The 41,471-nt window shown below is 42.2% G+C and carries 43 protein-coding genes, 3 pseudogenes and 1 riboswitch (2 of these 47 only partly in view); of the genes and pseudogenes, 36 read left to right on the top strand and 10 right to left on the bottom strand.

Annotated elements, in window-relative coordinates; genetic code table 11:
• On the top strand, window positions 1-245 hold the 3' portion of the coding sequence (locus tag ACYQ3Q_RS04845) for an ATP-binding protein (protein ID WP_459927519.1). Its footprint begins 103 nt before the window's first position; the window shows 245 of its 348 coding nt (coding positions 104-348); the start codon falls outside the window, past its left edge; the stop codon is at window positions 243-245.
• A 24-nt stretch (window positions 246-269) separates the two neighbouring features.
• On the opposite strand, the gene bshB2 is transcribed toward ACYQ3Q_RS04845, so the two are convergent.
• From bshB2 to ACYQ3Q_RS04830, 3 genes are all read right to left on the bottom strand, one after another.
• Window positions 270-953, bottom strand: coding sequence for a bacillithiol biosynthesis deacetylase BshB2 (gene bshB2, locus ACYQ3Q_RS04840; protein WP_459927518.1), 684 nt, complete (start codon window positions 951-953; stop codon window positions 270-272).
• A gap of 167 nt (window positions 954-1,120) precedes the next feature.
• Window positions 1,121-1,597, bottom strand: a complete 477-nt coding sequence (gene tnpA, locus ACYQ3Q_RS04835; RefSeq protein ID WP_459927517.1) for an IS200/IS605 family transposase — start codon at window positions 1,595-1,597, stop codon at window positions 1,121-1,123.
• Window positions 1,598-1,768: 171 nt separating this feature from the next.
• A complete protein-coding gene (locus ACYQ3Q_RS04830) occupies window positions 1,769-2,119 on the bottom strand; it encodes a YojF family protein (protein WP_459927516.1) in 351 nt (116 codons plus the stop codon).
• Between the two features lie 698 nt (window positions 2,120-2,817).
• On the opposite strand from ACYQ3Q_RS04830, the gene ACYQ3Q_RS04825 reads away from it, so the two are divergent.
• From ACYQ3Q_RS04825 to ACYQ3Q_RS04790, 8 genes and pseudogenes are all read left to right on the top strand, one after another.
• On the top strand, window positions 2,818-3,918 hold the full coding sequence (locus ACYQ3Q_RS04825) for a TRAP transporter substrate-binding protein (RefSeq protein WP_459927515.1): 1,101 nt from the start codon (window positions 2,818-2,820) through the stop codon (window positions 3,916-3,918).
• 21 nt (window positions 3,919-3,939) lie between these two features.
• A complete protein-coding gene (locus ACYQ3Q_RS04820; RefSeq protein ID WP_459927514.1) occupies window positions 3,940-4,452 on the top strand; it encodes a TRAP transporter small permease in 513 nt (170 codons plus the stop codon).
• Window positions 4,449-5,762, top strand: a complete 1,314-nt coding sequence (locus ACYQ3Q_RS04815) for a TRAP transporter large permease (RefSeq protein WP_459927513.1) — start codon at window positions 4,449-4,451, stop codon at window positions 5,760-5,762. Before ACYQ3Q_RS04820 ends, ACYQ3Q_RS04815 begins: the two co-directional genes overlap by 4 nt.
• A 382-nt stretch (window positions 5,763-6,144) precedes the next feature.
• Complete coding sequence (gene fni, locus ACYQ3Q_RS04810; RefSeq protein ID WP_459927512.1) at window positions 6,145-7,209, top strand: type 2 isopentenyl-diphosphate Delta-isomerase; 1,065 nt, start codon at window positions 6,145-6,147, stop codon at window positions 7,207-7,209.
• Complete coding sequence (locus ACYQ3Q_RS04805; protein WP_459927511.1) at window positions 7,206-7,715, top strand: pyridoxamine 5'-phosphate oxidase family protein; 510 nt, start codon at window positions 7,206-7,208, stop codon at window positions 7,713-7,715. Before fni ends, ACYQ3Q_RS04805 begins: the two co-directional genes overlap by 4 nt.
• Before the next feature lie 28 nt (window positions 7,716-7,743).
• Window positions 7,744-7,869: a hypothetical protein gene (locus tag ACYQ3Q_RS04800; protein WP_459927510.1), complete on the top strand. Its 126-nt coding sequence runs from the start codon at window positions 7,744-7,746 to the stop codon at window positions 7,867-7,869.
• A 15-nt stretch (window positions 7,870-7,884) separates the two neighbouring features.
• Window positions 7,885-8,516: pseudogene (locus ACYQ3Q_RS04795) on the top strand (fumarylacetoacetate hydrolase family protein).
• 408 nt (window positions 8,517-8,924) lie between these two features.
• Window positions 8,925-9,290 carry a hypothetical protein gene (locus ACYQ3Q_RS04790; RefSeq protein WP_459927509.1) on the top strand — a complete coding sequence of 122 codons (366 nt, stop codon included), beginning with the start codon at window positions 8,925-8,927 and terminating at the stop codon, window positions 9,288-9,290.
• A 50-nt stretch (window positions 9,291-9,340) separates the two neighbouring features.
• Here ACYQ3Q_RS04790 and ACYQ3Q_RS04785 read toward each other — a convergent pair whose 3' ends face one another.
• The 3 genes from ACYQ3Q_RS04785 to ACYQ3Q_RS04775 all read right to left on the bottom strand — a co-directional run bounded on the left by ACYQ3Q_RS04785 (window position 9,341) and on the right by ACYQ3Q_RS04775 (window position 13,191).
• Window positions 9,341-10,744, bottom strand: a complete 1,404-nt coding sequence (locus ACYQ3Q_RS04785) for a C40 family peptidase (protein ID WP_459927508.1) — start codon at window positions 10,742-10,744, stop codon at window positions 9,341-9,343.
• A 2-nt stretch (window positions 10,745-10,746) separates the two neighbouring features.
• A riboswitch (cyclic di-AMP (ydaO/yuaA leader) is annotated at window positions 10,747-10,883 on the bottom strand.
• A 156-nt stretch (window positions 10,884-11,039) separates the two neighbouring features.
• A complete protein-coding gene (locus ACYQ3Q_RS04780; protein WP_459927582.1) occupies window positions 11,040-11,876 on the bottom strand; it encodes a prohibitin family protein in 837 nt (278 codons plus the stop codon).
• Window positions 11,877-12,156: 280 nt separating this feature from the next.
• On the bottom strand, window positions 12,157-13,191 hold the full coding sequence (locus ACYQ3Q_RS04775) for an XdhC family protein (RefSeq protein ID WP_459927507.1): 1,035 nt from the start codon (window positions 13,189-13,191) through the stop codon (window positions 12,157-12,159).
• A gap of 167 nt (window positions 13,192-13,358) precedes the next feature.
• On the opposite strand from ACYQ3Q_RS04775, the gene ACYQ3Q_RS04770 reads away from it, so the two are divergent.
• The 17 genes from ACYQ3Q_RS04770 (at window position 13,359) to ACYQ3Q_RS04690 (ending at window position 29,171) form a co-directional block, all read left to right on the top strand.
• Window positions 13,359-13,976, top strand: a complete 618-nt coding sequence (locus ACYQ3Q_RS04770) for a class I SAM-dependent methyltransferase (protein WP_459927506.1) — start codon at window positions 13,359-13,361, stop codon at window positions 13,974-13,976.
• 185 nt (window positions 13,977-14,161) lie between these two features.
• Window positions 14,162-15,226: a M42 family metallopeptidase gene (locus tag ACYQ3Q_RS04765; RefSeq protein WP_459927505.1), complete on the top strand. Its 1,065-nt coding sequence runs from the start codon at window positions 14,162-14,164 to the stop codon at window positions 15,224-15,226.
• The gene (locus ACYQ3Q_RS04760) at window positions 15,217-16,263 is read left to right on the top strand and encodes a M42 family metallopeptidase (RefSeq protein WP_459927504.1); all 1,047 of its coding nucleotides are present in this window, start codon (window positions 15,217-15,219) and stop codon (window positions 16,261-16,263) included. The genes ACYQ3Q_RS04765 and ACYQ3Q_RS04760 overlap by 10 nt, the downstream gene beginning before the upstream one ends.
• Entirely contained in the window at window positions 16,263-17,258 is a 996-nt protein-coding gene (locus ACYQ3Q_RS04755; RefSeq protein WP_459927503.1) for a M42 family metallopeptidase, read from the top strand. Before ACYQ3Q_RS04760 ends, ACYQ3Q_RS04755 begins: the two co-directional genes overlap by 1 nt.
• 397 nt (window positions 17,259-17,655) lie before the next feature.
• Complete coding sequence (locus ACYQ3Q_RS04750) at window positions 17,656-18,723, top strand: LacI family DNA-binding transcriptional regulator (protein WP_459927502.1); 1,068 nt, start codon at window positions 17,656-17,658, stop codon at window positions 18,721-18,723.
• A 192-nt stretch (window positions 18,724-18,915) separates the two neighbouring features.
• Complete coding sequence (locus tag ACYQ3Q_RS04745; RefSeq protein WP_459927501.1) at window positions 18,916-19,686, top strand: SDR family NAD(P)-dependent oxidoreductase; 771 nt, start codon at window positions 18,916-18,918, stop codon at window positions 19,684-19,686.
• A gap of 25 nt (window positions 19,687-19,711) precedes the next feature.
• A complete protein-coding gene (locus ACYQ3Q_RS04740) occupies window positions 19,712-20,734 on the top strand; it encodes a zinc-dependent alcohol dehydrogenase (protein ID WP_459927500.1) in 1,023 nt (340 codons plus the stop codon).
• A gap of 29 nt (window positions 20,735-20,763) precedes the next feature.
• Window positions 20,764-21,810 (top strand): TRAP transporter substrate-binding protein, encoded by a 1,047-nt coding sequence (locus ACYQ3Q_RS04735; RefSeq protein WP_459927499.1) that lies wholly within the window; start codon window positions 20,764-20,766, stop codon window positions 21,808-21,810.
• Window positions 21,811-21,916: 106 nt separating this feature from the next.
• Window positions 21,917-22,378, top strand: a complete 462-nt coding sequence (locus ACYQ3Q_RS04730; RefSeq protein ID WP_459927498.1) for a TRAP transporter small permease — start codon at window positions 21,917-21,919, stop codon at window positions 22,376-22,378.
• A 23-nt stretch (window positions 22,379-22,401) separates the two neighbouring features.
• On the top strand, window positions 22,402-23,694 hold the full coding sequence (locus ACYQ3Q_RS04725; protein WP_459927497.1) for a TRAP transporter large permease: 1,293 nt from the start codon (window positions 22,402-22,404) through the stop codon (window positions 23,692-23,694).
• Window positions 23,695-23,735: 41 nt separating this feature from the next.
• Window positions 23,736-24,380 carry a bifunctional 4-hydroxy-2-oxoglutarate aldolase/2-dehydro-3-deoxy-phosphogluconate aldolase gene (locus ACYQ3Q_RS04720; protein ID WP_459927496.1) on the top strand — a complete coding sequence of 215 codons (645 nt, stop codon included), beginning with the start codon at window positions 23,736-23,738 and terminating at the stop codon, window positions 24,378-24,380.
• Window positions 24,377-25,141, top strand: a complete 765-nt coding sequence (locus ACYQ3Q_RS04715) for a fumarylacetoacetate hydrolase family protein (protein WP_459927495.1) — start codon at window positions 24,377-24,379, stop codon at window positions 25,139-25,141. The genes ACYQ3Q_RS04720 and ACYQ3Q_RS04715 overlap by 4 nt, the downstream gene beginning before the upstream one ends.
• A gap of 1 nt (window position 25,142) precedes the next feature.
• Entirely contained in the window at window positions 25,143-26,093 is a 951-nt protein-coding gene (locus ACYQ3Q_RS04710) for a sugar kinase (protein ID WP_459927494.1), read from the top strand.
• 5 nt (window positions 26,094-26,098) lie between these two features.
• On the top strand, window positions 26,099-26,734 hold the full coding sequence (locus tag ACYQ3Q_RS04705) for a bifunctional 4-hydroxy-2-oxoglutarate aldolase/2-dehydro-3-deoxy-phosphogluconate aldolase (RefSeq protein ID WP_459927493.1): 636 nt from the start codon (window positions 26,099-26,101) through the stop codon (window positions 26,732-26,734).
• A 25-nt stretch (window positions 26,735-26,759) separates the two neighbouring features.
• Entirely contained in the window at window positions 26,760-27,755 is a 996-nt protein-coding gene (locus ACYQ3Q_RS04700; protein WP_459927492.1) for a C-terminal binding protein, read from the top strand.
• 31 nt (window positions 27,756-27,786) lie between these two features.
• Complete coding sequence (gene mgsA / locus ACYQ3Q_RS04695) at window positions 27,787-28,182, top strand: methylglyoxal synthase (RefSeq protein ID WP_459927491.1); 396 nt, start codon at window positions 27,787-27,789, stop codon at window positions 28,180-28,182.
• A 797-nt stretch (window positions 28,183-28,979) separates the two neighbouring features.
• Complete coding sequence (locus tag ACYQ3Q_RS04690) at window positions 28,980-29,171, top strand: hypothetical protein (protein WP_459927490.1); 192 nt, start codon at window positions 28,980-28,982, stop codon at window positions 29,169-29,171.
• Window positions 29,172-29,427: 256 nt separating this feature from the next.
• Here the strand turns inward: ACYQ3Q_RS04690 and ACYQ3Q_RS04685 are convergent, their stop codons facing one another.
• Window positions 29,428-29,664, bottom strand: a complete 237-nt coding sequence (locus tag ACYQ3Q_RS04685) for a DUF2442 domain-containing protein (protein ID WP_459927489.1) — start codon at window positions 29,662-29,664, stop codon at window positions 29,428-29,430.
• A gap of 6 nt (window positions 29,665-29,670) precedes the next feature.
• A complete protein-coding gene (locus ACYQ3Q_RS04680; RefSeq protein WP_459927488.1) occupies window positions 29,671-29,937 on the bottom strand; it encodes a DUF4160 domain-containing protein in 267 nt (88 codons plus the stop codon).
• 70 nt (window positions 29,938-30,007) lie between these two features.
• Here ACYQ3Q_RS04680 and ACYQ3Q_RS04675 point away from each other — a divergent pair, with 70 nt between their 5' ends.
• Window positions 30,008-30,142: a hypothetical protein gene (locus ACYQ3Q_RS04675; RefSeq protein WP_459927487.1), complete on the top strand. Its 135-nt coding sequence runs from the start codon at window positions 30,008-30,010 to the stop codon at window positions 30,140-30,142.
• A 66-nt stretch (window positions 30,143-30,208) separates the two neighbouring features.
• Here ACYQ3Q_RS04675 and ACYQ3Q_RS04670 read toward each other — a convergent pair.
• A pseudogene (locus ACYQ3Q_RS04670) lies at window positions 30,209-30,432 on the bottom strand (IS4 family transposase); the annotation flags it as partial.
• A 197-nt stretch (window positions 30,433-30,629) separates the two neighbouring features.
• On the opposite strand from ACYQ3Q_RS04670, the pseudogene ACYQ3Q_RS04665 reads away from it, so the two are divergent.
• The 3 genes and pseudogenes from ACYQ3Q_RS04665 to ACYQ3Q_RS04655 all read left to right on the top strand — a co-directional run.
• Window positions 30,630-31,364, top strand: a pseudogene (locus tag ACYQ3Q_RS04665) (threonine aldolase family protein); the annotation flags it as partial.
• 1,510 nt (window positions 31,365-32,874) lie between these two features.
• Window positions 32,875-33,924: a threonine aldolase family protein gene (locus ACYQ3Q_RS04660; protein ID WP_459927486.1), complete on the top strand. Its 1,050-nt coding sequence runs from the start codon at window positions 32,875-32,877 to the stop codon at window positions 33,922-33,924.
• Between the two features lie 247 nt (window positions 33,925-34,171).
• Entirely contained in the window at window positions 34,172-34,414 is a 243-nt protein-coding gene (locus ACYQ3Q_RS04655; protein WP_459927485.1) for a Na+/H+ antiporter NhaC family protein, read from the top strand.
• A gap of 11 nt (window positions 34,415-34,425) precedes the next feature.
• Here ACYQ3Q_RS04655 and ACYQ3Q_RS04650 read toward each other — a convergent pair whose 3' ends face one another.
• Window positions 34,426-34,611, bottom strand: a complete 186-nt coding sequence (locus tag ACYQ3Q_RS04650; RefSeq protein WP_459927484.1) for a ferredoxin — start codon at window positions 34,609-34,611, stop codon at window positions 34,426-34,428.
• 194 nt (window positions 34,612-34,805) lie between these two features.
• Here ACYQ3Q_RS04650 and ACYQ3Q_RS04645 point away from each other — a divergent pair, with 194 nt between their 5' ends.
• From ACYQ3Q_RS04645 to ACYQ3Q_RS04620, 6 genes are all read left to right on the top strand, one after another.
• Window positions 34,806-34,961, top strand: a complete 156-nt coding sequence (locus ACYQ3Q_RS04645; protein WP_459927483.1) for a hypothetical protein — start codon at window positions 34,806-34,808, stop codon at window positions 34,959-34,961.
• 29 nt (window positions 34,962-34,990) lie between these two features.
• Entirely contained in the window at window positions 34,991-35,239 is a 249-nt protein-coding gene (locus tag ACYQ3Q_RS04640; RefSeq protein ID WP_459927482.1) for an ATP-binding cassette domain-containing protein, read from the top strand.
• Window positions 35,212-35,670, top strand: coding sequence for an ATP-binding cassette domain-containing protein (locus ACYQ3Q_RS04635; protein ID WP_459927481.1), 459 nt, complete (start codon window positions 35,212-35,214; stop codon window positions 35,668-35,670). Before ACYQ3Q_RS04640 ends, ACYQ3Q_RS04635 begins: the two co-directional genes overlap by 28 nt.
• A 320-nt stretch (window positions 35,671-35,990) precedes the next feature.
• On the top strand, window positions 35,991-37,880 hold the full coding sequence (gene glgB, locus ACYQ3Q_RS04630; RefSeq protein WP_459927480.1) for a 1,4-alpha-glucan branching protein GlgB: 1,890 nt from the start codon (window positions 35,991-35,993) through the stop codon (window positions 37,878-37,880).
• A gap of 15 nt (window positions 37,881-37,895) precedes the next feature.
• Entirely contained in the window at window positions 37,896-40,319 is a 2,424-nt protein-coding gene (locus ACYQ3Q_RS04625) for a glycogen/starch/alpha-glucan phosphorylase (protein WP_459927479.1), read from the top strand.
• Window positions 40,320-40,387: 68 nt separating this feature from the next.
• Window positions 40,388-41,471 carry the 5' portion of a glucose-1-phosphate adenylyltransferase gene (locus ACYQ3Q_RS04620; RefSeq protein WP_459927478.1) on the top strand. It continues 107 nt past the right edge of the window, so the window shows 1,084 of its 1,191 coding nt (coding positions 1-1,084); the start codon lies at window positions 40,388-40,390; its stop codon lies beyond the right edge, outside the window.

The raw sequence follows: 41,471 nt of genomic DNA, 5'->3' as shown, positions 1-41,471 counted from the left end.
GACAGTTAAGCATAAGAACGTTTTCTACTAACATTGAAGTAGTCTTAGTCGTATCAGATGAAGGTAATGGAATTGAACAGGGTATAATTGAAAAGTTAGGTACACCATTCTTTTCAACAAAAGAACAAGGTACTGGTTTAGGATTAGCCGTGTGTTACGGTATAGTTGCACGCCACAATGGAAGGATAAGTATTGAAACTAGTCCTTTAGGTTCTTCATTTTCTATACACTTTATAATTCAGTAATAAAAAGCGGTTGGTCACAATCGCTTATCGGCACTCATCCGAAAAACGGTAGGTCCAGAAAGTCTCTTTGAGGAGCATGTGACTAAACTGATTTTTGGAGGACTTTCCCTTTTTTTGTCCACTTGCAATACGAGACAGAAACATTTGGGATTGTGATTTATGGGCCCTGACCGCAGCCAGCTTCACTTCGGACACATCTGAAATATCATTGACGATATCCGGCGGGCCAAGCACATCTTGAGATTCGTGAGAAAAAGCATGGGCGTACACGACAGGGCGGTCCTGAACAGAAAGACGAGAAATGGCTCGGATCGTCACATCCCCGAGAGCGTTGTGATCTGGATGCACTGCATATCCTGGATAGTGGGTAAGGACCAAGGAAGGTTGAATCTCGCGGAGGATCCGCTCAATTCTATCGATTAGAATTTCTGGGTCTTCAAACTCTATCGTTTTATCTCGCAACCCGAGTTTAATGACATTTTTGATGCCAATAGCTTGGCAAGCCTCAGCCAACTCTGCTTCCCGAATATGCGCTAGCGATTCTCGGGTGGCAAAGAACGGTTTTCCCATGTTGCGTCCCATTTGGCCCATAGTAGCACAGATATAAGTAACTGGAACGCCCGACTTCGCGAATTGTGCAATGGTTCCGCCGCAGCCAAACGTTTCGTCGTCTGGATGGGGGAAAACTACGAGAACATGTTTTTCCAATGACTGATGCCTCCCACTTTAATCCAAAGTCCATTAATCACAACCACCCGCTCAGCGGGTGGTTTGCTCTAGCCCTATAAGGGCTGGGTACAGGCTGAGCCTAAAGGCTCGCTGAAAGTTTCGCCAACCGCACCCTGTCCCGAACTACCCCTAAAGGGGTTGCGGGGCTATTTTTTCTTGTTCTTTTCTACTGGCTCACCCGTAAACGGGTCAACAAACTCTTTGATAGTTAGCTGATCTGCCGCGATATCCTCTTGTAATTGTTTACGGATATATTGTTCTATTGCCTTTTTGTTCCTCCCTACTGTATCTACATAATAGCCTCTGCACCAGAAATGCCTATTCCCATACTTGTACTTTAAGTTCGCATGCCTATCGAAGATCATCAACGAACTTTTTCCTTTGAGGTATCCCATAAAACTTGATACACTTAGTTTCGGAGGAATAGACACTAACATATGAATGTGGTCTGGACATGCGTTTGCTTCTATGATTTCTACTTTCTTGTAATCACACAATGTCCTTATTATCTTTCCTATATCCCCTTTGATTTTTCCATAGATTATTTGCCTACGATATTTTGGGGCAAACACTATGTGATATTTACAGTTCCACTGCGTATGTGCTAAACTTTCTGTATCCATTGGGATCTACCTCCTTTGTCTTAGTGCGGCTGACGAAACCGGCACTATTTTAACAAAGGTAGGTAGTTTTTTCTACTCATAGCTAAAGCTTTTTGGAACCACCTGCATAGCAGGTGGTTTTCGTTTAGACAACAACGCATAACACCTGTATACAGGTGTTATGCGACGAATCTATAGTTCGAATGGAGATAAACTAAGTTCGAGAGCCACAGCCAGTCGTCCCTCTTGATCATGACCGGCGAGCAATAGCCGACCCTCTTGGTCTATCTCAAAATCGGTTAGTCCCTCGGCGTATACCCAACCGAGTTCCATTTTGAGACCAACTCGGTACGGACCGTCGCCAGTGATAATCCCTCGTCCAAAGCGGATACGACCATTGCGAATATATGCACCGACAGTCATATTGCTCTCTTGCCTATGGGCTGCATAGGCTCCATTGGTCGTCTCTAGGTGGAGGTAGACTTCGCGGTTGAGAAAGCTATCCAGCGCGAGTTGTACAATGGACTTATCAGTTGGTTTCATGAACTATCTCACCTCAAACCTAATGGTTTTTCCCTTATTATATACTATTTTGATGCTAATTACATCGGCGAGGCTACGTGTGAAGAGGTGTCTTATTTTGGTATTCTTCTATCGCTTTATACTCTGCGTTGATATCCGCTTTTAATTGTTCGCAAAGATTTGTCCCGTAATATATTTTTTTACTTGTATATTTGGCTAGAGGTAATTTAATGAGTAATAATTGCTATCGCAAATACTAGCCAGAAATTCTCTAGGCAAACAAGGGGGAATGCAGGTCAGTTACTGGAATGATCTGCATTTGACTTCAAGATGAGATTATTTTTTGCATCTTGGAAGGAAATAAAGGCTATACTAACTAGATTTTTTATAGTAAAGTATGGTAATTTTATAGTGGAACACATATACTATTCTTGTAAGTGTTTATAGAGTTGATTGATATCGTTCATGTAGATGTAGATGTAGATGTAGATGTAGGTTAGTAGTCTAACGGTAGTTGTAGGATGGTAGAGTAATGGTAGGTAATAGTTAGGTAATGGTTGTTTTAAATAATGTAGGTCAGTTGTAGGATGGTAGAAATAAGGATGGGTCTATTCTCTGTATCCGTGTCTTTTGTTACGGATGTGGGGTCTTACTCTGTTTTTCTAACTCCTATTAGGGGTTTTTTTATTTTCCAAAATTATAAAAGAGGAGAGATATTTGTGAAAAAAGGGTTAAGTAAATCAATTAACTTGAAGTCGTTAGGGAGAGGGATTTTATTTGTGGTGCTGGCATTGAACTTGGTTTTTGTTTCAGGATGCGGACAGACAGCCTCTGTTCCAACTGCTCAGAATGAAACGAAACCTCAAACAGTCGAGTTAAAATTAGCTCATTTCTTTCCAGCTACACACCCTGCTGAAAAAGAGCTTGTTCAACCTTGGGCAAAGGCGATTGAGACTGCAACTGAGGGCCGAGTGAAGATTACCAGCTACCCGGGACAGACGTTACTACAGGCTGACGCGGTTTATGATGGAGTTATCAATGGAATTGCAGATCTAGGACTTTCTTGTTTTTCTTATACACGGGGTAATTTTCCTGTGTTAGAGGTTTTTGAACTGCCAGGTATTAAGTACGCCAATTCCAAGGCTGCCAGTAAAGTTGCGTGGGAAGGGATCAAACAGTTAAATCCCAAAGAGGTCCAGGATACAAAATTGATGATGGTGTTTACAACAGGCCCTGGAGATTTATATACCAAACAACCTGTACGTGCTCTTAAGGATTTAAAAGGGTTAGAAATTAGAGCTACGGGTCTTAGCGCTAAAAGTCTTACAGCTCTGGGTGCCATGCCAGTTGCGATGGCCCAATCTGAAGCCTACGAAGCATTATCGAAGGGCGTCGCAAAGGGAAATTTAGGTCCAATTGAGGTTTTGCAGGGTTGGAAGCAGGCAGAAGTAACCAAATATCTGACTTTGACACCTTTCTTATACAATAATTTATTCTACGTTACCATGAACAATAATAAATGGAACTCCCTAGCTCCTAAAGATCAGAAAGCGATCGAAGCGGTAAACCAGAAGTTTTTTGAAGAAGTTGCCATGGGTTTATGGGATAAACAAAATGAGTCTGCGTTAAAGTATGCAGTCAATGAAAAAGGGATGGAAGTCATTACCCTTTCTCAAGAAGAGCAGGATCAATGGATTAGTTTAATAAAACCAATTCAGGACGATTATGTAGCTCAAATGAAGAAAAAGGGGCAGCAGGGAGAAGAAATCTTGGCTAAAGTGAACAATCTTGCGGATCAATATAACAAGGAGTTTAAGTAAATCCTGAGGGGGAGTCTAAAATTGAAGCAATTATCTGGCATAGTAAAAGGAGTTAGCAGTATCTTGGATAAATTAGCTGGAATATGTATTTTTTCCGTGATGCTGTTGATTGTAGCAAATATTATCTTGCGGACGGTTTTCAACCAACCCATTTTGGGAACTTATGAGCTGGTAGGATTCATAACAACTATGGGAGTGGCCTTGGCCCTAGCACACTGTGCTTTTCAAGAGGGCCATATCGCGGTTAGCTTTATCATGGAACACTTTCCGCGAAAAATCCAGTCCATTGCAGCTGTCTTGGTTAATGCCGCTTCTTTAATGTTGTGGGCTGCAGCTGTCTGGTCGCTAGGGAAATTTGGTCATGCTATGAAGCTAAAAGGGCTCGTTTCACCCTCGGCAGAAATACCTGTTTACCCGTTTATATATTTGGTTGCTTTTGGCCTGTTGGGGCTTTGTTTGGTGCTATTGTTTAAGCTCCTAGTTTCTTTCAGAGAAGTTCTCGGGACAAGTGCAGCTAAGAAGGTGGCACCATGAGTGTGTTTTTAATTGGGCTAATTGGGATCGCTTTTTTCTTTGGCTTGGTAATGGTACGTATGCCGATTGCCTATGCTATGGCCCTCGTTGGTTTTGTTGGATTCAGCTACCTCACTTCAGTACCGGCATCTTTGGATATGGCGGCCAAAGAATTATATAATACCTTTACTTCCTATTCACTAAGTGTTATTGCCATGTTTGTTTGGATGGGGTTTCTGGCTTACTATTCAGGAATTGGCACCAGTTTATATGTTTTCGCTTATAAAATGGTTGGACATTTGCCAGGGGGACTGGCAATTGCCACTCAAGCAGCTTGTGCTGTTTTCGGAGCGATTTGTGGCTCCAATACCGCAACAGCGGCTACCATGGCGGCCATCGCTCTGCCTGAGATGGATAAATATAAGTATGACAAGTCATTATCCACAGCCAGTATTGCTGCAGGGGGCGTTTTGGGGGTCATGATTCCCCCAAGTGTTATTTTTATTTTATATGGCACTGCCACTGAACAGTCTGTGGGAACCCTTTTTATGGCCGGTATCGTTCCCGGGATTCTTCTGATGTTCTTAAACATGGGCATGATTTACTTGCTTACTTTGCGTAACCCGAGTTTAGGACCAGCCGGTGCCAAATCAAGTTGGGGAGAAAGAATTCGTTCCCTTCGGGGAGGGCTGGGAGAAGCCCTGGCTGTCTTTATTCTTTCTGTTGGTGGCCTTTTTGCCGGCTGGTTTACGCCTACAGAGGCAGGTGCTGTAGGTGCTGGTGGCGTACTAATGGTCAGTCTTTTCGAGCGGCGGCTTAGTTGGGAAAACCTGAAAAATTCGCTATTTGATACTACAAGAACTACTGCGATGATTATGCTCATGCTTGCTGGAGCTGTCATCTTTGGCCGTTTTATGGCAATAAGCAGAGTGCCCTTTGAACTGGCAAATTGGGTCGGAGCTCTTCCCTTGCCACCGTTTGCCATTATGGGCATGATTCTCTTCATCTACCTCATCCTAGGCTGCTTTATTGATGCTTTAGCTCTGATCTTGCTGACTATTCCCATATTCTTTCCTGTGGTGGTAAATACCCTTGGATATGATCCGATTTGGTTTGGGGTCGTTGTAGTTTTAGTAGTAGCCATGGGTGTGATTACCCCTCCGGTAGGGATGAATGTTTATATTATTAAAGGAATTGCCCCGGAAATCCCTTTAGAAACAATCTTTAAAGGGGTATGGCCGTTTCTATGTACAATCATAATATGTTTAATCCTGCTCATGATTTTCCCGGGAATTGCTACCTATTTACCAGAGCTGCTGACGGGATTGTAAAATGTCTTTAAACAAATAAGTCGCATGGGCAAATACCCTTGCGGCTTATTTGAATTACTGCAAAGTATTTCGTTGCTTATTTTTTACAAGGTCGAGGAAATGTAGAACCCCAAAATATGAATTGGCGATTATTTTCCCTTAGAAGGTACTTAATGTATAATAATAAGGAATGCTTACTTCAGAGGGGTTTTTAAACCCTACCGTAAACTTAGGTTAAATCTACCGGTGGCTAACCGCCACTTAAACAGTGTAACTCTTAATGGCGGTTGGCCAGCGAATAAACTGGAGATTTAAACTTATAGTAATCGAGTGAATGTTATCTATAGCATATTTGTTTGCTAACAGTATTTTTACCGTGGGGTTTGTAAAGAGGTAGATAAAGATGGATAACGACGATCAAGAGGGTAAACTATCCAGGAAGGCTCGCAAAAAGGAACATATTGAATTTGCGCTGAAGGCCGCTGTAGAATCACAGAGAAACAACGGTTTTTCCGATGTTCATTTGCTTTATGAGGCCCTGCCAGAGTTAAATCTTGAGGAGATTGACACTACTCTTTGCTTTTTAGGTAAGAATCTAAAGGCTCCCCTATTAATAAATGCTATAACAGGGGGGCATCCAGACGTTAAACACATCAATCGAAGTTTGGCAAAGGTGGCTGCTCGGGCAGGAATCGCAATGGCTGTTGGCTCTCAGATAGCTGGGCTGGAAGATTCGAATGTGCAAGATACATATAAAGTTGCCCGCGATGAGAACCCGGATGGAGTTTTATTGGCTAATGTAAGTGCGCTCACTTCGTGGATAATGGTAAAAGAAGCTATCGAAATGATCAATGCGGACGGGGTCCAATTACATTTAAATGTGGCTCAGGAACTTGCTATGACTGAGGGGGACAGGAATTTTAGGGGTACATTAGCTAATATCGAAAGAATAGTAGCGTTATCAAATGTACCGGTTATCGTTAAAGAGGTTGGTTTTGGTTTGTCCCGTGAGACGATTAAGAAAATCTATGATGTAGGGGTGCGGTACATAGATACTGCCGGAAAAGGGGGAACTGATTTTATTAAGATTGAAACTATGCGTTCGGGTCAGGACTACCTAGGGAACTACCAGAATATCGGGATATCTACAGCTGCAAGCCTTATGGAAGCCCAAAGCTTAAAATTACCGCTTAGTATTTTGGCTTCCGGGGGTTTTAAAGGTGGGAGTGATGTAGCAGGAGCACTTGCTTTGGGGGCACAATTAATAGGTTTTGCAGGGCATTTCTTGCAGGTTCTATTCGAAAGTACTGAGCAAGGTCTTAACGAACGAGTCGAAAGAATCATAGATCAGTTAAGACGAACGATGTTAATGGTCGGGGCCTCTAATTTGCATGAATTGGCCGGAAAACCAGTGGTTATTACAGGAAGTACTGCAGAATGGCTAACCTGGAGGGGTATAAATCGATGAATGAAAAGGCCCAAAGGTTGCTTAATTACTTAGAAAAACATAACACGATGATCCTTTCTACATATGGGGAAAACGGACCGTGGGCAACCCCTGTTTTTTTTATTAATCACGGATTTCGGATCTATTTTTTGTCGGAACTTACGTCTATACACAGCACTAACTTGCGCGAGAAATCTCTATCTGCTGCGGTGATTACCGAAGACTATGGGGATTGGAAGAAAATACAAGGCATTCAATTGCAAGGGAATGCTTACTTAATGACTAACTTAAAGAAGGCGGCGCTGCTCTTAGCTTCATATTGTAAAAAGTATCCTGCAGCTCTGCACATTTTTCAGACTCCAGGCGCCTTTAAGGGAGTTTCCAATGCCCGTTGGCACTGTCTAGTCCCTCATTATTTGAAATTCACGGATAACACAGAAAAGTTCGGTCAACATTTAGAGTTAGAATTAAAGGTTATTAAGGGCGATAATGAGTTTAATTATGAAGAAGATTTGTCGAATAGCTAAGATATAATAGTGCCACTGGAGGACTTGTATGATAAATATTATTTATGCTGTTCCGGAAAATCATGGCACAGTTGATCGAATTGTTAGAACTAAAGCAAATAAGGATGTTAAATTTGAATTAGTTAAAAAAGTGGATATTGAGGGCTTGATATAAGGAGGCAACACAGACATGTCTTTATCTATAAAAAACATAATCTGCGTGGGTCGTAATTACGTTCAAACACGCTCACGAACTTAACAATGCGGTTCCACAATCCCCATTGTTGTTTACTAAGCCAACCCATTCTTTAGCTGAGGCTAATGGCCGTGAGATAATCTTTCCGGGAGATCGAGGCCAAATTCAATATGAAGTAGAACTCGTATTCCATATCAGACAATATGAGCCTGGAATTAAGTTAGATGACCTAGTGGACCAAATGGCTATAGGTATCGACTTTACCTTGCGTGATGTTCAGACAGAGTTAAAAGGTAAAGGCTATCCCTGGGTACTAGCCAAAGGGTTTATCAACTCGGCCGTAATCACCCCTTGGCAGCCTTTTGCTGGACTTAAAGCTATGCTGGATGTTGATTTTTCTTTAGACAAAAATGGACAAGAGGTTCAACGGGGAACTATGAAAAAAAATGATTTTTGACCTACCGACAGTCATTGATTATACTGCACTGCACCTTGGACTTGGGCAAGGGGATATCATTTTTACTGGTACTCCGGCGGGCGTGGGGCCGGTACTTGACGGGGATCATTTTGCCTGTAAATTGGCTGATAAAGAGTTAGGGAACTGCATCATAAAGCTCTCGAAATAAGAAAAGGGTCTTCTTTACTATGTAACCCATAGGTATAGGGTTGTAACAAACTTCTATTGAAGTGTGTTACAACCCTATTTGTAGCGCAGTGCAACTATGGCGATTGCCTACGCTAAAGGCTTGGTTCCTCTTTACTTGACGGATTCTCTTAATTCCGGGATTAGATTGAGTGGTTCTTTTCCCTTAAGTGCTATGACGAGATTTTGGGCTGCTAGCATTGCTATATCAAAGATTATTGTAAGATTATATACCTGTCCTATATTATAGGGTAACTATTTCACACGGAGTCAATCGAAAATTATGGAAGTGACTTTGGCCTTTCATCTATTCTTTGGTTGAAGAATAATAATGTTATTCTAATAACTTGGGTTAAAAAACACGTTGAAAAAACCAATGAGAGGGTTTATAGTGAATGATGTTTATTGGCAAGGGGACTTCCTCAAGCCATCTGGAAATAGAAGGGACGGGAAAACCATGATCGTCATGGCGAAAATTCTAAGCACCTTGATCCTCGTTGTTTGGCTTCTGAGGAGGCGCGTTCAAATCGGGCATGCTATGCTAGCAGGTTCGATTATCTTATTCTTAATTGCTTCGCCCACGTGGGAAAAAGCATCTACTTCACTTCAAGCTACCTTACTGGAAATCAGAACCTGGGAAGTCATGTTAGCTATGTTTTTCGTCATGTGCCTTGAGCACCTTCTGCGCACGAGTGGAACCATAGAAGGCTTTATGAAGTCTATGAAAACAATGCTTCGCAGTGATCGCATCACTTAACACTGAGACCGGTTACCACATGGTAACCGGTCTCAGTACATATTCCCTCTCTAATATCTGCGTGCCCCGAGGTAACGGGAGGCGTAAAAGCTATCACTAAGGCTTGATACCTTTACATCACTATTGGGGTTACTGGCATGAACAAAACGTCCTCCTCCGGTATAAATGCCCACATGAGATGCACCCTTAGCATAGGTTGTAAAAAATACTAAATCACCGGGCACAAGACCATCTCTGCCCACTGCAGTTCCGGAGGTGAATTGATCAAAGGATGTACGAGGGAGGGATATCCCAGCACCAGCTAAGACATACTTGGTAAAACCTGAACAGTCAAAGCCACTGCGTGTTGTTCCGCCAAAAACATAGGGCGTCCCTTGCAAGCTAAGGGCGCGATCTACGATGCTTGAAGAATCACCGCTTCCACGAGAAGCAGCGTAAGCGACAGTGACAGGCCGACTATTAGGGCCTTTAGCAATTACTTGATTGACAGGAGCTTGAATGATCTTTTCATCGACTACCTGCTTAGTAACGTCAATACCATTCTTTTGCACATAAGAATATGTAACTAATTTTGAGCCATTACTACCTTGTGTAATGACTTTTGTTTTCCCGTATCCTAAACTGTTATCAGATTTTGTTACGACATCATAGGGAATTGTCTCTGGACCCGAATAGGTTCCCTGACTCACGACAGTAAGATAGGGTGTTGAATCCACAAGCTTAATAATTTGGCCCGGTTGCAACTTTGTATCTTTAGTTGCTCCTGGATTACCGGCTAGTACTTCATCTGTCAACATATTATTTTTGCGGGCAATAAGCCACCAAGAATCGTTGGCTAGGACAGTATAATCCTTTGTCCTTATTTTACCATCAACCAACTTCTTAAAAGCTTGATCAACTTGGATCATTTGATTGGGTTGGACCTCTGTCTCTTCGACATGAACCTCTTCGGCAAAATTAACGGAAGTGACCTTATTTTCCTCACTGGGTTTAACATAATAGGATTCATAGTCTTTAAGAACTTTATCGGAATCTTCTTTGCTGGGTAAAATTGCAATAACAGAACCATCTGCTTCTAACTTATAACCATCAAGATAAAATCCCAATTTATCTTCCAATGTCTGTTCGCTCAAAGCAGAGTCATGATAGACTGTTCGATTTACCCTAACCTTTTCATAGGTAATTTGGTCATGAGTTTTGGCAATCAGCCCGAAGGGCTTGCCATGTTCTTCTAGAATCGTTTCAACCAGATTATTACCCGTATTAACATCACGTACTAAGCCAATCTCTTGACCGTTAATCATTACGACAGCCGCAGAAGTCGTTGTCGAAAGATAATTGGTCAGCCCTCCAGTTAGGATAATTGTAATTGCTAGACCACCGATGACTTTCGGTGATTTCCAAGATATTTTTTGGAGAGTGTTGCGGAAAGATTGTTTGAAATCCAGTTGCATTGTTTTTCACCTTTCATAGCTTACGAGGTTAGTTGACGGATTCGGGCAAGAAGGTGTAAGCCCGACGCGTAAAATACGCGTTTAACCCCATAGTAATATCCCCCGCTCTAGATGAATCTAGATTCAGCTTTATTTTCCCTTTTTAGGGCACATCATAAAATATTCGACGAAATATGCAAATGTCCTTTAAATAAATTTATGTAAAACTTGGTAAAATAGTTCACTTTTCACAAAAAAAAGACCCACACTTCTAGTAAGTGGGGTTTCATGCTTTGCTTAGGTGGGGTGAACGAGTTCACTGAGCATCATTGACATTGATAAAAGGAACGGCGCCGCCAGTAACATTTGGAAGTTTACCATCCCATTTGTCAATGGCTTTAATCTGTGCTTCAATTTCTCTCAGTTTCACAAGTTCCGGGGTAACTTCTTGTTTTTGAAGTCGTAGAGATTCAGCTTCAGCTTTAGCTTGTTCAATCTTTTGCTTTGCCTCGATTTCTATTCTCTGAAGATCAAGATTGGCTTTCAGCGCTTGCTGCTCAGCAATTTGTTTTTGCTCAATCGCGTTATTGAACTCCGGACTAAATTTGAATTCTGTAATGTTAATTTCATCAAGAATCATATAATAAGTGGATAATTTTGACGAGAGTGTCTCTTTGATCTTGGAACTAACTTCTGAACGTTTAGAAATCAGCTCCTCAGCAGTGTATTGGGCGGTAACAGCCTTTACTGCTTCGCCGATGGCGGGATCTACAATTCGATCTCCGTACGATAAACCTACACTTTGATAAAGCTTATTCGCTGCGCTGGGCTCAAGGTGAAAGTTAACTGCGACAGTCGTGGTAACGATTTGTAGGTCCTTTGAAGCGGCCGTTTGATCGGATTGAGATTTTTGGACTCGTACATCAACATGGATCACGTCTTGAATGAAGGGGATCTTAAAATGAATTCCTTCGGTTAAAACGATCGGGCGCACTGCCCCTAATTGAAGAACGATGCCTCTTTGACCTGCATTCACGATGACAAAGGCATTTAGCCCCAAGATAATAAGGATTAGAACCACTAGGCCAGATGTAATAAGGCTTTTACTCATTTTAGGTTTTGGAATCATATTGACAACCTTTGAAGAATCCAGTTGGGTACCCTCCTCTCATTTATATTGAGTAGATCATTTCTGCTTTTCCCGACCTTAGGTAAGATTCCCGCGATATTTATTAGTACTCTTTTTTGCAATAAGTATGACGAATTTATTTGAAAGAGAAGAACGTTTGATGCCGTCTAGAGTCAGTACGAGGTGTAGATATAATACAACTAAATGTAGTAATATAGGATATACCCTCTACATTCGTCCCAACCGAGGAGGAACTAGCTCTAGTCGAGAAGGTTAACCCCAAGCGTATTCGAAATATTGAGTTTTAGTATAAGGATCTTTTAACAGAAATGATTTCAGCTATTATGCTTATGGCAATTTCTGACGGAGTTTGAGCATTAATATCTAAACCTATTGGCGCTCTTAAACGGGTAAGATCTTGCGAAGTATACCCTATTTTTTGCAGGTAGTTTCCAATCGCGGTTATCTTTTTTGTACTGCCCAACATTCCCACATATTTGGTTGAATAGCTGAGGATGTTTTTTAAACAATCGGCATCTGTCTGATGGCTCCAAGTCGCTATGACAACAGAGGTATCACGGTTGGGTAGATAATTTTTGATACCTGTCTCAAAATCACTGCAAATAACCGAGTATGATTCCGCGAAAAACTCAGGTAGAGCATAGGCTGGACGATCATCGATAACAGTCACTTGGAAATCAAGCGAATTTGCATAAAAAGCAACTTCCTTGGCCACATGGCCCGCTCCTAAAATTAGTAACCGCTCTATTTTTAAAGCGGGTTCCACTAACCAACGAGAGTCTTCACTGCCTAAGCCAACAACTTCTGCATGCCTGCAGGAGTATATTTCTTGTAGTTTTTTAACGGAGAGCATTAACCTTGGTTGAGGCAGACCCAATAGCACATTGCCATAAGAATCCAAAATACTCTTAGGGTGCGGGGGAATTAAGGAAGTTACTAGCACAACATCTTTTCCACTCATCTGGAGTTCCTGAGCAATTTGCCAGTAATGATTTCCCTGAACTGGCTCCAATAGAACCTCTATATTGGCCCCACAAATGGCGATTCCAGCAGTAATGGTCTCCTGATTAATCGCTAGGCGATGTATTTCAGTGTTTGATTCACTGTCAGCAGTCGACATTGCCAGTGCCCTTTTAGTGATCAGTTTTTCTGCTGTTCCTCCTCCAATAGTTCCTATTGTTTGGCCAGTTTCCATGACCAACATTTGGGTACCCAGATCACGTGGTGTCGAGCCCTCAGTGTGGATAATCGTCGCAAGGACAGCCTTTACTTGCGTATTTTGAGCATTTATAATGGCTTGCATTATTTTTTCATCCAAGAATAGCACCTCTCAATCACAAGTTCTTTGGCTAAGATGAGTATCGCTTTAATAAAACCATTGATTCCCATAATTGTCAATGACCCATTATTATGAATAAATCCTAAACAGGGTGGAGACCAGATAGTTGTTCAAAGAAGTAGCGAAAAGGAAAGGTAGGAAAAAACATGGGAGAATTAGAAAAACATGCACGATTATTTAACCTAATTGCTCCTGTCTACAATGTCTTTTTTGGAGGTCAAGTCAGGAATTATCGGGCTATTCTGGACAAATATGAAGAGATGCTGAATATTCCAGTTGGAGGCAGAGTTTTGGATATAGGGTGTGGTACAGGGGCCTTTATATATTGTTTAGCGGAGCGAGGGTATCGGGCCGTGGGAGTAGATTTTTCCTCATCGATGCTCCGAGCAGCCAAAAAGTCCACTCAGGGGAAGTCGATTGAGTTAGTACCGGGGGATGTTACTAAAGGATTGGATTTTCCTGCTAAAAGTTTTGACTTGGTGCTCTCATCCTATGTTTTGCATGGGTTGAATACTGAGTTGCGTCAACGTATCTATACTGAGGCCAGCAGACTTTCCCGTGGTCGGGTCCTTTTCTATGATTATAACCAAAAGCGTCGATTTCTTACGGATCTAATCGAATGGGCAGAAGGTGGAGATTACTTCGGATTTGTACGCCATGGGGAAAAGGAAATGAGAACATATTTCCAAGCTGTGAATAGAATAGATGTTGGCCCCCAGACGGCGCTTTATCTATGCTCAAATAAACTCTCGCTCGAGATATAAAGGTGAAACAAGGGGACAGGTTCCTTGTTTTGTTGTTTATGAGGAAACAGAGGAGAAAAACAGTGTGCCTGTCCCCCTGTTTCACCCCCGTTTGCGGGAAATGTCTTGAGAAGGATATTCTGAATGGAAAGTAGAAGTAATATATAAGTAACGTTAAACAATGTTTCCGAGAGAAGGTGAAGCGTTTGTTCAACGCGCAAATGCAGAGCGCGCGCGAATTCCTTAGTCTTTTATCTACTGCCTCAGGGGTTTCGGGTTATGAAGCTTCTATCGCTTCTTTGTTAATGGAGCGATTTACTCCATTAACCGATGAGGTACGGTGTGATACGTTTGGCAATGTTTATGCCGTGAAAAAAGGCAATAGTAAGCGTTCAAAAATTATGCTAGCTGCTCATATGGATGAAATCGGCCTTATCGTCAAGAAGATCGATCCTCGAGGTTTTCTGAGTTTTACTTCTATTGGTGGGGTAGACCAGCGAACCCTCTTGTCCCAGGAGGTACTTGTTCATGGACGAGAGAGAATCCCCGGCATTATTGGCTCTTTGCCTCCACACCTTTTACAAAATCCGGACTCGGATCAAGCGGTTAAGATGGAGGAAATGGCGATTGACGTTGGACTTTCCTCCGCTAAACTTAATGAGGTTATCCAAGTCGGAGATATAATCACCCTAAAGCGAGAACTATATCCTTTGCTTAATCATGTGATGGCGGGAAAATCGTTGGATGATCGTGCTGGGGTTGTGGTGATGATGGTTTGCCTAGAAGAACTCTCCCGCCTCCAGCATTCTCACGATGTGATTGCGGTGGCTACGACCCAGGAGGAAGTAGGACTCCGGGGAGCTCTTACCAGTGCTTATACGCTTAATCCTGATTTAGCAGTGGCCATTGATGTTACCCACGCGAGCACGCCGGATACTAAGGGTCAAGTTACCATTGATTTAGGTAAAGGACCGGCAGTGGGGCTTGGACCCAATATTCATCCTGCCATTTACCGTCATTTCTCAGTAAACGCTCAAGAGCACCGTTTGCCGATTCAGATTGAACCGATCCCAGGACATTCTGGAACGGATGCTTGGGCTATTCAAGTAACCCAAGCAGGGATCCCTACCGGACTGATCTCAATTCCTTTGCGCTATATGCATACCTCTGTAGAAACTCTAGATATGCAAGACGTACTTAATTCTGGAAAGCTACTGGCTCAGTTTATTGCCTCCTTACCAGACGATTTGGAGGGATTTTTATGTTATTAAAGAGTCTGAGCGAATTAAACGGCACCTCAGGGGCTGAAGGCCTTGTCCGTAATTTCTTGTGCCAACAAATTGAACCCTTTGTTGAGACGATCAACGTCGATAAAATCGGAAATTTGATTGCGACTAGAAACGGGCATCTTCCTGGTCCGAAAGTTATGATTGCCGCTCATATGGACGAAGTAGCCTTGATGATCATCGAGATAACTAGTGAAGGTTTTCTCAAATTTCGGCCGGTTGGGGGAATTGATGCTCGAATTCTGGTCTCTAAACCAGTACAAATTAATGAATCTCTCGTCGGGGTAATCGGAGCTAAAGCCATCCATTTACAAAAAAGGTCTGAACGTCAAAAGGCTTTGTCCTTTGACCAACTCTATATTGATATCGGGGCTAAATCCAAAGAAGACGCATCCAAGAAAGTTAAACTGGGCGATTATGCTTATTTTATGACGAAATGCGAGCCTTTCGGAGAAGGTCTATACAAAGGAAAGGCTTTTGATGATCGGATAGGGTGTGCCATCTTGGTTGAGTTGCTTAAGCAAGACTATAATTTCCCTCTAGTTGCTGCGTTTACTGTGCAAGAGGAGGTAGGCCTTCGGGGTGCCAAGGTCGCAGCCTATCACGTCGCCCCAGATTTTGCGATAGTCATTGAGGGAACGGTAGCGGCTGATGTGTTTGATCGCGAAGAAGAGGGCTGGGTTACAGAGTTAGGCCAAGGCCCTGCTTGCTCGCTCATGGATAGAGCAACCTTTTTCAGCCCCGAACTTATCCAGTGGGTGACGGACATAGCCCGTCATAAAGGGATTCCACTGCAGTTTCGGCGCGGAGGCAGTGGTGGAAATGACGCTGGTACTATTCATGTTAGTAAAGCTGGAATCCCGACAATTGCTTTAAGTGTACCCTGTCGTTATATTCATTCCTTTGTCTCGGTTATCTCAGAAAAGGATTACACAGCTTGTCTTAACCTTGTCCATGAATTATTAAAAGAAATTCCGCGTAAGCTTGAGGTTAGCTTGATCGATAAGGAGGATAAGGTGTGATGGATTTGGATTTTGCAATACTTGAACAATTAACCCAAATATTTGGCCCTTCCGGTTCCGAAGAGCGAGTGGCGGAATTCATAGCCAATCAATTGCGCCCTTACTGTGACGAACTTAAGACGGACACCTTAGGAAATCTCATAGTCTTACGTCATGGAACGGGTAAGAAAATCATGGTTGCTGCTCATATGGATGAAATCGGCTTGATGATCACCCATCTTGATAAAGAAGGGTTCTTGCGTTTTACCCCCCTCGGTGGAGTGCGTATTCCCAACCTTGTTGGACAGAGAGTCAAGTTTAGCAAGGGCAGGATCGGAACGATCGGAGTTGAAAAATTAGATAAACCCAGCGATCTCAAGCTTGATAAGCTCTATATCGATATTGGTGTGTCATCTCGGGAAGAGGCTGAACAGATTGTCCACATAGGGGAAACGGCAGTTTTTATTGGGGATTTCGTAGAATCGGAATCGAAGATAATCTCGAAGGCCCTCGATGACCGAATTGGTTGTTTTGTAGCAATAGAAGCACTCAAACGAACCAAGTCCACACATGAATTAGCGTTTGTCTTTACGGTACAAGAAGAAATTGGGACTCGTGGTGCCCGAACGGCTGCCTATGCTCTCGAACCTGACTTGGCGATTGCTGTGGATGTCACGGCTACCGGAGATACTCCCAAAGCACACCCTATGTCCGTAAAACTAGGAAGTGGTGTGGGGATTAAGGTGCTCGATCACTCTATGATTACCTCTCCTCAGATTAAGCGTTGGATGGCAGCTATTGCCACGGAAAGCAAGATTCCCTTCCAGTGGGAGGTTTTAGAGTATGGTGGAACGGATTCGGGAGCCATTCATTTGTCCAGGGGAGGGGTGCCCTCAGGAGTTCTTTCGATCCCCACGCGATATGTCCATAGCCCCGCCGAAATGCTTGACAAACGGGATGTTAAAGCAGCCGTGGATTTACTAGTGGCCCTGTTAGAACGGGCTACAGAATTATAGAAGAGACCGCTCATTAGACCAAAGAGATCTAAATCTTCATAAGACAGAATTAATCAATGCTATTGTATTGTGTGATAACCTAACTAAGAAACTATCTGAGCTTTGATGAAGACGACTTGGGGGACTTGTGAAATGGATCGGGTGCTATTTTAAGCAACCAATAGGAAACAAGATAGTACTAGTATAATGACCTAAAACCGGAACGTATTCCCATATATGCATATAAATACTTAAAACTTCCAGTGAGGATCTGCATAATTTTTTTCAAAAATTTATTGAATAATATCATTATTAAGGGATTGACGGAAAACAACAGATGGTATAATATAAAAATATTCAGAAGGTAAACCGGTTTCGTTAATTGGTTAACATACCTGAAAGGGTAGGGATGTTGAAGATGCAGCCAAAGAGCAGAAAAACTACAATTGATGAAGTAGCCAAAAGAGCCAAAGTGTCTAAAACAACCGTATCTAGATTTATCAATGGCCGGTATGAATTCATGTCAGATGAGACGAGGAAACGGATTCAAGACGTCATAGAAGAATTGGCTTATCGGCCAAATAATTTGGCTCGGAGTTTAAAGTCGAACAAGAGTAGCCTCATTGGTGTGATCATTTCGGACATTACCAACCCTTTCTCTTCGATTTTAGTCAAAGGCATCGGGGATCTTTGTCAGGAAAAAGGGTACCAAATCATCATTGCCAATACGGATAACGACCCTGTAAAAGAACAAGACTATATTCAGTCGCTCATTGACAACCGTGTGGAAGGGCTAATCGTTAATACTTCCGGGCAAAACGGCGATTATCTAGTCTCAATCGGAAATCAGGGCATACCTATTGTTCTGGCAGACAGAGCTTTGCCTGAATTAAAATTTGATACCATAATGACCGACAACTATGCAATGACAGTCAGGACGATCAAACACCTGTTTGAGGCTGGTTTTGAAAAGGTGGCATTTTTTACGGAGGAGATTGGCCAGATTAGTACCCGCTTAATTCGTAGGGACGCATTTTTGGACGCGAGTAAGCAGTACAAGGGGATTGATGCCGCAAGCTTTATTTATGTAATTAATAATTCCGAACCCCAAACCGTGTTAGACTCTATAATACATTTTACAAAGGAAAACCCTTATGCTAAGAAGGCAGTTTTCACGGTAAACGGAGTGACTCTGTTGGGCGTATTGAATGGTATTAGTAAATTAGGTTTAACGATACCAAAGGACATCGGTGTATGCGGTTATGATGACTGGGGATGGGCTTCATTAATACCCCCGGGGATAACAGCCATTTCGCAGCCTTCTTATCAAGTCGGAGTGGAAAGTGCGAAAACGTTAATTACCAGAATCAATGCTAAAAGAAAAGCCAAACCGAAGATCATTCAATTGCCTGCCGAACTGATCATCAGGGGCTCGACAGTTTTGCCATCAAGTGAAGGTGGAGTTTGGACTCCAACTGAATCTTAGTTGAACTTATCAAGAACGTAGCCGCTCTTTACTTCAACTTTAAAGAAGAAGGGAGTATGAGAGCGGGTAGTCATTGGAAAAACTTAAGCAATTTATTTTATATTAGTAAACCGGTAAACTAAATCGTTTAATTAAATAAAATTACTATATTTTTTTCTAAAATTTACTTATTTAAATCAAGGGAGGATATTTATGAGCCTGGAACTGTTTGATTTATCTGGAAAAGTTGCCATTTTTATTGGAGGAGGCGGTGGACTGGGGCATGCTGTAAGCCTGGGATTAGCCAGGGCTGGTGCGGATGTTATACCTGTTAGTCGGAGTACGGAGCGTAATGCAGATTTGGTTAGTCAAATTGAAGATCTTGGCCGCAAATCACTACTCACTTCGGCGGATATTACTGACAAGAATGACATTAAGAGGTTAGTCGATGAGGTTATGAATAAGTTTGGTCGAATTGATATTTTGATTAATGCCGCAGGAAAGAACTATAAAAAGCCTGCATTGGAGCTTAGCCAAGAAGAGTGGGATGATGTTTTAAGGGTTAATGCCAAGGGTGTATTTACAGTGAGTCAAGTCGTTGGCGAAAGAATGATAGCTCAAGGGGGTGGGAAAATTATCAACTTCGCCTCATTAGGTTCTCATTTGGGTATCACCCGGTCAGTGGCTTACTGTTCAAGCAAAGGGGCTGTATTACAGATGACTAAGGTCCTTGCTGCCGAATGGGCGCCCTACGGAGTAAACGTAAACAGTATTTCGCCGGGGTATTTCCAAACACCGCTTACCGAAAAAATGCTCAAAGAAAAAGAGACCTATGACAAAATCGTCAACCGTACTCCCATGCAGCGGTTAGGACTTCCCGAGGATTTGGTGGGAGCAGTCATTTTTCTTGCCTCCGAGGCTTCTAACTTTGTTACCGGGAGCACTATCGCAGTTGACGGAGGTTTTCTTTCCTTGGCAATTTAGACTTTGACATAGGAGGAACTGTTTAATGAATGAGAAGATGACAGCTGTGGTCTGGAAAGGCAAGGGACAACTTGCCCTAGACCAGGTGGATGTCCCAAGGTTAGCACCGGGGGAGGTGATGATAAAAGTTGCCTATGCCGGAATATGCGGTTCCGATTTGGGGATTTACGGTGGCAAGCACCCCAGGGCTAAAGCACCTCTTATAATGGGTCACGAATTGACTGGGGAGATTGTTGAAATTGCCCCACCTGATAGCGGTGAGCTGAAAGTAGGAGACAAGGTAACAATCAATCCTTTGATGAGTTGTGGTAAATGTCAGCCCTGCCGGACGGGTCATGCTCATGTCTGCCGGACGCTGGGATTGGTTGGGATTGATTGTGACGGTGCTTTTGCAGAATATGTAGCAGTCGGTTCTGACAAAATACTAAAGTTGCCACCTGGCATCCCGTTAGACAGTGCCGCCCTGGCAGAGCCCCTTGCGGTAACGGTTCATGCCATACGCCGCTCAGAAATGAAAGCCGGAGATAGCGTAGTCGTGTTAGGCGGAGGACCCATTGGGCTCCTGACTGCTATTTGTGCTAGGTATGCAGGTGCATCAAAAATAGTAATCAGTGAGATAAGTGAAGAGCGTCGAAAATTAGCCTCTGAACTAGGTTTTAATGTTGTTGATGCGAAAGATAACCCCGAACATGAACTATTAGCTATGACTGGCCCTGATGGAGCAGATATTGTTTTTGAGGCCGCCGGTGTAGCGCCCACCATAGCGTTAGCAACCAAAATCGTGAAGATCACGGGGCAGGTTGTTATTGTGGGGGTCTTTAAAGAGCCGACCCCGGTGGATTTACAAACTGTTAATTTCAGGGAGTTATCGTTGATTGGGGTACGAGTCTACACAGCAAAGGACTTCCAAATAGCTGTTACCATGCTGGAAGAGATAAACGATCTGGCTCGTATTATTTCCCATCGGTTACCGTTTGCTCAGGCTGAAAATGGCATCAAATTAATGCAATCCGGACAAGACTCAATGAAAATTTTACTGCATCCTTAAATATTATTAACGGCAGGAGGTAAATTGTGTTGAAAAAGATTACACGTTTAATGGCCCTTTTACTAAGCTTAACTTTGATCATTAGCCTGGTGGGTTGTGGAACTTCGTCTACCCAAAATGCCCCAAAAGAAGGGGACAAAGCAGGACAAGCGATTACTCTTAAAGTCGGAATAGGTTCCAGTTTGCAAGGTAGTTCACACGGTAAAGGCATTGTAAAATTTAAAGAAATTGTTGAGAAAGAAAGTAATGGCAGAATTAAGCTGCAATTGTTCCCTGACGGACAGTTGGGCAATGACCAATCGATGATGGATGCTCTGCGCATGGGTACCCTTGATTTTACAGTTACATCTACCGCTCCGATTGCCAATTTGACCAAGTCCTTTGAGGTCTTTGACCTTCCATTTCTTTTCCCCAACGAGCAAGTGGCTGATAAGGTTCTAGACGGTGCCGCCGGACAAGAGATTCTAAACACGTTAGATAGTGTAGGCATTATAGGCTTAGCTTATTGGGAAAACGGTTTCCGTAACATTACTAATAGTAAAAGACCGATCAATTCACTTGAGGACCTCAAAGGTTTGAAGATTAGAACTATGCAAAATACGGTTCACTTAGAAACCTTTAAGACCTGGGGCGCTAACCCAACACCAATGCCTTTCAATGAAGTGTTTACTGCCCTAGAGCAAAAGGTTATTGATGGTCAAGAGAATCCTATTCCTCTCATCTACGATTCTAAGTTTTATGAGGCACAAAAATTCCTTACTATATCCAGGCATTTCTATACACCTTTCGTTTTCATGGTAAGTAAAAAGACCATAGAAAAACTTTCACCTGCCGATCAGGAAATGATTAAGAAGGCGGCTGTTGAGTCCAGAACCTACGAAAGACAAGTCAACCGTGAAAATGATCAAAAATATCTCGAACAAATGAAACAGGCAAAGATTACTGTTAATGAATTATCTCCTGAAGCAAGACAGAAATTCATCGACAGTTCCAAAGAAATCTATTCTAAGTTTGAAAATGAAATTGGTAAAGACCGTTTAGAAAACATCTTAGATGCCATTAAAAAAGCTCAATAAATCATAAGCATAAGAAATCAGATACAGGCTTCGCTATGAGCCTGTATCTGATAATAGCCCAGATGTGCTTTGGGGAATCCGACATTGGATCTATGGGGGTGTAATGATGAAGAAACTAGCAGCTATGCTGGATCGCTTAATAACGAGCCTTACTGTAATAGCTATGTCAGGTATCGTCGTGCTGGTGTTTATGAATGTTGTCTTACGCTATGCATTTAACAGCGGCCTTACCTGGAGTTCAGAATTGGCAACATATTTATTTGTTTGGGTAATATTCTTGGGCGGTATTCTGGCAGCTAAAGATGATATACACATCAAGGTAGATATACTAACCAATAGATTGCCAAAAGGTTTGCAAAAGATTTTCCTGGTAGTTGCCAATGTCCTGGTTTTAATTGGATTAGGAATACTAGTTGATGGGGGCAGCAAAATTGTGCAAGCGACCCATACCAGCATCAGCCCATCACTAGGAATCCCCCTTTCCCTAGTAAACGCCTCTCTTGTTGTTTTTGCCATTGCGACAGGGATTATTCTGGTATATCAAACCTATAAAACCTTACAGAATTAGTTTTCGGAAAGGAGGCAACGTAAATGGCAGGAACGGAACTAATTGTTCTATTTTTAGCGTCGATGTTTGGCTTACTGTTTATCGGTGTTCCCATTGCTTTTACTTTATTATGGGTAGCAGTCGTTCTGTTGGTAGCTACCGGTAATTTCGACACCCAGCTTATAGCCCAATCCGTCCTTTTCGGTGCTAACAGCTTTACTCTGCTAGCGATACCCTTCTTCATTTTAGCGGGGGAATTAATGAGTTTTGGAGGCATATCGCGTCGAATCGTGGAATTTGTGGCCAGCCTTGTTGGACATGTCAGAGGCGGTCTGGGATATGTTGTTATTATTGCCAGTATAATTTTTGCCGGTTTGTCTGGCTCTGCCGTGGCTGATGCGGCTGCGTTGGGAGCTATATTGTTACCGATGATGATCGCGTCGGGGTATAATAAGGCGGTTTCCGTCGCCTTAGTCTGCGCATCGGCAGTCATTGCTCCCATCATTCCTCCGAGTATTCCGTTGATTCTATATGGAGTGGCTGGGCAGGTTTCTATTAGCCAGCTTTTTATGGCGGGAATTGTTCCTGGTCTCATCCTGGGAGTGGCCTTAATGATTTTTTGGTACTTTTTTGCCAAGAAAAATAATTACCCGAGTGGAAAAAGGGCTACAAGAAGTGAAATGCTAAAGGCCTTCAAGAATTCCATTTTAGCACTGGTAATGCCCATCATTATTATTGGAGGTATTCGATTCGGAATCTTCACACCAACTGAGGCCGGGGGCGTTGCTGTCGTGTACGCCTTGTTAATTTCTATTTTCGTGTATAAAGAGATTAAACTTAAGGATATTTCTCATGTTTTAACGAACTCGGCTAAAACCACCGGACAGGTAATGCTGGTTGCCGCAACAGCGACGGCAACTGCTTGGGTTGTTACTACAGCTAATTTACCTCAACAGCTGGTCGAAGCATTATCCGGGTTTTCAGACTCAAGGCTCGGATTAATGCTGGTTATTAATGTATTCCTTCTATTTTTGGGTATGGTGATGGATATTACTCCTGCTATTTTGATATTTGCTCCTATTTTACTGCCTGTTGTCAAGCAAGCAGGAATAGATCCCGTCTATTTCGGCATTATTATGGTGCTTAATCTTGTAATCGGTCTCGTTACACCCCCGGTAGGTACTGTTCTTTATGTAGGGTGCGGTGTTGGAAAAATAGGCTTAGGTGAGCTCGTGAAAAAGATTTGGCCTTTGGTTTTAATAGAAATTTTAGTGTTGTTACTCCTGATTATCTTCCCAGATATTGTTATGGTACCACTAAGCTGGTTTGTTAAGTAAGATCCAATTCATACCAAGATTGAAACTAAGGTGTTGATGTAATGAGTTTACAGTATATACGTGATACTGGCCTGGTTGCCATCATTCGAGGGTGCAAGAAGGAAGAAATTTTACCGGCGGTTGAAGCGCTTCGAGAAGGCGGAGTAAACGTACTGGAGGTGGCTTGTAACACACCTGGTGCACTGGAAATGATTGAACAATTAAGGTGTCATTTCGGTGAAAATATATTGGTGGGAGCAGGCACAGTACTTGAACGGACGATGGCAAGGTCGGCGATCCTGGCCGGGGCTGAATTTCTTCTTTCACCTAGTCTGTCGCGAGAGGTTATAGAAATCGGTAATCTTTATGGTAAGACCGTAATTCCAGGGGTAATGACCCCTACTGAAATTGTGAAGGCTCTACAATGGGGAGCAAAAATGGTTAAAGTCTTTCCGGCGGCAACTCTTGGAACCGGCTACTTTAAAGATATATTGGGCCCAATTTCACAAGTTCAGCTCATGGCTGTTGGTGGTATAAACTCTTCTAACGCAGCCGGCTTTTTAAAAGCAGGGGCAACCGTATTAGGTATCGGCAGTGAACTTGTTGACAAGGACCTGATCCGTAGGGGTAGGTACGAGGAAATTACGGCGAAGGCAAAACAATTCTTAAGTATCATAGCTGAAGCAAGACAAGGAGGCTCACGATGACGCGGTTCGTTCGCTTTGCAGTTGCCGGTGAAGTTAATTTAGGTATACTTGAGGATTCATCAGTAAGGGTGATCGAAGGAGACTTTTTTAGCGATTGGCGCCCTACTGATAAGATCTATTCCTTAAACTTGGTAAAACTTTTGCCTCCGGTTACGCCCAGTAAAATTGTTTGTATTGGACTTAATTATCACGCTAATGTTAAGGCATTAAAGGCATCGGTTCCTGAGGAACCTGTGATATTCTTAAAGCCTCCTTCTGCCATTGTTGGACCAGGGGAAAATATTATTCACCCATCTGATGTCTTGGAACTGGCCTATGAAGTAGAGTTAGCTGTAGTGATGAAAGATACTGTCAAAAACGTCAGCAGAGACGAAGCACTAAACCATGTCCTTGGTTACACCTGTGCCAATGATCTAACTGCCAAAGATAAGATGACAGGGGGGCCTTGGACTAAGGCTAAGTCCTATGATACCTTTTTGCCGCTCGGCCCATATATCGCAACAGGTCTTGATCCTGACAGCTTAACCCTTGAAATGTTTTTGAATGGCGAAAAGACGCAAAGCTCCAATACGTCAGATATGGTATTTAAAGTCGCGGATCTTATAGCTTATGCATCACAAATCATGACATTGTCCCCTGGGGATGTTTTAAGTACCGGGACTCCTCCGGGTGCGGGAATACTTAAACCCGGTGATAGAGTCGAAGCAAGAATTGAAGGTATTGGTTCATTACAAAACCTCGTTGTGAAGGAGGAGATATAGATTGCCGGAAGTAGTAACGCTCGGAGAGACAATGTTATTAATGAATCCGGAAAGTTCCGGCCCATTAAAATATATTAACACCTTTACCAAACAAATCGGAGGAGCAGAATCTAACTTCGCTATCGGGTTGGTACGGCTAGGACATAGCGCCGGATGGATTAGCAGGCTAGGTAACGACGAGTTCGGAAAGTATATTGCTTCTTTTATAAGAGGAGAAGGAGTAGACACCTCTCAGGTAAAGTTCGACCAAGTTGCTCCAACAGGATTGTATATAAAAGAACGGAGAGAATACGGAGAAAGCAAGGTGTATTACTATCGCAAAGGGTCAGCCGCTAGCCTGCTTTCCCCTGAAGACCTCAATCACGATTATCTAGGGTCTGCCAAGTTGTTGCATATCACCGGCATTACCCCGGCTCTGAGTGAATCATGTTACAGTACTTTGCAGGAAGCAGTAAAAATCGCTAAAGCCCGCGGGGTTCAAATCTCTTTAGATCCCAATATCCGGTTAAAACTATGGACAAAGGAAGTGGCCAGGCAGGTAATCATGGAGTTTGCGGCTCAGTCTGACATCATTATGCCTGGTATTAGTGAAGGTGAGATTCTGGTGGGTGAAACAGAACCAGAAAAAATTGCCGACAAGTTTTTAGACCTGGGAGCAAAAATTGTAGTGGTTAAACTGGGTAAAAAAGGAGCGTACTATGCTACTCCTGACGAGGCGAAATTTATTCCAGGGTATCCTATTGAAAAGGTTGTTGATCCGATTGGTGCCGGTGATGGATTTGCCGCCGGTTTTATAGCAGGGATTCTCAAGGGATACAGCCTGGAGGAATCAACCAAGCTTGCCAATGCGGTAGGAGCGATAGCCACTACTGTGATTGGAGATGTGGAAGGATTGCCTACGATGGAAGAGGTAGCAGTTTTTAGAGGCGAAAAAGAGATGATTGACAGGTGATAAATATGAATACTCAAATCTTAGCTTGTGGAGTTATCGCGGTTCTACGTGGGGCTAAACTGGAGAGTATCCTTGACATTGCCAAGGCCTTAAAGGCTGGGGGAATTGATGTCATCGAAATTACCGTTGACGCTCCGGGAGCTCTGGAAATGATCAAACAGGTTAGCGAAAAAATAGGCAGCGAGGTCAAGGTTGGAGCCGGGACAGTTTTGGACAGGGAAACCGCCAGGCTGGCATTGCTTTCCGGAGCCGAGTTTATAGTATCTCCGAGCCTGCAACCGGACGTAATAACGGTTTGTAAGCGTTACGGAAAACCGGTAATCTCAGGCGCAATGACTCCTACGGAAATTATAACGGCTTATGAACTTGGGGCAGATATTATCAAGGTTTTTCCTGCAGGAGTGCTTGGCCCCCAATACATCAAGGATATCCGCGGGCCTCTGGGACATATACCCTTGATCCCTACCGGTGGAGTCAGTGTGGAAAATGCTGCTCAATTTATTAAGGCAGGGTGTATAGCAGTGGGTATGGGAGGTTCTTTGATTCCCAAACAGGCGGTTCAGGAAGGTCAGTGGGACTTGATCACTGAAAAGGCTCGCAAAATCGTTGATGTGGTAGACAAGGCCAGAAAGGAAAATTAACATTTTACTGAAGAGGTGTAACAAAATGAGTGAGTACAAAGTTGTTGTCACAGATTACGAGTATTCAACGCTCCAGTATGAAGAAGAGGTTGTGACAAATGCCGGCGCCACCCTGGTACCGGCTCAATGTAAAACGGAAGATGATCTGATTGCAGTCTGTAAAGATGCCCATGGTTTATTGAACCAGTATGCTCCGATTACCAGACGGGTGATTGAGAAATTGGACAACTGCAAAGTCATAGCCCGCTACGGAGTGGGCGTCAATACTGTTGATTTGGAAGCGGCTACCGAAAAGGGAATCTGTGTGGTTAACGTCCCCGACTATTGTGTAGATGAGGTGTCGGACCACGCGTTTGCTTTGTTGCTGGCGTGTGCCCGTAAGGTAGTCCAGTTAAATAATAGTATCAAAGCGGGAACCTGGGATTACAAAATCAGTAGACCTATTTACAGACTAAGAGGACGGAAATTAGGGATTGTTGGATTTGGCAGAATTCCCAGGGCTTTAGCGGAAAAAGCCAGACCTTTTGGGTTTGAACTTTTGATCTATGATCCCTTTCTTACCCAAACTGATGTAGACCCGTATGGGGCAGCACTGGTTGGTTTAGACGAACTAATGGCTAATTCTGACTTTGTTTCTGTGCATGCTCCTCTAACTCCCGAGACTCATCATCTAGTCGGGGAAAAAGAATTAAGTTTAATGAAATCCAGCGCTTTTATTTTGAATACATCCCGGGGTCCTGTCATCGATGAAAAGGCTTTAATTAAAGCTCTCCAGGATGGACTCATTGCCGGAGCCGGACTTGATGTCTTGGAAGAAGAACCTGCGTCCCAGGACAATCCGTTGTTAGGTATGGATAATGTAATCATAAATCCACACGTTGCCTGGTATTCTGAACAGGCTGAAATTGAATTAAAAACCAAAGCAGCCCAGGGGGTAGCTGAGGTTCTCCAAGGGTTCTTTCCTAAAAACCTAGTAAACAAACAAGTTAAAACTAAACTAGATCTTAAAGAATTGTTGTAGGCTGATGGCAGAGGATTGTGGGGACTGGAGAATGAAAGAAAAAAAACCTTTAGTGGCACTCATTGCCCATGACAAGAAAAAGGATGACATGATCGAATTTGTGAAGGCACATCAACAGGTATTTAAACATTGCCGTTTGATTGCCACCGGGACAACCGGACGTCGAATTCATAAGGAAACCGGGCTCGAGTTAGATTATTGTTTAACCGGTCCGTTGGGCGGGGATCAACAGATTGGGGCTCGAATAGCGCATGGAGAGGTAGCGGCAGTGATTTTCATGCGTGATCCATTAACCGCCCAACCGCACGAGCCGGACGTTTCTGCGTTGCTGCGTTTATGTGATGTGCATAATGTCCCACTCGCGACAAACCCCAATTCGGCGCATATTCTTATGAAATGGATTCGGGAGCAGATTGACATTCGGTAATTTTGTCTCAGTTTAAACTATGGTGAGCCTATAATCGATCACATGAACAGTTTCTTCAATCCAATAGTATTTCAAGTAGTCTATAAGCTGAGATGAAGCCTTTTTTATTTGATTCCAATTTGAAACGGCAAAAAATTAGACCTTAGCGTTCTTGATAGCGTTGAGGTCTTTTGGCGTTTAAATTTATGCTGGAACAACCGGAACTTAAACATATCTGAGATTTCTCTCGGGTCATGCTGCCGAGACCAAAGGTTAATCGCTCTGATACGTTTAATTCAAGCGGCTATCGGCCGATGGTTACTGCCCATAACGAGAAATGTGTGGGCTGCTTAAGATGAACAAATGGACCTGAGGGATGTCGTGTAAATGACCCAAGAGAAGAAAGCCGGTAATAGAAATGCTATGCTTCAGATGCCAAAGCTAGATTAGTGGAGAGTTGCGGCCATGGAGCAAAGATGAAAGGAGCCATCGGTAGCCGGGGGCCTCTTTAGCGTCATTCCAAAATAATTGCTGCTACTGGGCAATTTTTTGCCGCTTCAAGGGAGGATGTTTTACAGATAGGCAAAGATACTAACATTTCCTAACGTTGAAGAACAAGAACAATTTTCGATTGAGGAGGACGACAAAGGATTTACCACAATCCTTAATGAACATCCGGAGGTCAAGACTCTTTATGAGAAATTGCAAAAAGAAGAAGGCCTTACTCCTCATGCTGACCTTGAAGGCGCTCTTTAATCCAAAAGGTATTGATCCATGTTAGAAAGGAAATTTCTTTTTCAAGACCCAATAGCCAGAAAGTGGTTGTTAAACCAGGGAAGGTTATTTCCCATTCTACAGGCGGAATCCCCAGCATTATTGACTTCGAAACCGGTAAGAAGCGGAATGCTACGCTTTTAGATTTCAGACAAGCTGCCCGTCTGATGGATAATCTGGATCAATTGGATATACCTTGTGCACTGTTCTACCCGGAGGATGTTCCAAATCATTAAATTGGCCAATCAGGAATTGGTGAAAAATTAACATATCGAGGGCAATGGCAACTTATTTACGGTCGGGGCGTTAGTTCAGGGAATAGCGATATCGGACAGTTCAGCATGCGCTTTGCTTTAATTAGGGCCGGTCAGAAGGTGAGGATGGTTGTTATTCCCAGGTGGCGCTTTTCCCAATCTCGTTGAAGAATTAGCCATGGTTAATCCTGAGAGGGAAATAGAACTCACAATGGATGATTGACACGCAAATGACTCTCTAAGCATTTTTACTGTTATTATATAGCTCATCGGGGCAAATATCCTCGCCAGATGCCCATTCTAAAGTAATATCGCTCACTTTAACAGTATTAAAAATGTGCTTATTTTTCAATTTGCGATAAAATGGCTCCTCAATTAGCTTTGACATATCATAAATCTTAGTCTCTCCGTTATCGAAAAGCACTTGCAAGCAGTAGTTGTTCAATGGTTTAACTTCTTTTGGTCTTGGCAGCATCTTATATCACTCCAAACCCTTTATGGTAAAATACTCACCAGTCTCCTGAACGGACTTCCATAGTGCCTCAAGCTCTTCCATATGTATTGTAGCCCAGGCTGCAATGAGCTTCAGTTGTTTCTTAGGGATATTTCCTGTTATAACTTCACCATCGAGTGAAAAAGAACCGGAATATTCTCCATAGATCGCATGAAAATGAGGTAGATGGTGCTGTTCTTGATCATTAAAAAACATCCTTATCAAAATCCCATAAAAGTGTGAAATTAAAGGCATGGTATCACTCCTCAAAAAATATTTCTTTGTACTTTTATATTAGCACAAAATGAAGAGAGAAATCTATCTAATGGAAAATAATGTTATGAAAATGGGGGATACAGTACTTTTTATCCCAGAGAATGATAAATATGAACCGATCCAAATGCGAGGGGATCAAATATCTGTTATTGGCGTGGCGGTAGGGATATTGAAGAGGATGTAGTAGATATATTCTTAGAACTGGTTAGTAAATGAAAAGATTGAGAAAGAGGGAATTGAAAATGTCTTTTTTTGACGCCATAGGTAGTTTGCTAGAGGGTAGGAAAATCACACAACCAATTTTCGTGAAACGTTTTGCCCCAGCGGATTTCCGAGTCCCGCTGCTTTTTATACCGTTCTTTGCGGTGTCGAGCCTTTTTTAGAGCCTTTTCTACTTGAAGTGTTAGGTCTATAAGGAAGCGAACTTTTACTGACTAATAAGCCAAGGGTTAGAGTTTTAAAACCTAATTTAGATTTGAATACAGGGTTTTTGGCATATTATTGTTAGTTTTTGACGTTTTAAACTATATATCGTGCTAAGACTTTACTTGACAAATGATCATTAACTTTATGCAGGAAAGCAAGCCGGTGCCTTTTGTATTGGGTAAAGGATGCAATTGACGGATCCACCACGTGAACGCTCGGAAAGATACGCATTCATGTAAATAGAAACCGGTCATATATTGGTACATGAGACAGGATCGGTAGAGGCCACAGGGCATAAAATTATATCCATAGAAGTAAGTGATGGGAAACTTAACTATTTACACATTAAGGCTGCACTCGATTCACATACTGACGAGCACATGGTGAAGCCTAAGTTGGTTTACATATCAAATCCGACAGAAATTGGCTCTATCTATAATAAGAGCGAACTGGAACAAATAAGTCAGTTCTGCAAGAAAAACAAACTCTTTTTGTTTATGGATGGTGCTAGGCTGGGTTCAGCTTTGTGTTCAGAAGAGAATAACCTGGAACTTTCCGATCTGGGAACACTTGTTGATGCTTTCTATATTGGAGGAACCAAGAACGGAGCACTCATGGGTGAAGCACTAGTGATCTGCCATGATCCGCTCAAGGAAGATTTCCGATTTCATATGAAGCAAAAAGGAGCACTCCTCGCAAAAGGGAGACTCCTAGGCATACAGTTTCTTGAGCTTTTCAGAGACAACCTGTACTTTGATCTGGCAAAGCACGCTAATAAGATGGCAGGGTTGCTCAGGGATGAAATCAGCAAAGCAGGGTTCTTGGTATACTCGCCATCAAACCAAATATTTCCTATACTACCCGATCGATTGATCACTGAGCTTCAGAAGAATTACTCATTCTATGTCTGGTCAAAGCTAGATGCTGATAACTCTGCAATTCGCCTTGTCACATCCTGGGCAACGAAAGAGGATGCGATCAACGAAAATGCAGACCCGGATGTACAAAAAGATATTCTGAGCAGACTTGATGAGATTTACCCTCGGGATAAGGCTGGAGACCGGCACATTGAGGGGAATTCTGCCGTACAGCCCCGCCGAAATGCTTGACAAACGGGATGTTAAAGCAGCTGTGGATTTACTAGTAGCCCTCTTAGAACGGGCTACAGAATTATAGAAGAGACCGCAAAGAAAGCACTTCGAGGAACGGGCTCTCGCTTTGTAAACAAGAGGGGGAAACAGGAACCTGTCCCCTTGTTTCACCCCTAGTTTCCCTCTATTTAATCAATCATAAGATTACGGCTTCAATGGTTGAGCCAGAATTTTTTTTGTTCAAGGCACTTGACAGAGTACCGAATTTACGTATAATAAAAGTATAAACACTCATTAATAAAGATTCAGGTTTCTAAAAACTTATTGGTCGCGTGCTAGGTAAAGTTTCGATTCATCGAAGGTTTATGCATCGCAATTAGTTAAGTTCGATGCTGAATTTCGAAGAATTGGAGCCACCTAAGGGTGGTTTTTGTTGTTAGAAAGAAAGTTTTCCCGCAAAGTTCCTCTCATTAGTAGAAGCAAGTCGGTTGGTAATAATGGTTTAGTCAGTTGAGAAAGATTCGTTTTTGCATGAACAGTCAGTCGTTTAGGTAGCTTGTTTAGTGGATAGTCAGTTTAGTGGATAGTTTAGTTTAGTGGATAGTTAGTTTAATGGTTAGTAATTTAGTGGTCAGTGGTTAGTCATTAGCCCGTTTGTTGTTTATATTGAATTCGGTTAGCCTAATTAAGTTAGCCTTTGTTTCTCCAAAAAAATTCCGGCCTGCGTTCCAAAAATCAAATTTTCCTTAATGACTGTTTTCAGATTGATCCCAGTTGGACCTAAAGTATTGAAGAAATAGTGGAGGATTTGTCAAGATTAGTTTAGTTACCTTTGAACTTTGTTTTTAACTGGTTTACGTTTAGTTAGGTTAAAGTCTTGATTCCCTTACTGGGTGGTAACAGAGCTGCGTTTTATCTGGTTTTGATTTCTAGTTGTAAGGTATTAGCTACAAACCTATATTCTCCGGTTAATAACGTTTGGTTATGTTTGGTTAAAGATTAATCTAGAGCCGTGTATCCATTAATTCAATTCTGGAGGAACTTTGCGGGATTCAATATTAGATGTTAAGGCTACTCAATGAGTGGCCTTTTTTCTATTTACATTTAATAAAGCTTTAGATTGTTGCATAGCCCTTAGAGTGAACAACCTGCATCTTTGGCGACGGGTTCTCGATGTTCCGGGCGATTCCGGAAATACCTTGTATTTGATAGTATAAAAACAGGTACTGGCAGGATTTAGTGAAAAAACGCAGAATTATGTCGTGTAGACTCGCTTTAGAAAAGTTTAAATTACTTGTTAAAGAATGTAAATGGACAGAATCGAAAAATTAAGAAGAGAAAATACTAAAGCCATTGGGCTTAGGTAAGCAAGCGAATAGGAAAAGAGGGAGTTTTAACAATGTACAGTTTTAAGAACGACTACAGTGAGGGTGCACATCCTAGAATATTGAACTCCTTGATGGAATCAAACTTTGAGCAGGTTGAAGGCTATGGAGAGGATTGCTATACACAACAAGCGGTTGAACTTTTAAAGCAAAGAATTGGGACAAATGACATTGATATTCATCTACTCTCAGGTGGTACCCAAACGAATCTTACCGCTATCTCAGCTTTTTTGAGGCCTCATGAAGCAGTGATTTCAGCCAACACTGGTCATATATTGGTGCATGAGACAGGCGCGATAGAGGCCACAGGACATAAAGTTATATCTATAGAAGTAACTAATGGGAAATTAAACGATTCGCACATTAAGGCTGCACTTGATTCACATACTGACGAGCATATGGTGAAGCCTAAGTTGGTTTATATTTCAAATCCGACAGAAATTGGCTCAATATATAATAAGGAAGAACTGGAACAGATAAGTCGGTTCTGCAAGGAAAATAATCTCTATTTGTTCATAGATGGTGCTAGGCTGGGTTCGGCTTTGTGTTCAGAAGAGAGTAACCTGGATCTTTCCGATCTGGCAACACTTGTGGATGCTTTCTATATTGGAGGAACTAAGAATGGAGCACTGATGGGTGAAGCACTCGTGATTTGCCGAGATTCGCTCAAGGAAGATTTCCGATATTATATGAAGCAAAAAGGAGCGCTCCTCGCAAAAGGGAGACTGCTAGGCATACAGTTTCTTGAGCTTTTCAGAGATAACCTATATTTCGATCTGGCCAAGCATGCTAATAAGATGGCGGCTTTGCTCAGGGCTGAAATCGGCAAAGCAGGCTTTAAATTCTTGGTATACTCGCCATCAAATCAACTATTTCCAATCTTCCCCGATAGCTTGATCACTGAGCTTCATAAGAATTATTCATTCTATGTCTGGTCAAAGGTTGATGTTGATCACTCTGCAATTCGCCTTGTCACCTCTTGGGCAACGAAAGAGGATCAAGTATTAGCCTTTATTGAGGATGTGAAAAATGCACTTAAGCAACGTCATAGATGGTTGCATTAGCAGGTGAAGAAAGGCCCTATAGAAAGCCTAAGAATTATAATAATGCTATGGAAATCCTGATAAGTATGACTGATCGAGGGGCAACTAGATCATAATATTGTGAAGGATATTAATTTTGTTTTCATGAACCTTTGAAACCATTGAGGGAATTCGACTTATCGTGTTCTTCGAATTAGAATTATACCATCCCTCATACGTCCTGCTTTAAACGATTGAGGGGTGGCGGAAGTTGATCTGAAGGTTGTTAATGCCCCTCGGGGTAACGCTTGCTCATCAGACTGGGTCCGATATTACTCTGGTTATAGGGGCTGTATTTGCCAGCGGTACATTTGGGGCTTTTGCCTCACCCTTAAGCGATAATACGGTGACTTTGTGTACAATTCTTGATGTTCCCTTGATGGAATATGCCCATTTCAAGTTGAGGCCGTCGTTAATCGCTGCGGGGATTAGTACGATTTTATTTGGGATAGCCTCCCTGTTTTTAGGATAGAAAATTCAGCATCATTCTAAAATAATCGCTGCAACAGGGCAACTTTTTGCAGCTTCTTTAGTTGATGCTTCAGCGGCTTGAGGAACCGGATTTATGTAAGCCTCGGCAATTTCATAGCTATTCATCCTGAAAACTTGAGGACAAATCGCTTCACAGGCACCACACCCGATACAATCTGAATTTACGGTCGCAAACATCGGTTTTGCGCTCCTTTCTTACTACAATAATGGGTAACTAAATTTAGGATAACGTGAATACTGCTTCGTAGTCAATGCTAAAAATAGACATCATTACTTCGCATGTGAATATATGCTTTTGATAGGATATATTAGAATTAGAAAGTAGGAATTTCAAGAAATTGGTACTGGGGAAATTTAAGGAGAGAGTATGGATGCCAAAGTACGAATATAAATGTGTTTTGATTCTTGGACTTGGAGAGAGAACTACTAGAATCCTCAATGAGTATGGGCAAGAGGGCTGGGAGTTGACTAATGTTGTATGGGCTTGGCATTATTTCAAACGGCCGATAAAGTTGACAGGAGTATAAGGGAACTGTAGTTGGGAGCGGACAAATCAATGATCGAATACAGTATTAACAATATGACCAAATATTATGGTGCCAATAAAATATTTCAGAACATATCCTTTGATTTAAAAACTGGAGAAAAAATCGGTTTGATTGGACAAAATGGTTGTGGTAAAACGACCATTTTAAAAATGATTACGGGGGTTGAGGATTACCAAGAGGGTACTATAGCCATTCGGAAAGACGCGCGAGTCGGCTATCAACCAATCATTTGGACATTGATTCTAGGGAAGTCTTAGAAGAAACCCTCATTCAATTTGATGGGACGATACTCTTTGTTTCTCATGATCGTTATTTTATTAATAAAGTGGCTGATAAGATGATGGCGATTCAGAATAAAGGGATCAAAGTCTATCTCGGTGATTACAGCTATTATCTGGAAGAACATAAAAAAGAAATGGGAGAAATAAAGGTAGCAGCCTCTAGTTTGGCAACTAAGGAGATTAAGAAAAGGGTTGCAGCCCAGCAACCTAAGAGGATTAATCTTAAAAAACTAGAGCTCCTTGAAGAAGAGATTGAACAATATGATGGTAAGATTAAAATGATTGAAGGGGAAATGATGGAGTTTGGTCTGGATGCCAATCGTTTAAATGAGCTATTTCAGGAAAAGGAAGCTCAGGAGAAAAAGCTGGAAAAGTGTTTTGAGCAATGGGAAGCATATCAAGAATAGCTACAATCCTGCTCGGAGAACAACAATAGATACCTAAATGACATTATAAGTCACCAAGGCTAGAGGGATAGAAACCTCCTAGCCTTGGTGATTATATTTTTATAATCACTTATTGATCATTTCGTTCATATTGGCAAATATATGGGGTGTTCTTTAAAATTTCAATGGGTGAGCTAAAGATATGTGGGCATCGCTGCAATAGAAGGGGCGAAGTCCTTGGTTATCTATTTAAAAAAATAATTAACTTAAAGCAAAGGAGAAACCCTTACGAAATAGAATACAATCAGGGAGGAAGAAAATATTGTAAAGAGGCTGGAACTATGGATAGTGAGCGGTTTTTAAGTATTGAAGAACTATATCTTTTTAACAGGGGGGAGCTGTATAAGAGTTATACGAAGTTTGGTGCTCATAGCATTGCAGACGGGGATTTGCTGGGAACGTTCTTTGCAGTTTGGGTTCCAGATGCCGAGGCTGTGTCTGTCGTAGGGGATTTTAATCACTGGTCTGCTAAGCAAAATCCAATGACTAAAGTCGGTAATACGGGTGTGTGGACACTCTTCATTGCGGAGATTCTTCTGGGACAATTATATAAATACTCAATTCAGGTAAAGGGTGGGAAAGTAGTACTCTTGAAGTCTGATCCTTTCGCCTTCTACTCTGAGCTACGGCCTTTAACAGCCTCTAAGGTCTATTCTCTAGAAGGCTATAATTGGCTAGATCAGGAATGGATTTCTCAAAGAGAAACAAGTCATCGGCAAGAGAAGCCGATCATAATTTACGAGGTCCATTTAGGTTCCTGGCGTAGGAAAGCGGATGGGGGCTTTTACAACTGGCAGGACTTCGCTGAGGAATTATTAAATTATGTTTTGGAAATGGGTTATACCCATATCGAGCTGATGCCGATTATGGAGCACCCTTATGATGGTTCTTGGGGATATCAAGTGACCGGTTATTATTCCTGCACCAGTCGATATGGAACACCGCAGGATTTTATGTATTTTGTTGATCGCTGTCATCAAGCAGGCATAGGAGTGATTTTGGACTGGGTGCCAGGGCATTTCGTCAAAGATGCCCATGGTTTGGGACGATTCAATGGGACGTCAGTCTTCGAAAAGGACGAACATGGACAATGGGGAACCTATAATTTTAATTTTGCTAAAACAGAAGTATGGAGTTTTCTGATTTCCAATGCCATTTTTTGGCTGGAAACCTATCATCTTGATGGACTTCGAGTGGATGGAGTCAGTAGCATGCTTTATCTAGATTATGAACAAGGAAAGCCTTGGGAACGCAATATCTATGGAGGACGGGAAAACTTGCAGGCCATGGCTTTTATGCAACGACTCAATCAGGTTGTGTTTCGAGTCTATCCGGGAGTCCTCATGATTGCTGAAGAAGCGACCGATTGGCCACTCGTTACTTCCCCTACTTATCCCAAAGGACTGGGTTATAACTATAAGTGGAATATGGGTTGGATGAATGATACATTACGCTATATGCAACTTGAGTTTTCACGTCGGAAAGACCATCATAGTCTATTAACCTTCTCCTTGACCTATGCTTTTTCTGAAAATTTTGTCTTGCCACTTTCACATGATGAAGTTGTTCACGGTAAGCTGTCGCTGTTAGATAAAATGCCCGGTGATTATTGGCAGAAGTTTGCAGGATTAAGGGCGCTAATGGGGTACTTTATGGGTCATCCAGGCAAGAAGTTAATGTTTATGGGAGGAGAGTTTGCTCAGTTCATAGAGTGGCGTTATGACGCAGAACTCGATTGGCTCCTTTTGGATTATGAGATGCATAAACAATATCAAGACTATGTAAGGAATCTCAATAAACTCTATCAACGAGAAAGGGCATTCTGGGAAAACGACCATGATTGGTCAGGGTTTGAATGGATGGACGCCGATAACCAGGAGCAAAGTATTCTCGTTTTCTGTCGTCGGGCAAAGAATCCTGATGATTTTCTGATTGTGCTGATTAATCTGCAGCCTAGTAGTTATGAGAACTTTCGAATAGGGGTTCCTAAACAGGGAATCTATCAGGAAATTTTTAATTCTGACCAGGAGATCTATGGCGGTTCAAACCAGCAAAATTCTTCAGCGCTCGTTGCCGAGAAGGTTGCTTGGCGTGGACAAGCATTTTCTTTAAGAATTACTGTCCCGCCCTTAGCAACCGTCATATTTAGTCCAAGTAAAAATATAAATTAGACAGGGGCCGTGGCATTGTTCGCAGATAAAGAGAGTTTTAAACAAGCTTACCTCACTAAAATTAGGGAAACAGAAGGGATTACCCTGGATGAAGGTACGCTACGGACTAAATATAAAACCTTGGTCCTGCTGCTTAAAGAAAAAATGAGTTTTAACCGGGCTTCAATAAAGAGCTCAGTAACCCCTACAAAACAAGTCTATTATTTTTCTATGGAGTTTCTGATCGGTAAACTTCTCCATTATTATTTGGTCAATCTGGACATTGAGCAAATGGTTCGGGAAGGCTTAGAGGATCTAAAGATTAACTTGGATGATTTATTAGTGCAAGAAGTGGATCCGGGTTTAGGAAACGGCGGTTTAGGAAGATTGGCGGCCTGTTTTTTAGATTCTATAGCTTTTTTAGGAATTGCAGGGCACGGCAACGGTATCCGCTATAAGTATGGCTTGTTCGAGCAAAAGATTCGAGAGGGTGCCCAGATTGAGATTGCGGATAATTGGTTAAAGAATGGTTACCCCTGGGAAATACCTAGACCTGATAAAAGCATGATTGTTAAATTTAAGGGCAATGTTAGGACGGAATGTGTTCAAGGGAAATTAATGTTTTATCATGAAAACTATGAGCCTGTCTTAGCGGTTCCCTATGATATTCCGGTCATAAGCTATGCTAATCTAGCCAATATCAATAATCTGAGGTTATGGAGCGCGGAACCGTTATGTAATGAGTTGGATTTTGCTTGTTTCAACCGCGGTGAGTTTGAACAGGCCGTGAGTTTAAAGTCAGAGGTTGAAGCCATTTCCTATATTCTTTATCCTGATGACAACAGTCGCTCAGGTAAGGAACTTAGACTAAAGCAGGAGTATTTTTTTGTTGCCGCTGGATTAGGGTCGATCATGCGAAGCTATAAAAAGCGCAATCAAGCACTGGCGGATTTTTCGCGGTGGGTGGCCGTTCATATCAATGACACTCATCCGGTGCTCTGTATTCCCGAATTAATGCGCATCCTGATCGATGAAGAAGGCCTAGGCTGGGACCAAGCATGGAACATTACCGTCAACACCATGTCTTTTACCAATCATACCATTATGCCGGAAGCTATGGAAAAGTGGCCGATTGATTTAATTAAAGGACTTTTGCCGAGAATTTACATGATTATTGAAGAGATCGATCGGGAATTTAAAGCGCGCTTGGCGAAGAGGTTCTTAGACGACTGGAAATTCATCCAGACTACACAGATTATCAAAGATGGACAAGTTTACATGGCAAATTTAGCAGTAATCGGTAGCTCTTCCGTCAACGGAGTTGCGGCTTTGCATACAGAAATTTTAAAGCAGCAAGTCTTTAAAGATTATTACCGTATTTTTGGCTATAAGTTCAGTAATAAGACCAATGGTGTAAACCATCGAAGGTTTCTCTTGGCTTCTAACCCAGGCTTGTCTGAGCTAATTACCGAGGTGATAGGCCCAGATTGGAAGAAAAAAGCAGAAGAACTTATTCAATTACAGGTTTTTAAAGATGATGCTGGTTTCTTGGCAAGGCTCGCTAAGGTAAAGTATTTCAATAAATGCCAATTGGCTCAGAGAGTGATGGAGACACAGGGCTTAAAACTTGATCCATTATCAGTTTTCGATGTTCAGGTCAAGAGAATCCATGCCTATAAACGACAACTCCTCAACATTTTAAAAATTATGTACTTATATAACCAAGCCATCAATGACCCAAATTCAGTGGTTAGTTCGCAGACCTTTATTTTTGGCGGCAAAGCAGCACCTGGTTATCATTATGCTAAGACTATTATTAAACTCATCAACACACTAGCTAACAAAATCAATCGGGATCCATGTGTCAATCAAAAGCTCAAGGTTGCCTTCCTAGAGAATTTCAATGTATCCCTTGGCGAATTGATTTATCCGGCGGCTGACATTAGCGAGCAAATCTCCACAGCCAGTAAAGAAGCCTCTGGTACAGGGAATATGAAATTTATGATGAATGGTGCCCTTACAATTGGTACGCTAGATGGAGCTAATCTAGAAATTAAAGAAACCGTAGGAGAAGATAATATGTTTATTTTTGGACTTACGGCAGCTGAAGTCTTGAGCTACTCTAGTGAAGGGGGCTATAAATCCTGGGATCACTATTACTCCAACCCCGACTTAAAACTTTGTGTTGATCAACTGGTCAATGGATTTTTTGAAACGGCGGGTGATGAATTTAGAGTTATTTTTGATTCTCTTTTGCTCTACAATGACGAGTTTTTTGTGCTTCAGGATTTTAACGCTTATATAGAGGCCTATCAAAAACTTCAGCAGTTCTATGAAAGAAAAGACAACTGGTATAGCACATCATTAATCAATATTGCTAAAGCAGGGTTTTTTTCCAGCGATCGAACCATCAAAGAATATGCGGACCAAATCTGGAAGGTTAATATTCGGACCTTATAGAAAAAGACCTAGAGAGTGGGTTTTCATGATTACTGTGGACAGGAGCATAGGCGAGAAGGGGGAAAAGTATGCAAAAGCAGGAATGTATAGCGATGCTTTTGGCAGGAGGACAGGGAAGTAGGTTAGGGGGTCTGACTCACAATATTGCGAAGCCTGCGGTTTCCTTTTGTGGTAAGTATCGAATTATTGACTTTAGTTTGAGTAATTGTGCCAACTCAAATATTAACACTGTCGGAGTCCTCACTCAGTATAAGCCGTACTTACTGAACTCCTATATCGGGTTGGGTTCTGCTTGGAATTTAGATAATCCCTTCGGTGGCGTGCATATTCTCCCACCTTATGTTGGAGATAATGAAGGGAGTTGGTATAAAGGAACCGCCAACGCGATTTACCAAAACCTAGATTTTATTAATTTCTACGATCCCAAATATGTCCTCATCATCTCTGGTGACCATATTTATAAGATGAATTATCTCTCAATGTTAAAGGATCACAAGGAGAACGGGTCAGACATTACCGTCTCTACGATCGAAGTTCCCTGGGAGGAAGTTTCCCGGTTTGGAATAGTGACTATTGATCAAGAGGGCAAAGTAATCAAGTTTACGGAAAAATTGCCAGATCCAGAGAGCAATTTAGCCTCGATGGGCATCTATATTTTTAACTGGTCAATCCTTAGACAGGCCTTAATCAATGATGCCCTGGATCCACTATCTGAAAACGATTTCGGAAAAAATATCATACCCAAACAGATAGAATTAGGGAAGAAGGTATTTGCTTATAACTTCCAGGGGTATTGGAGAGATGTCGGTACGATAGAAAGTTACTATAATGCTAATATGGAGTCCTTAGACGGGGAAGACTCAATAGACCTATTTGATCCTGTGCAAAGGGTCTTTTCCAATGAAGATATTTTACCTCCTCAATATATTGGTCCGACAGCCAAAATCCAATATAGCCTGATCAGTAATGGCTGCGTGGTACTGGGACAGGTGAGTCACTCAATTTTAGCGCCGGGTGCTTATGTTGGAGAAGGGTCTATTGTTGAGGATTCAATCCTACTCCCCCATGCTAAGGTTCATCGTGAAGCGACAATTAATAAAACAATTGTTGGCGAAGGTGCGAAAATTATGAGTCACTGCTCGATAGGGAGGG

The sequence above is a fragment of the Desulfosporosinus burensis genome, assembly GCF_054657535.1.
The sequence above is the reverse complement of the archived record's forward strand: the minus strand, read 5'-3'. Positions and strand labels throughout refer to the sequence as shown.

Coding starts and splice junctions, on each gene's coding strand:
- fni (WP_459927512.1), top strand. CDS start 6,145: ATGGATAACGACGATCAAGAGGGTAAACTATCCAGGAAGGCTCGCAAA.
- ACYQ3Q_RS04655 (WP_459927485.1), top strand. CDS start 34,172: ATGCCCCTCGGGGTAACGCTTGCTCATCAGACTGGGTCCGATATTACT.
- ACYQ3Q_RS04705 (WP_459927493.1), top strand. CDS start 26,099: ATGAATACTCAAATCTTAGCTTGTGGAGTTATCGCGGTTCTACGTGGG.
- mgsA (WP_459927491.1), top strand. CDS start 27,787: ATGAAAGAAAAAAAACCTTTAGTGGCACTCATTGCCCATGACAAGAAA.
- ACYQ3Q_RS04805 (WP_459927511.1), top strand. CDS start 7,206: ATGAATGAAAAGGCCCAAAGGTTGCTTAATTACTTAGAAAAACATAAC.
- ACYQ3Q_RS04715 (WP_459927495.1), top strand. CDS start 24,377: ATGACGCGGTTCGTTCGCTTTGCAGTTGCCGGTGAAGTTAATTTAGGT.
- ACYQ3Q_RS04755 (WP_459927503.1), top strand. CDS start 16,263: ATGGATTTGGATTTTGCAATACTTGAACAATTAACCCAAATATTTGGC.
- ACYQ3Q_RS04740 (WP_459927500.1), top strand. CDS start 19,712: ATGAATGAGAAGATGACAGCTGTGGTCTGGAAAGGCAAGGGACAACTT.
- ACYQ3Q_RS04785 (WP_459927508.1), bottom strand. CDS start 10,744: ATGCAACTGGATTTCAAACAATCTTTCCGCAACACTCTCCAAAAAATA.
- ACYQ3Q_RS04725 (WP_459927497.1), top strand. CDS start 22,402: ATGGCAGGAACGGAACTAATTGTTCTATTTTTAGCGTCGATGTTTGGC.
- ACYQ3Q_RS04680 (WP_459927488.1), bottom strand. CDS start 29,937: ATGCCTTTAATTTCACACTTTTATGGGATTTTGATAAGGATGTTTTTT.
- ACYQ3Q_RS04660 (WP_459927486.1), top strand. CDS start 32,875: ATGTACAGTTTTAAGAACGACTACAGTGAGGGTGCACATCCTAGAATA.
- tnpA (WP_459927517.1), bottom strand. CDS start 1,597: ATGGATACAGAAAGTTTAGCACATACGCAGTGGAACTGTAAATATCAC.
- ACYQ3Q_RS04830 (WP_459927516.1), bottom strand. CDS start 2,119: ATGAAACCAACTGATAAGTCCATTGTACAACTCGCGCTGGATAGCTTT.
- ACYQ3Q_RS04745 (WP_459927501.1), top strand. CDS start 18,916: ATGAGCCTGGAACTGTTTGATTTATCTGGAAAAGTTGCCATTTTTATT.
- ACYQ3Q_RS04750 (WP_459927502.1), top strand. CDS start 17,656: ATGCAGCCAAAGAGCAGAAAAACTACAATTGATGAAGTAGCCAAAAGA.
- ACYQ3Q_RS04770 (WP_459927506.1), top strand. CDS start 13,359: ATGGGAGAATTAGAAAAACATGCACGATTATTTAACCTAATTGCTCCT.
- ACYQ3Q_RS04685 (WP_459927489.1), bottom strand. CDS start 29,664: ATGCTGCCAAGACCAAAAGAAGTTAAACCATTGAACAACTACTGCTTG.
- ACYQ3Q_RS04640 (WP_459927482.1), top strand. CDS start 34,991: ATGATCGAATACAGTATTAACAATATGACCAAATATTATGGTGCCAAT.
- ACYQ3Q_RS04675 (WP_459927487.1), top strand. CDS start 30,008: ATGGAAAATAATGTTATGAAAATGGGGGATACAGTACTTTTTATCCCA.
- glgB (WP_459927480.1), top strand. CDS start 35,991: ATGGATAGTGAGCGGTTTTTAAGTATTGAAGAACTATATCTTTTTAAC.
- ACYQ3Q_RS04720 (WP_459927496.1), top strand. CDS start 23,736: ATGAGTTTACAGTATATACGTGATACTGGCCTGGTTGCCATCATTCGA.
- ACYQ3Q_RS04645 (WP_459927483.1), top strand. CDS start 34,806: ATGCCAAAGTACGAATATAAATGTGTTTTGATTCTTGGACTTGGAGAG.
- ACYQ3Q_RS04730 (WP_459927498.1), top strand. CDS start 21,917: ATGAAGAAACTAGCAGCTATGCTGGATCGCTTAATAACGAGCCTTACT.
- ACYQ3Q_RS04700 (WP_459927492.1), top strand. CDS start 26,760: ATGAGTGAGTACAAAGTTGTTGTCACAGATTACGAGTATTCAACGCTC.
- ACYQ3Q_RS04650 (WP_459927484.1), bottom strand. CDS start 34,611: ATGTTTGCGACCGTAAATTCAGATTGTATCGGGTGTGGTGCCTGTGAA.
- ACYQ3Q_RS04815 (WP_459927513.1), top strand. CDS start 4,449: ATGAGTGTGTTTTTAATTGGGCTAATTGGGATCGCTTTTTTCTTTGGC.
- ACYQ3Q_RS04800 (WP_459927510.1), top strand. CDS start 7,744: ATGATAAATATTATTTATGCTGTTCCGGAAAATCATGGCACAGTTGAT.
- ACYQ3Q_RS04760 (WP_459927504.1), top strand. CDS start 15,217: ATGTTATTAAAGAGTCTGAGCGAATTAAACGGCACCTCAGGGGCTGAA.